The sequence below is a fragment of the Burkholderia lata genome, from assembly GCF_902499335.1.
Lineage (GTDB): Bacteria > Pseudomonadota > Gammaproteobacteria > Burkholderiales > Burkholderiaceae > Burkholderia > Burkholderia lata_B.
Window position 1 is genome coordinate 224871 of record NZ_CABVQK010000013.1, and the last position, 56029, is coordinate 280899.

Here is a 56029-nt window from a genome sequence, read left to right on the forward strand (position 1 = left end):
CCGTCCGCCTCAATGGCCGCAAATGGCCGTCGCGCACCATCGAGCGCGCGCCCGTCTGGATGAGCACCGACCTGCGCGACGGCAACCAGTCGCTGATCGAGCCGATGAGCATCGAGCAGAAGCTCGAGTTCTTCGAGATGCTGGTCGCGATCGGGTTCAAGGAGATCGAAGTCGGTTTTCCATCGGCGTCGCAAACCGACTTCGATTTCGTCCGCAAGCTGATCGACGACAAGCGGATTCCCGACGACGTGACGATCGAAGTGCTCGTGCAGGCGCGCGAAGACCTGATCGCCCGCACGTTCGACGCGCTCGAAGGCGTGCCGCGCGCGATCGTGCACCTGTACAACGCGGTCTGCCCGTCGTTCCGCCGCATCGTGTTCGGGATGTCGAAGGCCGACGTGAAGGCGCTCGCGATCGACGGCACGCGCATCATCAAGGAACACGCCGCCGCGCGCCCCGACACGCAGTGGACCTTCCAGTACTCGCCGGAAACCTTCAGCATGACCGAGCTGACGTTCGCGCGCGAGATCTGCGACGCGGTCGCGCAGACCTGGCGGCCGACCCGCGACCACAAGATGATCGTCAACCTGCCGGCCACCGTCGAAGCCGCGGGCCCGAACGTGTTCGCCGACCAGATCGAGTGGATGGACCGCAACCTCGCGTATCGCGACAGCATCGTACTGTCCGTGCATCCGCACAACGATCGCGGCACCGCGGTCGCGGCAGCCGAACTCGCGCTGCTCGCGGGCGCCGACCGCATCGAGGGCTGCCTGTTCGGCAACGGCGAACGCACCGGCAACGTCGATCTCGTCACGCTCGCGCTGAATCTCTACACGCAGGGCATCGATCCGGGCCTCGATTTCTCCGACATCGATGCCGTGCGCCGCGTCGTCGAACGCTGCAACCAGATTCCCGTGCATCCGCGCCATCCGTACGCAGGCGACCTCGTGTTCACCGCCTTCTCGGGCTCGCACCAGGACGCGATCCGCAAGGGCTTCGCGCAACAGCGCCCCGACGCGGCCTGGGAAGTGCCGTACCTGCCCATCGACCCGGCCGATCTCGGCCGCAGCTACGACGCGGTGATCCGCGTAAACAGCCAGTCCGGCAAGGGCGGCGCGACGTTCCTGCTCGAGCGCGGGATGGGCTTCACGCCGACGCGCCGCGTGCAGATCGAATTCAGCCATGCGGTGCAGACGCTTGCCGACGCATCCGGCGAGGAAGTGACGGGCGACGCGATCTGCGCGCTGTTCGCGCGCGAATTCTTCGACACCGACGGGCCGGCCACGCGTCACGGCAGCGGCGCGCGCTGGCAGAACCGCGAGATCGCGACGGCGCCGGCGGCGGACACGACGCCCGACGATGCGGTGCGACGCTTTGCCGCGGCATTCGCGGCCACCGCCGGCGCGGCGATCGACGTCGCGTCGTGCGAACACGCGCGCACCACGGACGGGCGGATCGCGGTATCGGTCGGCTGCCGGGTCGGCGATGCACCGCTGCGGCACGGCGTCGGCCTGCACGCCGATGCGGCGAGCGCCGCCCTCGATGCGGTCGTCAGCGCGATCAACCGCTCGGCCTGGCACTGCGCGGATCGCCGCGCGGCGGCCTGAGCGCCAGGTTCCGCTTCAGGGTTCAACCGTCAGCGAGCGGGGCGTGACCGCCCGTGCGCCGCGCGATCCGCGCCGCACGAGGCAGTAAAAAGCGGCCCAGAAGGCCGCTTCGGTCGGGACATGAAAAGGAGCGCCACGCGCGCTCATGTCTCGGTCGCGCACCGCGTCGCCTGCCACGCGAACAGGCTCCAGCGCCCCTGTTCGTGGGTGTGGACGGAGGTATACGCAATCGGGAAGACCAGGCCGCCGTTGTTCGTTTCCATCTCGATCAACGCGCGCCCGGTGACGATGCAGGTCTCATCGCCGACGGGCAGCACGTCCTGCGACTGGATTTCGATCTGGCGATAGCGGCGGCGACCGGCGACGATGGCGTCGATGAACTGCTGCTTGGTTTCGCGTTTGCCATTGGTGTGCACGAAGAACACCTTGTCCGACAAAAGCGCGTCGAGCGCCTCGCCGTCCCCGTCCACCATCGCCCGGAACCGATCGCGCTCGAGCGCGCGGATCGCATCGACCACCTTCGCCATCGCCTGACTCCTCGGCAACGCGCACGCCGTGCGCGGGCATGCGGATCAGAAGTTGTACTGCAAGTAGAACTGGTGGAAATTTATACCAGGATTCGGCTCTTTGATACCCGCGTTAGACACATGTTCAAAACGGTAGCCGACCTGATACTGTTGCCGTTGGCCGAACTGCACGCCCACTCCCGCCGTCGGCGCGAACTGGAACGCAGTCCCCATCGAGAAGCGATCCGAAATCGTCGGGTGCGTCAGCAGCCGGATGCCGCCACCGGCCTCGATGAACGGGCGGATCTCCCCGGCGCTCTTGATGAAGCGGAACATCGGCGTCACGCCGAATTCGCCGATGCTGCTGTGAACGTTGCCGCCCGTGTGCCAGTAGCCGGCGTGCCCTTCGACCACGAACGCAAAGTGCCAGCCGCCGATTTCCCACCAGTTCCAGCCCGGATCCCACACCACGCCGAGATCGCCCTTGTCGACCCCGTGGCGATCCGAAAAACCGCCGCCCGCCTGAATCCCCCACCGATCCGCGCATGCCGCACCCGATCCGCCCAGAAGGGACGCCGCCAGCATCGCGTGCAGCGCAAGCCGGCTGCGGGGCCGGCGATTCTTCTTATTGTTCATCTGACACTCCAACTTTGTGGGTTGAATGGAGCCTGCCGCTTCGGCCGGCTCGAGCGAACTGAATGGTATGGTAAAGGACTTTTCGGATCGGCATCACAAAGCGAAATGGCTTCCTTCCAAAACGACAAAAATTGAAATCGTCTACTGATTACCATCAGAAACAACGGCTTACGGAACTTCGCTGCGCTCCCTCTGTCGCAGAATAGACTATCGACTCCACTTGCTCGATAGAAAAAGCGGGAACTCCGATGCCCACGCTTGCTCTAAGGAATTAGCACTCGGATTGCGGGAGTGCTAAGATGGCCCACGGAATCTCATTCGAGACCGGGGGTTTGTCCCTGATTCCAAAGGAGTTTTTTTAGTGAGCAATGCCCTGACCCTCCCGAACACCCTGAGCCCGACGCCGGCCAAGGCCGCATCGGCAGGCTCGCTGGCGCTCGCAGCTCAATCGATGTTGCCGGGCCAGCTTGGCAACATCGACGCGTATATCCAGGCCGTCAATCGCATTCCGCTGCTGACGGTCGAAGAGGAACGCCAGTACGCGACCGAATTCCGCGAAGGCAACAACCTCGACTCGGCACGCCGCCTCGTGCTGTCGCACCTGCGGCTCGTCGTGTCGATCTCGCGCAACTATCTCGGCTACGGCCTGCCGCACGGCGACCTGATCCAGGAAGGCAACATCGGCCTGATGAAGGCCGTGAAGCGCTTCGATCCGGCCCAGAACGTGCGCCTCGTGTCGTACGCGATCCACTGGATCAAGGCCGAGATCCACGAGTACATCCTGCGCAACTGGCGCACGGTGAAAGTCGCGACGACGAAGGCGCAGCGCAAGCTGTTCTTCAACCTGCGCAGCCACAAGAAGGGCCTGCAGGCGATGACGCCCGAGGAAATCGACGGCCTCGCGAAGGAACTCAACGTCAAGCGCGAAGACGTGACCGAAATGGAAACGCGCCTGTCGGGCGGCGACATCGCGCTCGAAGGGCAGGTCGAAGACGGCGAGGAGTCGTACGCGCCGATCGCCTACCTGGCCGACTCGCACAACGAACCGACCGCCGTGCTCGCCGCGCGTCAGCGCGACACGCTGCAGACGGACGGCATCGCGCAGGCACTCGACGCACTCGACGCGCGCAGCCGCCGCATCATCGAGGCGCGCTGGCTGCACGTCGACGACGACGGCTCGGGCGGCTCGACGCTGCACGATCTCGCTGCCGAGTTCGGTGTGTCGGCGGAACGCATCCGCCAGATCGAAGCGAGCGCCATGAAAAAGATGCGCACCGCCCTCGCCGAATACGCGTAAATCACTGCGATTTAGAGCGCCTCATCGAAAACCGCTGCCCGACCGGCAGCGGTTTTTTTTCGCCCGTCTTTTCCCCTGCTTTTCATTCGCTTCTTCGATCGCTTCTTCGATCGTTTCCCCGCTCGTTTCTTCACGCGCTTCAGTGCGGATCAATTGACCTGATTCGTCAGGTAATAGGCAGTTTCCGGGCCCCTTCCGCATAACCTTGATCTGCCTCAAGTTTCGGCCCGTGTTTCGCGACGGTCTGCCGCAGCGCAGCACTCGGCATCGGAAAGCCGTCCTTTTAAAATTGGCATGTCAGGCGCAAAAGGATTAAAACAGCTTCACGGCCGTCATATATCCGACGTAAAGTCGCCCCAAATCAGACCTAAATCGATTCAGGATAATCGCCTTGATCTCGATCAATAAAGAGCCTGCGCCGCCTCCCCCGCGGCCGGCCGGAACGATCGGCTGGCGCGCGCGCATCGCCGCGTGGGCACGCGGCCCGACCCTCGCCCGCGACATCACCCTGGTGCTGATCGTCAAGCTGATCCTCCTGATGTCGCTCAAATACGCATTCTTCAATCATCCGCAGGCCGAGCACATGTCGTTGCCGCCTGCCGCCGTCGCCGAGAAGCTGCTCTCGGTACCGGCGCCTGCACCCACCGAGGGAGACCACCATGATAAGTAGCGAAGTCGTCGATCTGTCGCGTCTGCAGTTCGGCATCACGGCGCTCTACCACTTCCTGTTCGTGCCGCTGACGCTCGGCCTGTCCTGGCTGCTCGTCATCATGGAAGCTGTTTACGTGATGACCGGCAAACAGGTCTACAAGGACATGACCCAGTTCTGGGGCAAGCTGTTCGGGATCAACTTTGCGATGGGCGTGACCACCGGCATCACGCTCGAATTCCAGTTCGGCACGAACTGGTCGTACTACTCGCACTATGTCGGCGACATCTTCGGCGTGCCGCTCGCGGTCGAAGGCCTGATGGCGTTCTTCCTCGAATCGACGTTCGTCGGCCTGTTCTTCTTCGGCTGGAACCGCCTGTCGAAGGTCAAGCACCTGATGGTCACGTTCCTCGTCGCGCTCGGCTCGAACCTGTCCGCGCTGTGGATCCTCGTTGCGAACGGCTGGATGAACAACCCGGTCGGCGCCGAGTTCAACTACCAGACGATGCGCATGGAGATGACGAACCTGTTCGACGTGCTGTTCAACCCGGTCGCGCAGGTGAAGTTCGTGCACACGGTGTCGGCCGGCTACGTGTCGGCGGCGATGTTCGTGCTTGGCGTGTCGTCGTGGTACCTGCTGAAGAAGCGCGATGTCGACTTCGCACTGCGCTCGTTCGCGGTCGCGGCCGGCTTCGGCCTCGCGGCGACGCTGTGCGTGATCGTGCTCGGCGACGAATCGGGCTATACGACCGGCGAAGTGCAGAAGATGAAGCTCGCCGCGATCGAATCCGAATGGGAAACGCAGCCGGCACCCGCATCGTTCACGCTGATCGGCATTCCGAACCAGGAAGCACAGCGCACCGACTACGCGATCAAGATCCCGTATGCACTCGGCCTGATCGCGACGCGCTCGATCGACGAACCGGTGATCGGCCTGCGCGAGCTCGCGAAGCACAGCGAGGAGCACATCCAGAGCGGGATGGTCGCGTACGGCGCGCTGCAGAAGATCAAGCAGGGCGACACGAGCGACGCGACCCGCGCGCTGTTCGACCAGCACAAGCAGTATCTCGGCTACGGGCTGATGCTCAAGCAGTTCACGCCGAACGTGGTCGATGCGACGCCCGAGCAGATCAAGGCCGCCGCGAAGAAGACGATCCCGCCGGTCGCGCCCGTGTTCTTCTCGTTCCGGATCATGGTGGCCCTCGGCTTCCTGTTCGTCGCGACGTTCATTGCCGCGTTCTGGTTCTGCGCACGCCGCGAACTGCTGCAGGACAACCGCCGCTGGTTCCTCCGCTATGCGGTGTGGGCGATCCCGCTGCCGTGGATCGCGATCGAATTCGGCTGGATCGTCGCCGAGCTCGGCCGCCAGCCGTGGACGATCGCCGGCGTGCTGCCGACGCACCTGTCCGCGTCGAGCCTGCAGCCGAGCGACCTGTACCTGAGTCTCGCGGGCTTCATCCTGTTCTATACCGCGCTGTTCGTCATCGAGATCAAGCTGATGTTCAAGTACGCGCGCCTCGGCCCGTCGTCGCTGCATACCGGCCGCTATCACCACGAAATCGCGGCCGCCAGCGAGCGCGCCCCGGCCTGAGCACGCACCTGAAACGGAACAAGGAATCGCTATGGACTATGCAACTCTCAAGCTGATCTGGTGGCTGCTCGTCGGCGTGCTGCTGATCGGCTTCGCCGTCACCGACGGCTTCGACATGGGCGCGACCGCGCTGCTGCCGTTCCTCGGCAAGACCGACGAGGAACGCCGCATCATCGTCAACACCGTCGGCGCGACGTGGGAAGGCAACCAGGTGTGGCTGATCACGGCCGGCGGCGCGATGTTCGCCGCCTGGCCGCTCGTCTACGCGGCGTCGTTCTCCGGCTTCTACTTCGCGATGCTGCTCGTGCTGTTCGCGTTGTTCTTCCGGCCGGTGGGCTTCGACTACCGCAGCAAGCGGCCCGACCCGCGCTGGCGCGCGGGCTGGGACTGGGGCCTGTTCGTCGGCGGCTTCGTGCCGGCGCTGGTGTTCGGCGTCGCGTTCGGCAACCTGCTGCAAGGCGTGCCGTTCAAGTTCGACAGCGACCTGCGCGTGACCTACTACGGCAGCTTCTGGGCGCTGCTGAACCCGTTCGCGCTGCTGTGCGGACTCGTCAGCCTCACGATGCTCGTCGCGCACGGCGCGGCCTTCATCAAGATGAAGACGGAAGGCGTGATCGCGCGCCGCGCGTCGGTCGCACTGCGTGTTGCGTCGTTCCTCGCGGTCGTGCTGTTCGTGCTGGCCGGCGTGCTGGTCGCATCGACCATCGGCGGCTTCCACATCACGCACGCCGCGCCGACCGATACGGTCGCGAACCCGCTGCTCAAGGACGTCGCTGCCGGCTCGGGCCTGTGGCTCGCGAACTACGGCGAATTCCCATGGATGATCGCGGCGCCCGTCGTCGCGATCGCGGGTGGCCTGATCGCGCTGCTGCTCGCCGGTTCGAAGCAGGAAAAGACGGCGTTCTTCTGCACGGGCCTGATGATCACCGGCGTGATCCTCACCGCAGGCTTCTCGATGTTCCCGTTCATCATGCCGTCGTCGCTCGACCCGCGCAGCAGCCTGACCGTGTGGGATTCGACGTCGAGCCACATGACGCTGCAGGTGATGCTGTTCGCGGTGATCGTGTTCCTGCCGCTCATCCTGCTCTACACGAGCTGGGTGTATCGCGTGATGCGCGGCAAGGTCACGCGCGAGGTGCTCGAAGAGAACAAGCATTCGATGTATTGATGCATTGAACCGGGCCGGGGCGCGCTCGCGCCCTCGCCCACCGTTTCGCAAGGAGTCGGATCATGTGGTATTTCAGCTGGATTCTCGGTATCGGCGTCGCGCTGTCGTTCGGCATCGTCAATGCGATGTGGCTCGAAGCGCGGCAGAAGACGCAGGAAGCACGCGTTCGCCAGGACTGATGCGTGTGCGGCCGATCGCGCCGCCGCCGTCCCGAAGGAACCTCGCCTCGCGCGAGGTTTTTTTTCGCCCCGGCCAGCCGGACAGGCCCGGCACGTCGATGCCAATTTAGCGCCAGATTGATACCACTTGAATACCAATAAAAGGTTTCATAAGATCTTTGGACACGGCCGCTGACAGGCCGAATCCATCTGGGTGGGGGAGACATGCGAATCCCGTATGCGGCGCGCGACTGCGCGCCGTCTCGCCGTCGGCGTGCGGCGGCCGGCTGTGCTTCGTCTGCGAGCGACGCCGTCATCGTCCGCGCAGGTCGCTTGCGCGCCTTTGCCACCGGCCGCGCCGCCACGGCATCCGCAGCAACTTCTGCCGTGCGCCGCCGATGAAGACGCGCATCCGCCCGCGCCGATCCGACCGGCACGCCTGCCCGCCACCCGTTCCGTAACGCACGCGCACGCGTGCCGACTTCGCGCGGGGCAGCCGCATCGCCCGCGCGCCCTGTTGTCCCCGCAGCTCCGTTGAAAGTCCCGCTCGCAGCGACGTCATCCCGTGACGCCGCTACGCCCCTTTTTTCTCAGGAGTCCGCATGAACCGAACCTTGTCCACCTTGTTTGCCGGCCTGCTGATCGCGGCACTGTCGCCGGCCGCGCTCGGCGCGCCGCCCGCGTCGAGCGCGGCGGTCGCGGCGGCCGGCGCCGTACGTCCACCCGTGCCGCCGGCCGATCTCGCGGCGCGGCTGTCGAACGGCCTCGCGCTGCGCGTCGCCGTCGACAACAATCACGCGGCCGCGGCCGGCGTGCCGTGCGCCGATCTCGGCGCCGACGGCGCGGCCTGCGCGACGGGCCGCCTGATCCTGCAGAACCGCGGCCACCAGGCGATCGCCGACGGCGGCTGGAAGCTCTACCTGCACAGCATCCGCCGCCTGCTGCGGATCGACCGTCCCGGCTTCGCGCTGCGGCGGCTCACCGGCGACCTGTACGAACTGACGCCGCAACCGGGTTCGGTGCGGCTTGCGCCCGGCGAGCGCATCGAGCTGCCGTTCGTCGCCGAATACTGGCTGCTGCGCTACAGCGACGTGATCCCGCGCCCGTACGTGGTCGTCGATGGCGCGCCGCCCGCCGTGCTCCGCTACAACGACACCGACGACGAGCTGCGCTACGTCGAATCGCTGCCGGCCGACGCGCAGAACAACTCGACCGGCAATGCGCCGCCCGTGGCCGCGCGGCCCGACGCGAGCCGCGCGCTGCCGAGCGTGAAGCGCGAGCAGCCGCTGCCCGGCACGCTCGACCTGCGCGGCGTCGAGCTCACGCTGCCGAACCTGCCGGATGCGCAGGTCGCGGCGCTGCGCGACCGCGCGGCGACACTCGGGCTCGACGGCGCACGCGTGCCGGTGTGGGGCGCGGTCGCGCCGCGCCGGCTGCCGGCCGACATCGCGACACCGGGCGGCTACCGGCTCGCGATCGGGCCGCGCGGCGTGCTGATCGAAGGCTACGATCGCGCCGGCCTCTACTATGGCGTGCAGACGCTCTACTCGCTCGTGCCCGCCGGCGGCGGACCGATCCCGGCGATGCTCGTCGAGGATGCGCCGCGCTTCACGCATCGCGGGATGCACGTCGATCTCGCGCGCAACTTCAAGCATCCGGCGACGCTGCGCCGCCTGATCGACCAGATGAGCGCGTACAAGCTCAACCGCCTGCACCTGCATCTGTCCGACGACGAGGGCTGGCGCATCGAGATTCCCGGCCTGCCCGAGCTGACCGAGATCGGCTCGCGCCGCTGCCACGACCCGAGCGAGACGCGCTGCCTGCTGCCGCAACTCGGCTCCGGCCCGGACAACCGCTCGGGCGGCGGCTACCTGAGCCGCGACGACTACGTGTCGCTGGTGCGCTACGCGGCCGCGCATTTCGTCGAGATCATCCCGGAGATCGACATGCCCGCGCATGCGCGCGCGGCCGTCGTGACGATGGAGGCACGTTACAACCGGCTGCATGCGGCCGGCCGCGAGCAGGAAGCGAACGCATACCGGCTGCTCGATCCGCAGGACACGTCGAACCTGACGACGGTGCAGTTCTACGACCGGCGCAGCGACCTGAACCCGTGCGTGCCGGGCGCGCTCAATTTCGCGTCGAAGGTGATCCGCGAGATCGCGGCGATGCATGCGGACGCGCAGGCGCCGCTGCACACCTGGCACTACGGCGGCGACGAGGCGAAGAACATCTTCCTCGGTGGGGGCTTCCAGCCGCTGAACGGCACCGATCCGAACAAGGGGCGCATCGATCTCGCCGCGCAGGACAAGCCGTGGGCGCGTTCGCCCGCGTGCACGGCGCTGCTCCAGCGCGGCGAGATCAAGTCGATCGACGAGCTGCCGACGCGTTTCGCGCAACAGGTGAGCGCGGCGGTCAACGCGAACGGGATCGACACGATGGCCGCGTGGCAGGACGGCATCAAGCATGCGAACGGGCCGCAGGATTTCGGCACGCGCCACGTGATGGTGTCGCTGTGGGACACGATCTTCTGGGGCGCATCGGACAGCGCGCGCGACCTGAGCGGCAAGGGCTACCAGACGGTGCTCGCGCTGCCCGACTACCTGTACTTCGACTTCCCGTACACGCTCAACCCGCGCGAGCGCGGCTACTACTGGGGCTCGCACGCGACGGACGAGTACAAGGTGTTCTCGCTCGCGCCCGAGAACCTGCCGCAGAACGCCGAAGTGATGGGCGACCGTGACGGCAACACGTTCGAGGTCACGGGCACGGGCCCCGCGCCGCGCCTCGAAGGCATGCAGGGGCAGGCGTGGGGCGAGGTGATGCGCAACGACACCTTCCTCGAATACATGGCCTATCCGCGGCTGCTCGCGCTGGCCGAGCGCGCCTGGCACCGCGCCGACTGGGAGCTGCCGTATGCGGCCGGCGTGCGCTTCAAGCGCGGCGACACGCATCACGTCGACACCGCCGCGCTGCAGCGCGACTGGGCCGGCTTCGCGACGCTGCTCACGCAACGAGAACTGCCGAAGCTCGACCGGGCCGGCGTTGGCTACCGGAAGCCGACCTTCACGCTGACGAATCCCTGAACGTCTGAGTAACCAGGCGACGCGCGATGCGGACACTTGCATCGCGCTATCGCCCGCACCAAAGAAAAACGGCTTGCGACGCATCGCAAGCCGTTTTCGTTTTGCCGGCCGGCCCGAACCCGCATCGCGGATCAGGCCGGCTTCATCGCATCAGGCCGGTTGTACGGCCGCCCCGCTGCCCGACGGCGGCAGGCGCGCGCCGAGCTGTTCGGCATAGCGTGCCGCCGCGTTGCCGCAGACGATGTGGAACGTGTCGAGCGACACCCACGCGACGTCGAGCGCACCGAGACGATCGCGATCGACCGCCGACGGATCGCGCACGACCACACGCAGGCGCGTGGTCGCGATCGCGTCGAGCGACACGACGTTGGTCGCGCCGCCGAACACCGCGAGCCAGCGCGTCGGCTCCGGATCGAGCGGGCCGGCGGCCGCACCCGTGACGGGCTGCGCCGCGGCAGCCGTCGCCGTCGATGCTGCGCCTGCCGCGCCACTGCCGATTGCCACGCGCATCTCGTCGGCAATGATGTCTGCTTCAGGCCCGATGATCACCTGCACGCTGTTGCCGCCGCGCTTGAGCACGCCGCGCGCGCCGATCGACTTCAGTTCCGGCTCCGAGATCTTCTCCGGATCGACGACGGTCAGGCGCAGGCGCGTCGTGCACGCGTCGACGACCGACAGGTTGCCTGCCCCGCCGAGCGCGGCGATGTAGCGCTGCGCGCGCGGTGCGGCGGCAGCCGGCGCGACGAAGCCGCCGGACGCGTACGACTCCTCGGCCGCATCGGCCGATGCCGGCTCACGGCCCGGCGTCGCCATGTTGAACTTGCGGATGAAGAAGCGGAACAGCCCGTAGTACGCGGCGCCGTACGCGATGCCGAGCGGAATCGCGATCCAGCCCTTCGTCGACAGCCCGTAGTTCAGCACGTAGTCGATCGCGCCGGCCGAGAACGTGAAGCCGAGCTTCACGCCGAGGATCTGGCAGATCGCGAGCGACAGCCCCGTCAGCACCGCGTGGATCACGTACAGCACCGGTGCGAGGAACATGAAGCTGAATTCGATCGGCTCGGTCACGCCGGTCAGGAACGACGTGAGCGCCATCGAGAACAGCAGGCCGCCGACCATCGCGCGGCGTTCCTTCGGTGCTTCGTGCAGCATTGCCAGACATGCGGCCGGCAGGCCGAACATCATGATCGGGAAGAAGCCGGCCATGAAGGTGCCCGCGGTCGGGTCGCCCGCGAAGAAGCGGTGCAGGTCGCCGTGCACGATCTCGCCGCCGGCGGGCGGCGTGAAGTTGCCGAACACGAACCACGCGAGCGAGTTGATGATGTGGTGCAGGCCCGTGACGAGCAGCAGGCGGTTCAGGAAGCCGAACACGAACGCACCGATCGCGCCCGCCGTCGTCAGCCATTGGCCGGCCGCGTCGATCAGATGCTGGACCGGCTGCCAGACGTACCCGAACGCGATGCCGAGTATCACGCAGACCAGGCCCGTGATGATCGGCACGAACCGTTTGCCGCCGAAGAACGCGAGGTAGTCCGGCAGCTTGATGTCTTTATAGCGGTTGTACAGCAGGCCCGCGACCACACCCGCGATGATCCCGGACAGCACGCCCATGTTCAGCTTGGGATCGATGTCCTTCATGATCGCGGTTTCGATCAGGTAGCCGATCGCGCCCGCGAGCGCAGCCACGCCGTTGTTGTCCTTCGCGAACCCGACCGCCACGCCGATCGCGAACAGCAGCGGCAGGTTGTCGAAGATCGCACCGCCGGCGTCGGCGATCATCTTGATGTTGAACACGTCCGGCTGGCCGAGTCGCAGCAGGATGCCGGCAACCGGCAATACCGCGATCGGCAGCATCAGCGCCCGGCCCAGGCCCTGTATTTTCAGAAACGGATTCCCGTTCATTCAGTCCTCCAATCCTTGTCTCGTCGTTAATCGTCGTTGACCTAATTGCTTTCGTCTTGAAACCGGTCGCGAACCTGCCGTCGACGCTCAGTCGAGCGGCCAGACCTCGCGGCTTGCTGCCCTTACCGCCTGTGCCGAATCGAGCGCGAGCAGATCCTGCGCGCGCTGACGGCACAACTGGTAATCGAGACGGCGCACACGCGCCTTGATGCCCGGCACCGATACGGGGTCGACCGACAGTTCGGTCACGCCGAGGCCCACCAGGACCGGCACCGCGAGCGGATCGCCGCCGAGCGCGCCGCACACGCCAACCCACTTGCCGTGCTTCGCGGCGCCACGCACCGCGATGTCGATCAGGCGCAGCACGGCCGGATGCAGGCCGTCGGATTGCGCAGCCAGGTCGGCCTGGCAGCGGTCCATCGCGAGCGTGTACTGCGTCAGGTCGTTGGTGCCGATCGACAGGAAATCCGCGTGCTGCGCGAGCTGGTCGGCCAGCAGCGCGGCCGACGGCACCTCGATCATCACGCCGACCTCGATCGGCTCGGTGCGGCCCTGTGCACGCGCGAATTCGTCGATGCGCTTGCGCAGCCGCACGAGTTCGCCCGCGTCGGTGACCATCGGCAGCAGGATGCGCACCGCGCCGAACGGCTTCACCGCGAGCAGGCCCTGCAACTGGTCGTCGAGCAGATCGGGGCGCACCTGCGCGAGGCGGATACCGCGCAGGCCGAGCGCCGGGTTCGGTTCGGGCGGCAGCGTCAGGTAGTCGACTTCCTTGTCGGCGCCGACGTCGAGCGTGCGGATGATCGCCGTGCGGCCCTGCAGTGCGTCGACGATCGACTGGTAGCTCTGCTGGTGTTCGACGACGGTCGGTGCGACCTGGCGATGGATGAACATCAACTCGGTGCGCAGCAGGCCGACCGAGTCGGCGCCGTTGTCGACCGCGGTGTTCGCGTCGTCGAGCGTCGCGATGTTCGCGGCAACCTCGATCGCGCGGCCATCGACCGTCGCGGCGGCTTCACCGGCCAGTTGCCGGTTCGCCTCGCGCACGCCGTCCAGGCGCTGGCGCTCGTGCCGAGCGCGTTCGACATCGAGTGCGGTCGGCGCGTGTTCGAGCCGGCCCGCGCTCGCATCGACGACGACCTGCGTGCCGTCCGGAATCGCGTACAGCGCATCGCCGACCGCGACCAGCGCCGGAATGCCGAGCTGCCGCGCGATGATCGCCGCGTGCGACGTCGCGCCGCCGCGCGCCATCACGAGCGCGGTCACGCGCTGGCGATCGAGCGACGACAGGTCGGACGGCGTGAATTCCTCGGCCGCGAGCACCGCTTCGTCGGGCAGCGCACGCGCGGCACCGTTCGTGTGGCCGAGCGCGCGCAGCACGCGCTTCTCGATGTCGCGCAGGTCGGCCGCGCGTTCGGCGAGCAGCGCATCGTCGAGCTTCGACAGCGTGTCGATCTGCGTGCGGATCGTCGCGCGCCATGCGAAGCCCGCGCTCTTGCCGAGGCTGATCAGGTCGCGCGCCGCGTCGATCAGCGTCGGGTCCTCGAGCAGCACGCGATGCACCGCGAAGATGCCCGCTTCGCCGACCGCGCCGCGCGCCGATGCGTTGCGCACCGTTTCGTCGAGTTCCGCGTCGACGGCCTTCAGCGCCTGGTCGAGCTGGCGGCTTTCCGTGGCCGGCGTGCCGGAGGCCTGCTCGGGCGGCACGATTTCCGCATCGTCGAGACGCACCAGCGTGCCGACCGCGATGCCGGGCGCGGCGCACACGCCTGCGAGCGTGTTCGGGTCGATGAGTGCGCCGACATTGTTTGCAACCATCTGCGGCGCGGGCGACCTCAGCCGCGCCGGTTTTTCCTCCACTTCGCCGTGCGCTTCGCGCAGCAGCTCGTGCTCGACCGCATCGACAGCCTGCTGCGCATGCGCGCCACGGCCGACCAGTTCGACCGTCGCGCCTTCGCCTGCGCCGAGGCCGAGCAGGCCGACGACGCTCGCGATCGACGCCTTGCGGCCGTCGAACAGCACGTCGACGGTCGCGTCGAACCCGCGCACGGCTTCGCGTGCCCGCGCGGCCGGCCGCGCATGCAGGCCGCCCCGTTGCGCCAGCACGATTTCACGGCGCACTTCGTTCTGCGCCGCGGCGCCGGTTTGCGCCGCCTGCACGGCCGCTTCGCCCTTGCCGCGCAGCGCGAGCAACGGCGTCTCGCCGGCCGTCGCGAAGCCGCTGGCGCGGTCGACGACCTCGAACGCATCCGAGTTTGCGATCGCGATCACCGACACGAGCGAATGCGCGCTGCGCGCCACCGCGTCCTGGTCGAACTCGATCAGCAGCGTGCCCGCCTCGACACGCGCGCCGGCCTCGACGTGCGCGATGAAGCCCTGCCCGTTCAGCTCGACGGTGTCGATGCCGATGTGCAGCAGCACTTCCGCGCCTTGCGGCGTCGTGATCGTCACCGCGTGGCCCGTGCGCGCGAGATGGGACACGACGCCCGCGCACGGCGCGACGAGCTGGCCCGCGAGCGGGTCGATGCCGATGCCGTCGCCGAACATCCCGCCGGAGAACACCGGATCGGGCACGTCGGCCAGCGCGACGATCGGCCCCGTCAACGGGGCAAGCAAGACGATCTGATCGTGGGTGGGGCTCTTCAACTGGGACTCCTCGGCGCGTCTCATCGGCTGTCTCGGCTATCAGTGCGTTTCGGTGACTTTGTTCAGGTGGCGCGGCGTGTCGGGATTGCGGCCGCGTGCAACGGCGAGATCCGCCGCCATCACGTAGAACGAAAGAATGGCGGCGATCGGGTCGAGCGCCGAATGGGCGGATTGCGCGAGCGGCAGCGTCGCGCCGGGCGTGCCGGCGGGCGCCGCGAGCAGCACGGCGGCGCCACGGGCGCGCATGTCCGCGGCGAGCTGCAGCAGGCCGGCCTGCTCGGGCCCCCGCGGGGCGAACACGAGCAGCGGATAGTCGCGGTCGATCAGCTCCATCGGGCCGTGACGGACTTCGGCGCTCGAGAACGCCTCGGCCTGGATGCCGGACGTTTCCTTCAGCTTCAGCGCGGCTTCCTGCGCGATCGCGAGGCCCAGGCCGCGGCCGATCACGATCATCCGCTCGACACCGGCCAGCGCGGCAACGGCCTGCGACCAGTCGAGCCGGCCGGCCTGCGCGAGCACGTCGGGCAGGCCGCGCAGCGCGGTCATCAGCGCGGCGTCGCGCTGCCAGTACGCGACGATCTGCGCGGACAGCGACAGCATCGCGATATAGCTCTTGGTCGCGGCGACAGACAGTTCGGGGCCGGCGAGCAGCGGCAACTGGTGCTCGCATGCGTCGGCGAGCGGCGACGGCAGCACGTTCACGGCGGCGACGGTGCGCGCGCCGGCTTCGCGCAGCGCGGCCATCGTATTGACGAGATCGGGACTCTTGCCCGACTGGGAGAAGGCAATCGCGAGCTGGTCCTGTACCTTCAGCGGCGCCTGCTGCAGCGTCGCGACCGACATCGGCAGCGATGCGACCGGCACGCCGAGGCGGCTCATCGTCAGGCTCGCGAAATAGCTCGCGGCGTGATCCGAGCTGCCGCGCGCGACCGTCAGCGCGACGGCCGGCGGGTGATCGAGCAATTGGCCGGCGAGCGCTTCGACGCGCGTGGTGTCGGCGATCTGCGCGGCGACGACCTGGGCGGACTCGCGCGCTTCCTTAAGCATATTCGACAATCGATTCTCCTTCGACGTAGGTCGCGGTGAGGTTCAGGTCGCGATCGAACACCGCGAGGTCGGCCCATGCGCCGCGCTGGAGGCGGCCGCGATCGGTGACGCCGAGGTAGTCGGCCGCATAGCGCGACATCCGGTTCGACACGTCGGCGATCGGCAGGCCGAGCGACACGAGGTTGCGCAGCGCCTGGTCCATCGTCAGCGTGCTGCCGGCGAGCGTGCCGTCGGCGAGGCGCACGCCGCCGAGGCACTTCGTCACGTGCTGGCTGCCGAGCCGGTATTCGCCGTCGGGCATGCCCGTTGCGGACGTGCTGTCGGTCACGACGTACAGGCGCGGGATCGCGCGCAGCGCAGCACGAATCGCGCCCGGATGCACGTGCAGCAGATCGGGGATGATTTCCGCGTATTCGGCATGAGCAAGCGCCGCGCCCACCAGGCCCGGGTTGCGGTGATGCAGCGGCGACATCGCGTTGAACAGGTGCGTGAAGCCGCATGCGCCGTGCTTGAGCGCGGCCACCGCGTCGTCGTAGGTTGCGAGCGAATGGCCGAGCTGCACGCGCACGCCGCGCGCGGCCATCTCGCCGATGATCTCGATGTGGCCGGCGATTTCCGGTGCGAGCGTGACGACCCGGATCGGCGCGATCGACAGGTACTTCAGCACTTCGTCGAGCACGGCCGACACGGCCGCGTCGGGCTGCGCGCCGAGCTTGCCGGGGTTGATGTACGGGCCTTCGAGGTGCACGCCGAGCACGCGCGCGCCGCCCGGCGTGCGGGTGCGCGCGACGCTGCCGAGGTTGCCGACGACTTTCATCAGCTCGTCGCGCGGCGCGGTCATCGTCGTCGCGAGCAGGCTCGTCGTGCCGAATTGCGCATGCGTGCGGGCGATCGTCTCGATCGCGTCGCCGCCTTCCATCACGTCGGCGCCGCCGCCGCCGTGCACGTGCAGGTCGATGAAGCCGGGCAGGATGTAAGGCGCGTCGTTCTTCGCGGGATCGACGGGCTTGCCGTCGAGCGTCGTGATGCGGCCGTTCTCGCTATCGAGCGAACCGTGAATCCAGCCGTCGGGGGTAAGGATGTTTCCAGTCAGCATGACGTTCTCTTGATGATCTGGTGACGCGGGCATCCGCGTCGTGATTTGCAAATTCGTGTCGTTACTTCACGCTTGCCGCGCGCGGGGAGTCTCGCGCGTCAGCGTTTCAGTTCGGCGACGAAGTCGTAGTAGTCGTCGCGGCAATACGTTTCACTCACTTCGATCGCGCGCTGGTCGGCACCATAGCCGATCCGCGTGATCACCAGCAGCGCCGAGCCCGGCTTCACCGCCATCCATTTCGCGATCGCGTGCGTCGCGTTCGCCGCGCGAAAGTGCTGCAGCGCGCGCACGACCGTCATGCCGCGCGCTTCGAGGTATTCGTACAGCGACGCGCCGAGCACCTGCGGATCGGGCACCACCGCGGCCGGCAGCGTCGAGTGCTCGACGGCCATCACGATGCCGTCCGCGCGGCGCAGCCGTTCGAGCCGCGCCACCGTCGCGCCGGGCGCGAGGCCGAGACGCGTGATCTCGTCGCGGTTCGCGGCGCGCAGCGTGCGCGACAGCCACACCGAATCAGGCACGAAGCCGCGCTGCTGCATCTTCGCGGTGAAGCCGACGAGACGCGACAGCGGATCGGCGACGCGCGGCGTGATGAAGCTGCCTGCCCCGCGCGCCCGCTTGATCAGCCCCTGCTCGACCAGCAGCGCGAGTGCGCGACGGGCCGTGATCCGCGACACGCCGACCGACACCGACAGCAGCCGCTCCGACGGCAGCGCCTCGCCGGCCCGCCACGCACCGGCGTGGATCGCGCTCGCCAGGTTGCGGGCGAGCTGCAGATAGAGCGGCGTGTCGCTGAGGGGATCGGGCGCCAGTTCGGACCAGCCGGTTTCCATGTGCCTCCGGGTGTCGGACGACGATCGCAGGCCGTCGAAAGTGAGGGCATTATATAACCACCATAATACCAGTCAACGAACTGGTATTAGCGGTGCGGAAATCGCCGAAAGCCTTGCCCGGCAAGCGTTTTAGTTCCTATAAACCCTTTGTTTACAACGAAGTGCAGGATAGGGATTTACCCGGATTGGTATGCAAGGGGACAGTTCCAGTGTGTGGTTCGGCCAGGTTTTGGGCGCGAATATGAGACCTGAATAGAACCAGTTGAGCCGACTGGTATGCATGGATGACGGCAGGCGCGCCGCCACCGCCACGGGGCGTCAATGGAATTCGCGGCTCGACGTGCGCAGGCCGCCCAGCAGCGGCGTCAGATCCTCGAAGTGCTGCACGACGAGGTGCCTCACGTCGCTCGCGACCTGCCATACGCCGGACGCGGCAAGCAGCCGCGAATCGAGGGTTTCGCGGCGCTGCCGCGCGAGCAGCTCGGGCCGGACGATCAGGTTCACGCAGCCCGTTTCATCCTCGAGCGTCATGAACATCACGCCTTTCGCGGTGCCCGGCATCTGCCGCGCGGTCACGAGCCCGCACGCGCGCGCGAGCCGGCCGTCGGGCCGGTCGTGCAGTTCGGCCGCGGACGACAGCCGCCGCGCGCGCAGCTCGGGCCGCAGCAGCGCGACGGGGTGGCGGTTCAGCGTGAGGCCGGTGGTGTGATAGTCGGCGAGGATATCGTCGGCTTCCGACGGCGCGCCGAGTGCGGGCTTCTCGGGCTCGTCGATCGGCGCGGTCGCGAGCAGGTCGCGTTCGGGGGCCGCGGCAACCGCTTGCCACAGCGCATCGCGGCGGTGGCCGGCGAGTGTCGCGAGCGCGTTCGCGGCGGCGAGCGCTTCGAGATCGCGGCGCTCGAGCTGCGCGCGGCGTGCGAGGGTATCGACGTTGTCGAACCGGCCGGCCGCCGTGCGTGCGGCTTCGATGCGGCGTGCGGCGGCTTCGCCGAGACCGCGCACGAGCGACAGGCCGAGCCGCACGGCCGGCTGGCCGTGTGGAGGCGGCTGGTCGGGCAGCGCTTCGAGCGATGCTTCCCAGTTGCTTTGCGCCACGTCGATCGGCAGCACCTGCACGCCGTGCCGCTTCGCGTCCTGCACGAGTTGCGACGGCGGGTAGAAACCCATCGGCTGGCTGTTCAGCAGCGCGGCGAGGAAGATCGCCGGTTCGTGGCATTTGAGCCAGCTGCTGGCGTACGCGAGTTTCGCGAAGCTCGCTGCGTGGCTTTCGGGGAAACCGTAATCGCCGAAGCCCTTGATCTGCTCGAAGATCTGTTCGGCGAAGTCGGGCGGGTAATCGCGCTCGCGCATCCCGTCGACGATCTTGCTGTGATATTTCTCGAGATTGCCCTTGCGCTTCCACGCGGCCATCGCGCGGCGCAGTTGGTCGGCCTCGCCCGGTGTGAAACCGGCCGCGATCATCGCGATCTGCATCACCTGCTCCTGGAAGATCGGCACGCCGTACGTGCGTTCGAGCGCGGGCTTCAATTCCTCCTTCGGATAACTGACCTTTTCGATTCCCTGGCGCCGCTTCAGATAGGGATGCACTGCCCCGCCCTGGATCGGCCCCGGCCGCACGATCGCAACCTCGATCACGAGATCGTAGTAAGTCCGCGGACGCAGGCGCGGCAGCATCGACATCTGCGCGCGCGATTCGATCTGGAACACGCCGACCGTGTCGGCACGACAGATCATGTCGTAGGTCGCCTTGTCATCCTGCGGAATGTGCTTCAGCGTGAACGGCTCGCCATCCGGCTCCGGCGGCCCGCGCCACGCGGTGCGCATGTCGAATGCGCGATGCAGCGCCGACAGCATGCCGAGCGCGAGCACGTCGACCTTCATCAGCCCGAGCGCTTCGAGATCGTCCTTGTCCCACTGGATCACGCGCCGCCCGTCCATCGCCGCGTTCTCGACCGGCACGAGCCGCGTGAGCTTGCCGCGGCTGATCACGAAACCGCCCGAGTGCTGCGACAGGTGGCGCGGAAAATTCAGCAGCCGCGCGGCGAGCCGGGCCCACGCCAGGATGAGCGGCGTCTCGGGATCGAGCCCGATCGTCGAGAATTGCTGCAGCAGGTCGCGACTGCCATCGAACCAGCGGTGCGCTTTCGCGACGCGATCGACCAGCATCGGATCGACGCCGAGCGCCTTGCCGGTTTCACGCAGCACGCCACGCGGGCGATAGGTCGAGACGGCGGCCGCAAGTGCGGCGCGGTTGTGCCCGTATTTTTCGTAGATATGCTGGATCACCTCTTCCCGGCGCTGATGCTCGAAGTCGACGTCGATATCGGGCGGCTCGCCTCGCTCCGCGCTGATGAAGCGTTCGAACAGCATCGTGCTCTGCTCGGGATTCACCTCGGTGATGCCGAGGCAGAAGCAGACGACCGAGTTCGCCGCCGAGCCGCGCCCCTGGCACAGGATGTTCTGGCTGCGCGCGTATTTGACGATGTCGTAGACGGTCAGGAAGAACGGTTCGTAGCTCAGCTTCGCGATCAGGTCGAGTTCATACCGGATCTGCTTCGACACCTTCTCCGGCACACCTTGCGGATAGCGTGTGGCCGCCCCGGCCATGGTTTCCTGCTCCAGATAGCTCGTCGGCGTGAGCCCCTTCGGCACGATCTCGTCGGGATACTCGTAGCGAAGCGAGTCCAGTTTGAAATCGCATGTATCGAGAATCGTGCAGGTCTCCTCGATCTCCGCCGGCGAATACAGGTTCCCGATCCGGTTCCGCGCGCGCAGATGCTGTTCCGCATTCGGCGCAAGCGCATACCCGCACTCGGAAACCGGCATGCCGACGCGGATTGCCGTCATCACGTCCTGCAGCTCCTTGCACGAGCGCCGGTGCATCGTCACGTCGCCGAGCGCGACGATGCGCACGCCACGCCGCTCGCCGGCCGCACGAATCTCCTCGCGCTGCGCCCCGTCCAGCGCGCGCTGCAGTTGCACGAGCCCGAGCCGTGCACGTTCACCGAAGGTCGTGCGAAACCACGCGACCTGCGCATCGAGTACATCGGCACGCACCGGATACGTCGGCACGAGAATCGCGAAGCAGTCGGGCAGGCCGCGCAAGTGCGCAAACTCGGCAGGCGGCGCCGACAGCATCCTCGACGTCAGCTTGTAAGTGCCCTTCGGTGACTCCATCCGCCGCCACGAAATCAGCTCGGACAGGTTGCCGTAGCCTTCACGATTCTGCGCAAGCAACACGAGCCCGAACGCCCCGGGGCCCGGATCGTGGCCGGGCGCGACTTCATCCGGCGTGACTTCGAAATACGAACCGATGACGAGCGGCAGCCCTTTCGCCTTCGCCGCGACATGCATGCGCGGCGCGCCGGCGAGCGAGCATTCGTCGGTGATCGCAATCCCGCGATAGCCGAGCTCGAACGCGCGCTCGACCAGTTCCTCCGCATGCGACGCGCCATGCAGGAACGAAAAGTTCGAACGGCAGAACAACTCCGCGTAATCGGGCAGCCAGCTGAATTCCGCAACCATTGCCGTTCACCCGAACAGGCCGTGCAGGAACCAGCGCGGCTCGGCCTCGCTCCCCGCCCGCTCCTTGAACACCCAGTAGCACGCACCGGCCTCGTCTTGCGCAACGCAGTAATCGCGCGCGGCGAGCTGACCGTCGAACCACCCGGCCTCGATCCGCTCCACCGACGACATCATCCTCAGCGGCGTATGAAATACCGGCCGCTCCCCGCGCATCAACAGCGGCAGCGGCTCCGCCAGTAACCACGCGGGCCTCGGTGGCACGGCCGGCGGCCCGGCAGCCGGCTTGCCGGCCTGCGCATCGAGCGGCAGCCAGCGGTTCGCAGCCTCGGGCCGGTGATCGGCAACGGGCGCCGCGCGCAGCACGTTGTCCGCGCCAAGCCGCGCAACCAGCAGTTCGAACAGCCGCGCACGCGTCTCGCGCGTGCCGCCCGGCTCGGGGAAAAGATCGTCGGCCGGCGGCGCGACCGATTCGACGCGCGTGGCCTTCAGACGTACCGCAATCACCGCGGCCGGCAACTCGACACGCGCGAGCCGCTCGCCGAGCAGCCGCATGAAATGCGTTTCATCGCGCACGGGCGACGCGAACGCGAGCTCGAGCGGCGTCGGCGGCACGGCCTGGCGGCCGCGCTCGTGTTCGAGATCGAACGTCATCGCGGCCAGCGACAGGTGCCGCGCGGCCAGCCAGCCGCAGAGCTGCACGACGAGCCGCCGCGCGGCGAACAGCACGGCTTCCGCGTATTCGACACGCTCCGGCAATTCGAGCCGCACGTCGAACACCGGCGGCACCGCCATCCACGCAAGCGGCTCGACCGCATCGCCGTACGCTCGATCGAGCGCGGCCAGCAACGCCGGGCCGCAGCGGCGCTGCAGCCCCGCGCGCGGCAGGCCGCGCAGATCGGCGAGCGTGCGACAGCCGAGGCCGTCGAACCAGCCCGCATACGGACGCGCATCGGGCAGCAGCACACAGGGCAGCCTGTCGAGCGCGCGGACAAGCGAGGCCGGGCTCGCGACGCGGCGCCGGATGCGGGCACGGGCCGACACACGCGCGAGCAGCCACGCGCCGCCCCCGGTCGGCGCGGCGGACAGGCGTGCCGCATAGCCGAGCGCCGCGAGCGTCGCGCGTACCTGACGGCACAGCGACGGCAACCCGCCGAACAAGCGCAGGCTCGGGCCGACGTCGACGAGCAGCGTGGCTTCGTCGTCGAGCGCGACGCACGGCGAGAAGCGCAGCAACGCGAGCGCGACCGCGCGCAGCGCATCGGCTTCGCGCGCGGGATCGCGTTCGACGAGCTGCGTGTGCGGCGCGAGCGTGAGCACGCCGCCGCGCTTCATGCCTGCACGCACGCCCTGCCGGCGCGCGGCCGCATCGGCGATCAGCACGACACCCTGCTCGAGCACCGCACAGCCGGTGCCGCCGGCCTCGCCGTCAGACGGAGGCGCGACGCACACGTCGAGCGGCAGGCGCGGCAGATGGATGCCGAGCAAGACGCGCATAGCGGCTCTCCACGATGGGCGACGGCAGATCGAGCACGAGCGGCTCGCTGCGGGCGGGGCCGCGACGCTTGACGATGTCGAGCGACACGCCGCCCGGCACCGGGTACAGCGCGACCCGCAGCACGGCCGGCGACGGTTGCCGCTCGGCCGACAGCGGGCGCAGCATCACGAACAGCGTGTCGCCCGTGCGCGCGGCCGCGAGATGCAGGCGCCGCAGCGCATCGGGCCGCGCGTCCTGCCACAGCAGCAGCGCGCCGCAACAACCGGTCTTGAGCGCCTGCTCGGCGGCCCACAGCGCATCCGTGTGGCTACCCGCGCGCAGCCACAGCAGCGCATCGGCCGGCACGCCGAGACTGGCGAGCGCGGTCGCATGCGGCGACTGCGGCGGCGCGACGAGCGCGAGTGGCCGCCGGACGCTGACGGTGCGTGCGAGCGCGGGCGCGAGCAGCCGCATCTCGCCGCAGCCCGGCTGCGCGGTCAGCAGTTCGACGAGCCCGCCGACCGGCCAGCCGCCGCCCGGCAGCTCGGCCGACAGCGGTGCGAAACCGGTCTCGATCGTGCGCGGACCGCCGCGAGCGAGCTGCGAGCCGCGCCAAAGCGATGGATGAAGGGATTCGGGAGAAATGGAGGATGCGAGCATGACGCCACCCACAACTGTATGGATATACAGTATATGGCAATGCGCTCGCGTCGCACAGCACCGGTGCGAAACCGGTTTTCGTCAGAGGAAAAACGACGGGAAAGCCGGCGCGGCAGTAATGTTACGCCACGCCGGAGCGGGCGTGGCCGGGTCGTGCCTGCACGCCGCCCCGCGAGCCAACCGGCACGATGCGGTCCCCCGCACCGCGCCGGCCCGCCGGCTGCCCGTCAGCCGAGCAGCAACGCGTCGTCGTCGAGCTGCTCGTGACGCACCTTCTCGAACATCTGCAGCAGGTCCGGCACGTCGAGCCCCTTGCGCGCGTCGCCCGACACGTCGAGCACGACCTGCCCCTGGTGCAGCATCACCGTGCGGTCGCCGTAGTCGAGCGCCTGCCGCATGCTGTGCGTGACCATCATCGTCGTCAGCTTGCTCTCGGCGACGATGCGCGCGGTCAGCTCCAGCACGAACGCGGCCGTCTTCGGATCGAGCGCGGCCGTGTGCTCGTCGAGCAGCAGGATCCGCGACGGCCGCAGCGACGCCATCAACAGGCTCACCGCCTGCCGCTGGCCGCCCGACAGCAGCCCGATCCGGTCGGTCAGCCGGTTCTCGAGGCCGAGGTTCAGGAGCCGCAACTTGTCGCGGAACAGCTCGCGCGACGGCCGGTCGAGCGCGGCCCGAAAGCCGCGCCGCGCACCGCGCGCCATCGCGAGCGCCATGTTCTCCTCGATCGTCAGCGCCTCGCAGGTGCCGGCCATCGGATCCTGGAACACGCGCGCGACGAGGTGCGCGCGATCCCACGCGGCCTTGCGCGTGACGTCCGTGCCGTCGATCGAGATGCGTCCCGCATCGACGGCCTGGTCGCCGCTGACCGCATTGAGGAAGGTCGACTTGCCGGCGCCGTTCGAGCCGATCACCGCGACGAACTGGCCGTCGGGAATCTCGAGCGACAGCCCGCGCAGCGCGCGCGTCTCGATCGGCGTGCCGGGATTGAACGTGAGTTTCAGGTCTTGTGCGGACAGCATGTCAGGCCCCTCCGTTCTTGCGCGCGAACAGCTTCTTGCGCGTCGCCGGCAGCACCAGCGCGATCGTGACGAGCGCGGCCGTCACGAGGTTCAGATCCTGCGCCTTCAGCCCGATGAATTCGCTGTTGAGCGCAAGCGCGATGAAGAAGCGGTAGACGATCGCGCCGAGCACGACGGCGAGCGTCGTCAGCACGAGCCGGCGCGCCGGCAGCAGCGTTTCGCCGATGATCACCGCGGCCAGCCCGATGACGATCGTGCCGATCCCCATCGAGATATCCGCGCCGCCCTGCGTCTGCGCGAACAACGCGCCGGCGAGTGCGACGAGCGCGTTCGACAGCGCCATCCCCGCGAGCGTCGCGCGGCCGGTCGCGATGCCTTGCGCACGCGCCATCCGCGGATTCGCGCCGGTCGCGCGCATTGCGAGGCCGAGCTGCGACGAGAAGAACCAGTCGAGGCCCAGCTTCGCGACCACGACGACGATCGCGAGCAGCGCCGGGCGCAGCACGTAGTCGGGCATCCAGTCGGGCTGCAGCACGGTGAAGAGGGTCGGCTCGGTGATGAGCGGCACGTTCGGCCGGCCCATGATCCGCAGGTTCACCGAATAGAGCGCGATCATCATCAGGATACTGGCGAGCAGGTCCATGATCTTCAGGCGCACGTTGAGCCAGCCGGTGATGAAGCCGGCCGCCGCGCCCGCGACGATCGCGATGCAGGTCGAGCTGAACGGGTCGTAGCCGGCGGAGATCAGCGTCGCGGCCACGGCGCCGCCGAGCGGAAAGCTGCCGTCGACGGTGAGGTCGGGGAAGTTGAGGATGCGGAACGAGATCAGCACCCCGAGGGCGACGAGACTGAAGATCAGGCCGATCTCCAGGGCGCCCAGTAACGAGAACAGAGACATGATGGGGAAATCCTGTTGCTTCCCGGCCGGACGTGTACGGCCGGGCGAAGCGAACGGGCGGCCCCGGGTGGGAGCCGCCCGTCCGGCGGTGTCGTTCAGGCCCGGATCGGGCCCGCAAGCGCAGCGGTCGGGCCGCGGCTTACTTGATGACCGTCTTCGCGTCCTTGAGCAGATCCGGCGACAGCGTCACGCCCTGCTTCGCGGCCGCGCCCGTGTTCGCGAACAACTCGAGGTTGCTGCTCGTTTCCGACGCGATCGCGCCCGGCTTCTCGCCCTTCAGGATGCGCGCGACGACCTTGCCCGTCTGGCGGCCGAGGTCGCCGTAGTTGATGCCGAGCGCCGCGATGCCGCCGCGCTTCACGCTGTCGGTGTCGCCGGCGACGAGCGGGATCTTCGCTTCGTTCGCAACCTTCACGAGCGCTTCGTACGCGGACACGACGTTGTTGTCGGTGTTCGTGTAGATCACGTCGACCTTGCCGATCAGGCTCTTCGCGGCCGGGCCGATGTCGACGGTACGCGGTGCGGCCGCTTCCTTGAGCGTCATCCCCTGCTTCGCGAGGATCGCCTTGAGCTCCTTCACGACGACGACCGAGTTCGCCTCGCCCGGGTTGTAGACCATGCCGACCGTCTTCGCATTCGGCACGACGCGCTTGATCAGCGCGACCTGGCGATCGAGCGGCAGCTTGTCGGACACGCCCGTCACGTTGGTGCCCGACGCGCCCCAGCCCTTCACGAGCTGCGCGGCGACCGGATCGGTGACGCCCGAATAGACGACCGGCACGCTCTTCGTCGATGCAACCACCGCCTGCGCGGCCGGCGTCGCGATCGCGACGATCACGTCGGGCTGGTCGCCGACGAACTTGCGCGCGATCTGCGCGGCCGTGCCCGTGTTGCCCTGCGCGCTCTGGTATTCCCACTTGAGCTTGTCGTCGCCGTAACCTTCCGCCTTCAGCTCGGCGCGCACGCCGTCGCGGATCGCGTCGAGCGCCGGGTGATCGACGATCGACAGCACCTTGACGGTCTGTGCGTGCGCGGCACCTGCCAGCGCGAGTGCGGCCACGCCGGCCGTGATCGAACGGATCGCGAAAGTCTTGAAACGCTTCATGGGTGTGTCTCCCCCGTATTGTGTCGGTTCTGGATGATGGATTCCCGCCGCCGTCGGGCGGGCGCCGCCATGCGTGCGACGCAGTGGCAGCCGGCCCGCGCACGCTCCGGGAAAGCGTGCAGCGGCGAACGCACGAGGATACCATTTCCGCAGACCACCGCCTGACTCCGCGCTTTCGCATCACGCCCCGAATCGCAGCGCCCGCCGACGCCCGCGAAGCCCGGCCGGCGGCGGTTCCCGCCGGCCCCGGCGCAACGCGTCAGCCGTGCTCGCGGCTTTACGTTATGCTGTCGGCCGACCCAGTCCACGCCATCGGAGGGCACATGAAACGGGGGATCCGAGCCATCGCATTCGCGGCCGTCGCGCTGGCGCTGCCGGGTGCGGCGTTCGCGCTGACCGACGGCAGTGCGCAATACGACGACTGCATGCTCAATGCGCTGCGCGAAAGCCGCAACGGCGCGGCGGCCCAGTTGATTCAGCGCTCGTGCGACGCGCTGTATCGCAACAACGCGATGCTGCTGCCGCGCGAGCGGCGCTTTCACGAGTGCGTCGTGCAGTCGCTGCCGGGCGTGCGCGACAACTATGCGATCCAGCAGATCATGTCGATCTGCTCGCGGCGCGGCGAGATGTGAGGGTGCGGCGCGCGCCTGTTAACTGAAGAGCCAGCGCCCTGCTTTAGCCGAAACGATCAACATGCGGACATTCAGGTCCGGAACCCGATGAATTACTCTCTTCTTGAACGGGTTGATCAAGTCAAGCAACGAGGCATCGTCTTCCGGATAATATTTTTTAATGTCGAATCCGCTCATGTCGACATTAAATTCCTCCGAGTACTCCTTCATCACCTCTTCGACCTCAGCCGCATCAAAACCCAGATCAACATCCAGGTCTGTGTTCTCAGTTATACCCCTACCTCCTGACAACAGATAAAACCCGGATTTCCCCCTCACAAAATCGATTACCTGGCGATCGATATCTACCATATTCTGTCGCCCTCTCTCGCAACTCTGTTGTAGTGACTCACCGCCTTGTAAGTAATGGTTAGAACGTCACTCGCGAGAACTCCCCATCCGATCACAGGTATTGTTCTTCCCACAAAGGTTCCGACATTTCTCACCATTCTGACTTTCAGGTCCCTTACCGGCCCTCCGACCAGCGTAGGCAACTGAAGGCCAAACGGGAATTGCATTTTTCGAAAAGCCCTTCTCGAATATTGGCTTGCATACGATGTCCCCCTTATCGCTCCACCGGGTTTCATTCGTGTCGGCAAATTGTTCCTACCAAGCAAAATCATGCCAACGGATACCGCATCATCGATGCCCAGTTGATTCATCGTTTCGTCAACCATGATCCAGAAAAATAGCTCCCCGGCAGTCAGATTCGCCATCCCATAATAGTAGTAAACTCCGCTCGACTTGTCGGCAGCGCCCATTCGTCGTCCTCGCGAGTGATTTTTTTGAAGTGCCTTTTCAGTCTAACGAAGAGACGCGACCGGGACACAAACACATTCCCGCCGATCCACTGAAAATTCATGTCGCGACGATCGTGCAATCTCCTTGGAGGTCGCTATTATTTGGCTCGAGTGAGCAACGACGGGGCTCGGCGGGATGCCGGGGAGGAAAGCGAATACCGATTCCGCGTTCGACCAGCGGCACGATGAACCGACTCCAACGTGACATACCGTTACGGAACCGTGCTGATCGATAAGCGCAAATGCAGTGCGCGATCTTCACATCGCCTGCGCATCTCGCAAGCACGTCAGAGCCACGCTGCCAACGCATGCGCAGCAGCAACAGAACACCACCCATCACACATAAAAAAAGGCCTGCACGTGCAGGCCTTCGTTCGGTCATCCGATCGCGTTCAGAACGACGCGACCATCGAGCCCTTGAACTGCTTCTTGATGAATTCCCGCACTTCCGGCGACTGGTATGCCTTGACCAGCTTCTTCACCCACGGCTGGTCCTTGTCCTTCGCGCGCACGGCGATCAGGTTCGCGTACGGGCTCGTCAGCGCTTCGAGCGCGATCGCGTCCTTGGTCGGCTGCAGGTTCGCGGCGAGCGCGTAGTTCGTGTTGATCACGGCCGCGTCGACGTCGGACAGCACACGCGGCAGTTGCGCGGCGTCGAGTTCGGAGATCTTCAGTTTCTTCGGGTTCTCGGCGATGTCGAGCACCGTCGCGTTGTTGCCGCCCGTGCCGGCGCCCGCCTTCAGCTTGATCACGCCTTGCGTCTGCAGCAGCAGCAGCGCGCGGTTCTCGTTCGACGGATCGTTCGGCACCGCGAGCTTCGCGCCTTGCGGCAGGTCCTTCAGCGCCTTGAACTTCTTCGAGTACACACCCATCGGCGAGATATAGGTCAGGCCCGCGCTCACGATCTTGTAGCCGCGCTGCTTCACCTGGCTGTCGAGGTAGGGCTGGTGCTGGAAGCTGTTCGCGTCGAGGTCGCCCGAGTCGAGCGCCGCGTTCGGCTGCACGTAGTCGTTGAACTCGATGACCTTCACGTTCAGGCCTTCCTTCTCCTTCGCGACCTTCTGCACGAGCTGCCACACTTCCGAATCCGGGCCGGCGACCGTGCCGACCTTGATCACCTTGTCTTCGGCGTGCGCGCCTGCCGACAACGTCAGCGCTGCACCGGTGGCCAGCACGGAAAATACCTTCAGGAGACTGCGACGCTTCATCTGTTTCTCGCTTGCTTGCTTACTAAAAATGGGGCGCGATACGGGTATGCCCCGACTCGCAGGAAGGGGCAAATGGTGTCACAGGATCGGCGTGAAGTGAAATACATCCCGCTCATATGGGTATGCACTGCAGCGGTGCTGGCGGCAACTGCGCGGCTCGGCCGTTAGTTGCGTTTATGCGAGTCGCGCATCAGCCTCGGCGCGTTACGCCACCGCCGCCTGGTCCGCCGCCTTCGTTTCGAAGGCACGCTCGCCCACCTGCCCGCCGACCCGGAACGCGCCGACCGCATCGCGCAGCCGCGCGGCCTGTTCCTGCAGCGACGCGGCGGCGGCGGCGGCCTCCTCGACGAGCGCCGCGTTCTGCTGCGTCACCTGGTCCATCTGCGTGACCGCGCGCCCGACCTGCGTGATGCCGCTCGCCTGCTCCTCGGACGCCGCCGCGATCTCGCCCATGATGTCGGTCACGCGTGCAACGGCCTGCAGGATCTCGCCCATCGTCGTGCCGGCCTGGCCGACCAGCGTCGACCCGTTGCGCACGCGCTCGACCGAGTCGACGATCAGCTCGCGGATCTCCTTCGACGCCGTCGCGCTGCGCTGCGCGAGCGAGCGCACTTCGCCCGCGACCACCGCGAAGCCACGGCCCTGCTCGCCGGCGCGTGCGGCTTCGACCGCCGCGTTCAGCGCGAGGATGTTGGTCTGGAATGCGATGCCCTCGATCACGCCGATGATGTCGGCGATCTTGCGCGAGCTGTCGTCGATCTCGCCCATCGTGCCGATCACGCGGTTCACGACGTCGCTCCCGGTACGCGCGATCTCCGATGCGCTGTTCGCGAGCCCGCTCGCCTGCCGCGCGTTGTCGGCGTTCTGCTTCACCGTCGCGGTCAACTGCTCCATGCTCGCGGCGGTTTCTTCCAGCGACGCGGCCTGCTCCTCGGTGCGCTGCGACAGGTCGTCGTTGCCGGCCGAGATCTGGCGGCTCGCCGACGCGATCGATCCGGCCGACTGGCGAATCCCGCCGATCGTCGCCTGCAGCCGTGCCTGCATGTCGTGCATCGCGGCCATCATGCTCGTGCGGTCGCCCGCACGCACGGGCACCGGCTGCGTCAGGTCGCCCTGCGCGATGCGCGTCGCGAGCGCGGCCGCTTCGTCGGGCTCGCCGCCGAGGCTGCTGCGTACGTTGCGGATGATCACCAGCATCGCCGCGCTGATCACGAAACCGATCACGAACACGACCGCGAGGTGGCCGAGCAGCGTCCGGTAGTAGATGGTGTCGATGTCCTTCAGGAAGACGCCGCTCGAGATGTTCCAGTCCCACGGCGTGAAGCGCGTGACGTAGCTGATCTTCGGCACGGCGGTCTCGCTGTGCGGCAGGCGCCCGCGGTACTCGGCGAAGCCGCTGCCGGTTTCCTTCGCGGCGTTCAGGATCGTGACGAACAGCGGCTTGCCGTCCGGGTCGAGATAGTCGCCGACCTGCGTGCCGACCAGCTTCGGCAGCGTCGGATGCATCAGCACGACCGGCTTCGAGTCCATCACGAACACGTAGCCCGCATCGCCGTAGCGCATCGCGGCCAGGCTCGCGAGCGCGTCGCGCTTTGCATCGGCCTCGGGCAGCGTGCCGCTCTGCGCGAGCGCGTGATACGCCTTCACGATGCCGGCCGCCGAATCGACGAGATTCGCGATGCCTGCCTTGCGTTCGGTGAGCATCGTCGCGCGCGTCTCGTACGCGCTCCATGCGCCGACGCCCAGGAGACCGATCCATACCAGCGCAAGCGCGAGCCACAGCTTGCGGTTCAAACTCATTCTGCTCATCTGCGTGCCTTTGTCGATGTCGATGCGCACGCTGCGCGCGAACGGCCTGCCGCGCGCAAACGCTTGCCCATTTATTTACGGCACCGAGGCTTACAACTTGAATACGAGCGGACGCGGCGAACCGGTGCCCGGCACGCCGCCCACGCACCGCCCCGCACCGCGCCCGCCGACACGACAGCCCGCATCCGCTGTGCTAAAAAGACCGGCTAGCCGGCACACGAGGAGCCGGCGCCATTCCGGGGGCCATCCATGTACGTCATCGACATCCACTACACCGCATCGCTCGAGCGCATCGACGACGCGCTCGAACGCCATCGCGCATTCCTGCAGCCGCAGTTCGACAAGGGCATCTTCATCGCGGCCGGGCCGAAGGTGCCGCGCGAAGGCGGCGTGATCCTCGCGGCCCGCATCGATCGCGACGAGCTGGACGCGATCCTGAAGACCGATCCGTTCGTCACCGAGGGGCTCGCCACGTATCGCGTGACGGAATTCCGGATCACGCGTGCCGCATCCGGCTTCAACGTGCCCGCGCTGCCGTAACGCGACACCTGCGCGACATCTGCGCGACATCTACGTGATACGCGCGCAGGCCGACACGCCGCCCGACGGGCGGCGCAGGCCAACAACGAAGAGAGAGGGAAAGCGTGACGGCGCGTGGCGGCCGTCACGTGATCGCCGGGCCGGGCGCCCGGCGGCTGCCGGTCAGTCGACCAGCAGCTTCAGGTCATGGACCCACGGGCCGGGGCCCTGGCCGTCGCGCACGAACAGGCGCAGCTTGCCGTCGCGGTCGAACACGTAGCTCGCGGCGGTGTGATCCATCGTGTAGCTGCCGGGCGTCTTGCCGGGCACCTTCGCGTAGTACACGCGGAAATCCTTCGTGACCTTCTTCAGCGCCGCTTCGTCAGCCGGCCGCAGGCCGATGAACGACGGATCGAACGCGGGCACGTACTGGCCGAGCAGCGCCGGCGTGTCACGCTCCGGGTCGACGGTGACGAACAGCACCTGCACGCGCTTCGCGGCATCGGGCCCGAGCTGCTTCAGCGCTTCGGACAATTCGGCCATCGTCGTCGGGCATACGTCCGGACAGTGCGTATAGCCGAAGAACATCACGACGGCACGGCCCTTGAAATCGGCGAGCGTGCGCACCTTGCCGGCCGTATCGGGCAGCGAGAAGTCGCTGCCGAACTGCGTGTTGCCGGTGATGTCGAGATTCTGGAATTTCGGCGCGTTGTCGCATCCGGCGAGCAGCAGCGCTGCCGTGAATGCGCATGCGAGCATCCAGCCTTGGCGCGCGCGGCGCCCGAACCTTGATTGGAGCATTGCGTTCAAACCGTGCGGTTACACGCCGAGCAGCGGGCGTGCATAGTGATCGACGAGCAGCGCGGCAAACAGCAGCGACAGGTAGACGATCGAGTAGCGGAAGGCCTTGCGGGCGAGTTCGTCCGAATAGTCGCGATGGATCTTCCACGCATACGCGAGGAACACCGCGCCGAGCAGCACCGCGCTCGTCAGGTAGACGGCCCCGCTCATCCCGGAGATGAACGGCATCAGCGTGACCGCGAACAGGATCACCGTGTACAGCAGGATGTGCAGCCGCGTGAACTTCTCGCCGTGCGTGACGGGCAGCATCGGCAGCCCCGCGTTCTCGTAATCCTTGCGGCGATACAGCGCGAGCACCCAGAAATGCGGCGGCGTCCACACGAAGATGATCAGCACGAGGATCCACGCGTCGCCCGGCACCGCGCCGGTGACCGCGGCCCAGCCGAGCGCCGGCGGCATCGCACCCGATGCGCCGCCGATCACGATGTTCTGCGGCGTCATCGGCTTGAGCAGCAGCGTGTAGATCACCGCGTAGCCGACGAAGGTGGCGATCGTCAGCCACATCGTCAGCGGGTTCGTGAACGTATAGAGCGTCCATGCGCCGACGCTGCCGAGCACGGCCGAGAACACCAGGATCTGCGGGGTCGTGATCTCGCCGCGCGCGGACGGACGCCACGCGGTGCGGCGCATCATCGCGTCGATCTTCTGTTCGACGAGGCAGTTGATCGCGAACGCGGCGCCGGCCAGCAGCCAGATGCCGACCGTACCGCCGATCAGCACGTGCCACGGCACCATGCCCGGCGTCGCGAGGAACATGCCGATCACCGCGCAGAACACCGCGAGCTGCGTGACACGCGGCTTCGTCAGCGCCATGTACTGCGAAAACCGGCTACCGGGCGATTGGGAGAGGGTGCTTTGCATGGGGGCGGTCACGCCGGGGCGGCGTCGCGCGCAGGCTGCGCGACACGGCCGGGGCGGCTTGAAAGGATGCGAAAGTTTAACATGACGACGAGCAGCAGCAGGATCGCGGCCCCGCCGTTGTGCGCGACGGCGACCGGCAGCGGCCACTGCAGCACGATGTTGGTCAGGCCCGTCACGAACTGCAGCAGGACGACCAGCAGCACGCCGTTCGCGGGCCGCCGCAGCGATTCGAAGCGGCGCATCTTCAGCGCGAACGCGACCAGGTACGCGACCACGACGAACGCGAACGTGCGGTGCGTCCAGTGGATCGCGACCAGCGCGTCCTGCGTGATCGCGTCGCCGTCCTTCGTCATCCCGAGCGCGCGCCACAGGTGGAAGCCGTGCTGGAAGTCCATCGGCGGGATCCACTGGCCGTTGCAGGTCGGGAAGTCGGTGCACGCGAGCACCGCGTAGTTGGTGCTCACCCAGCCGCCGAGCGCGATCTGCACGACCAGCAGCACGAGCGCCGCGAGCGCGGCCGCGCGATAGCGGCCGGCTTCCGGGTCATACGACGGCAGAGGTGTCTGCCGCGCCGCGAGCCAGCCGAGCGTGCCGAGCAGCATGAGGCCGAGCAGCAGGTGGATGGTGACGATCACCGGCTGCAGCTTCATCGTGACCGTCCACGCGCCGAACGCGCCCTGCACGAGGATCAGCAGCAGCAGGCTCGTGGGCCACCACGGCGACACGTGCAGCGGGCGGCGGCGCAGCCGCGCGGACCACGCGATCACGACCTGAGCGATGATCAGCACGCCGATCGCCATCGCGAAATAGCGGTGGATCATCTCGATCCACGCCTTCGACATGCTGACGGGACCCGTCGGCATCGCCTGGTGCGCGGCCGTGATCGCGGCGTGCGCGATGAACGGCGACGACGTGCCGTAGCAGCCGGGCCAGTCCGGGCAGCCGAGCCCCGAATCGGTCAGCCGCGTGAAGCCGCCGAACATCACCAGGTCGAGCGTCAGGAAGGTGGTGATCCACACCAGCTTGCGAAACTTGTTGTCGTCGGCCTTCACCCACACGTACGACAGCGGCAGCAGCGCGATGCAGAAGCCGATCAGGCCGAGTTGCAGTAGATACGCCATCGGTTCATTGCCTCTCGTATTGCCTTAGCCGATGCTCGACCACTTCAGCAGCTTCGTCACGTCCGCCTTGATCTTGCCGGGATTCGGATCCTTCGGGAAACGCATCATCAGGTTGCCGTTCGGGTCGACCATGTAGATGTGGTCGCTGTCCTTCGTGCCGGCGTCGGCCGGCAGCCACGCGGCCACCGCGGCCGGGTCGGCGACGAGCCGGCGCGTGTCGGGATACGCATCCAGCACCTTCTGCGGCATCGCGCCCGCGTCGCTGCGCAGCCACACCATCGTGAGCCGGTGCCGCTCGCCCGCCTGCGTGACGCGGATCTGGCGCATGAAATAGAGCTTCTTCGCGCAGGCTTCGTCGCATGCGCTGCTGTCGGTCATCACGAACAGCCACACGCCACGCAGCGACGACAGCGGCACGGTCTTGCCGGTTTCGTCGGTCACCTGCAGATCCGCGGGGATCGGGCGCTGCGGCTCGATCAGCGTGCCGTAGTTGGTCGAGCCGCCCTTCGGCTTGATCACGTAATAGGTGAAGTACGACGCGATCATCGGTGCGGCGCACACGAGACCCAGCAGCACGAGCATCCAGCGGCCGCGCTTGCGGGCCGCCGGCGAGATCGGCGCAGCGGCCGGACCCTGACGGGGAGATTGCATGGACAAATCAGACCTCTCGAAACGAACCCGCGGCGCCAGCGCCGCGTCCTGGCATGGCGCTCACGCGCCGGCCGACTTCTTCGCCGCACGCCGCGCGGCGTACAGGCCGAAGCCGAGCGCGGCCACCGCCATCGCCCACCACTGAAACATGTAACCGTAATTGCGCTCGACGCCGGTCGTCGCCGCCGGCCAGTCGCGCACGAGCTTGTCGCCGTCGTCGCTCGTCTGCTGGATCACGAACGGCTGCAGCGGCAGCCCCGTTTCCTTCGCATACGCGGCGACGTCCAGGTTCTGCCGGATCTTCTGGTGCGCCGCCGACCCGCCTTCGCCGAGCTCGAACGCCCGCGACGCGTCGGCGCGCGCGATGCCGACGATCTCGACGTCACCCGCGGGCGTCGCGAACGGCTCGATCGCCGTGCGATCGGCGATATTGCGCGGCAGCCAGCCTCGGTTCACGAGCACCACGCCGCCGCCCGTGAGTTTAAACGGCATCACGACGTAAAAACCCGGCTGGTCGTTATACGGCCGATTGTCGAGGAACACGGCTTGCCCGGGCAGGAAACGGCCCGTCGCACGCACGCGATGGAACTCGATCGACGCGAGCGGGATCGGCTGCGCGCCGACGTCGACGGGCACCGCCTGCTCGTAGCGCTCGATGCTCGCCTGCAGCGCTTCCTTCTGGTGCGCGCGGTCGCGCTGCCAGAAACCGAGACGGATCGTGACCGCGACGACGACGAGAATCAGCAGCGCAGGCAGCCAGCGAATCTTCATCATGCGGCCCGCCCGGCACGTGCCGGAAAGCGAAGTGCGATAATTATCGCCTTCCTTTCGAATTGCCGTCGTCCGGTTCGTGTCATGCACATACTCGTTCCCATCGCCTTCGTCCTCATCATTGCCAGCATGGGCTCGGCGCTCTACTTCATGATGCACGACCGCGGCCACACGAAACGCATGGTCTGGTCGCTCGCCACCCGCGTCGGGCTGTCGGTGTCGCTGTTCCTGCTCATCCTGATCGCGAACTGGATGGGCTGGATCCATTCGACCGGCCTGCCGATCGGGCGTTGATCCGTTTGCCGCCGCGGCCGCTGTGACATTTCGCCGCACGGCCACGGCACCAAGCAAAAGCGCCGCCTGACTGAGTCGCGGCGGCGCCCGGGTGGTGAAGGCCGGCAGTCACGCTGCCCGGCCGACCCAATGAAAACGGCCCGCGCATTGCTGCGCGGGCCGTTGTTCCATTTACAGCCAGTAGACGACGACGTACAGGCCGAGCCAGACGACGTCGACGAAGTGCCAGTACCACGCGGCGCCTTCGAATGCGAAGTGGTGATCGGGCTTGAAGTGGCCGCGGATCATCCGCACCAGCACCACCGCGAGCATCGTGCCGCCGAGGAACACGTGGAAGCCGTGGAAGCCCGTCAGCAGGAAGAACGTCGAACCGTACACGCCCGAGTTCAGCGTCAGGTTCAGTTCGTTGTACGCGTGGTAGTACTCGAAGCCCTGCAGGAACAGGAAGCAGATACCGAACGCGAGCGTCGCGGCCAGCCAGGCGATCGCCTTCTTGCGATGATCGTCACGCAGCGCGTGGTGCGAGATCGTCAGCGTCACGCCCGACGACAGCAGGAACGCGGTGTTCAGCGTCGGGATCGGCCACGGGCCCATCGTCTTGAAGTGACCGGCGAGCGCGGCGGGGCCTTCGTTCGGCCACACGGCGGAGAAATCCGGCCAGATCAGCTTGTAGTCGAGGCTGCCGAGCTGGTGCAGCGCGATTTCACGCGCATAGAACAGTGCGCCGAAGAACGCGCCGAAGAACATGACTTCCGAGAAGATGAACCAGCTCATGCTCCAGCGGTACGACTTGTCGACGTTCTTGCCGTAATGACCGCCTTCCGATTCGGCGATCGCGTCGCCGAACCAGTGATACAGCGTAAAGAGCAACCAAAGCAGGCCGAGCAGCGCCGTAAACGGCGCCCAGTCGTGACCGTTGATCCACAGCGCTGTCGATCCGAGCATGACCAGCAGGCCGATGGCCGCGCTGATCGGATGCTGCGACGGATGCGGCACGAAATAGTACGGGGTCTGGTTTTGACCGCTCATGCTTGATTCTCCACTTCAGTCCAATTTGTGTACCGGAAACCGCTCCGGCTTTATTTCTTGCGCGGCGTGACCACCACCGCTCCTTCCTGCACGCGCCGCCGTGGCGCCGCGCACTGCATTCTTCTTTCGTGGCCGCGGGCTTCAGCCCACGACGGCACGCACGATCAGGATCAGCACGCCGATGAACAAACCGGCCGCCAGCAACGCGACGATCAGCACGTGCAGCGGATTCAGCTGCGTCGCGTCGGCCTCCAGGTCGCGCCGCTTGCGCACCCCGAAGAACGACCACAGCACGGCTTTCAGCGCCTGGCCGAACGACCCGCCCCGCTTGCCCTCCGTCATCGCCCCGCCTCCGTCGTCATGCGTCCGGCTTCGCCGCGCCCTGCGCCGCGGTCTTGCCCGGCGCGGGCGCCGGCGTGGCCGGCGTATTCAGCTCGAAGAACGTGTACGACAGCGTGATCGTCTTCACGTCCTTCGGCAGTTTCGGATCGATCACGAACACCACCGGCATCTTGCGCGATTCGTTCGCGGCCAGCGTCTGCTGCGTAAAGCAAAAGCACTCGATCTTCTTGAAGAACTCCGTCGCCTGCTTCGGCGCGTAGCTCGGAATCGCCTGTGCAACAACCGGCCGGCCCTGCCCGTTCGTCACGTCGTACACGATCGTCGTCAGCTCGCCCGGATGCACGTCGAGGCTGTTGTGCTCCGGCTTGAAACCGAGCGGCCCGCGCGCATTCGCATCGAACTCGACCGACACCGTGCGGCTGGTGTCGACCTGCGAGTTCTTCACCTCGCGCTCGCTGACATCGCGCTGCACCAGGTTGTTGATACCGGTGATCTGGCAGATCGCCCGATACATCGGGATCAGCGCGAAGCCGAAACCGAACATCAGCCCGGCCACGACGAAGAGCTTCACCAGCATCGAACGATTGAACGCCCGATCGACGGCGCCCTCTTCCGGCTTCGACATACGACAACTTCCTCGCTACTGCGTCTGTTGCTGCATCAGTGAGTGGACAGCCACCACTGCTTGATCACGACACCCATAAAAAAGACGGCGGCGATGACGAGCAGGATGAGGCCGAGCCGCTTGTTGCCCGCGCGAATCTGCTCGGGCGTTCGTCTTTGTTGTGGATTCCGGTTCATCTGAAACTTCGCTGAAACTTCAATTCGGCGCCCGCCGCGCCTGCCTGCGCGGCAGGCAGCGGCGGAACGCACTGTGAAACTTACTCGACGTGCGGCGGTTGCTCGAACGTGTGGAAGGGAGCCGGGCTCGGCACCGTCCACTCGAGGCCTTCCGCGCCATCCCACGGCTTGTCCGACGCCTTTTCCAGCTCGCCGCCGCCACGGTAGGCCGGCAGCGCGACCGCGAACAGGAAGTACACCTGCGCGAGGCCGAAGCCGAATGCGCCGATCGTCGCCACCTGGTTGAAATCCGTGAACTGCGCCGGGTAGTCCGCATAGCGACGCGGCATGCCTGCGAGACCGACGAAGTGCATCGGGAAGAACGTCAGGTTGAAGAAGATCATCGACGCCCAGAAGTGGATCTTGCCGCGCGTCTCGTTGTACATCCAGCCCGTCCACTTCGGCGCCCAGTAGTACCAGCCCGAGAACAGCGCGAACAATGAGCCGGCCACGAGCACGTAGTGGAAGTGCGCCACCACGAAGTAAGTACCGTGATACTGGATGTCGAGCGGCGCCATCGCGAGCATCAGGCCCGTGAGACCACCGAACGTGAACACGAACAGGAAGCCGATCGCGAACAGCATCGGGGTTTCGAACGTCATCGAGCCGCGCCACATCGTCGCGAGCCAGTTGAACACCTTCACGCCCGTCGGCACCGCGATCAGCATCGTCGCGTACATGAAGAACAGCTGGCCGGTGACCGGCATGCCCGTTGCGAACATGTGGTGCGCCCAGACCATGAACGACAGGATCGCGATCGAAGCCGTCGCGTACACCATCGAGCTATAGCCGAACAGCGTCTTGCGTGCGAACGCCGGGATCACCTGCGACACGATCCCGAACGCCGGCAGAATCATGATGTACACCTCGGGGTGGCCGAAGAACCAGAAGATGTGCTGGTACATCACCGGGTCGCCGCCGCCTGCCGCGTTGAAGAACGACGTGCCGAAGTGGCGGTCGAACAGCACCATCGTGATCGCGCCTGCCAGAACCGGCATCACCGCGATCAGCAGGTAGGCCGTGATCAGCCACGTCCATGCGAACATCGGCATCTTCATCAGCGTCATGCCCGGTGCGCGCATGTTCAGGATCGTCACGACGATGTTGATCCCGCCCATGATCGACGACGCGCCCATGATGTGGACCGCGAAGATCGCGAAGTCCATGCCCGGGCCCATCTGCGTCGACAGCGGTGCGTACAGCGTCCAGCCGGCGGCCGTCGCGCCACCCGGCGCGAAGAACGAACCGACCAGCAGCACGGCCGCAACCGGCAGCAGCCAGAAGCTGAAGTTGTTCATCCGCGCGAACGCCATGTCGGACGCGCCGATCTGCAGCGGAATCATCCAGTTCGCGAAGCCGACGAACGCCGGCATGATCGCGCCGAACACCATGATCAGGCCGTGCATCGTCGTGAGTTCGTTGAAGAACTCCGGACGCATGATCTGCAGGCCCGGCTCGAACAGCTCGGCCCGGATGGCGAGCGCCATCACGCCGCCCGACAGGAACATGATGAACGAGAACAACAGGTACAGCGTACCGATGTCCTTGTGGTTGGTGGCGAACAGCCAGCGCCGCCAGCCGTGCGGCATTTCGTGCGCGTGGTCGTCGTGCGCGTGGTCCGCGGCTACGTCGTGCCCGATGCTAGACATGAGAATCTCCTAATGCGAATACGTCGACTAACTCAGCGACACGTCAAGCCGCCGGGCCGATCTCGACACGCCGGGCTTCCTTCGCGTCAGCCCCGCCCGTGATCGTTTCCGGCTTTTTGAGAATAATGTGGTCTTCCGCCACGCCTGCTGCCTTCAGCGCGTCGCGCACGGCTTGTGCGCGATGCTTCGCCAGTTCGGCGTTCGCGTCGGCCGAGCCCGACTTGTCGGTAAAGCCCGACAGCGCGAGCTTCGCGTCCGGATGTGCCTTCGCATAGTCGGCCGCGGCGGCGATCGCCGCTTTCGCGTCGGCCGGCAGCACGCTCTTGCCCGTCTCGAAGTAGATCGTCGACAGTGCGGCCGATGCCGCTGCCGCCGGCTGCTCTGCGCCCGACGCAGCCTGCGCCGGTGCCGAAGCTGCTTCGGCCGGTGCCGCTGCCGCTGCGCCCGCCGCGTCTTCCGGCATCTTGCCGTTACGCGCGTCGGCCACTTGCTTCGGCTGCAGCAGGTCGTTCTTGTGGTTGCCCCACGAATTGCGTTCGTACGTGATGACCGATGCGATGTCGAGATCCGACAGCGACGCCCACGACGGCATCGCGCCCTTGCCGTGCAGCACGCGCTCGACGTGGCCGGCGATCGGGCCGTTCACGATCGGGCTGCCGTCCATGGCCGGGAATGCGCCGAGGCCCTTGCCGCTCACCTGGTGGCAGGCCGCGCAGTTCGCCTTGTAGACTTCCTCGCCGTGCGCGACGAGTTCAGCCATCGTGTAGACCTTGTTCGGATCGACTGCGGCGCTGGCCAGCTTGGCCTTCTGCGCGGTGACCCACTTCGCGTAGTCGTCATCCGACAGGACTTCGACGACGACCGGCATGTACGCGTGTTCCTTGCCGCACAGCTCGGTACAGAAACCGCGGAACGTACCGACCTTGTCGGCCTTGAACCACGTGTCGCGCACGAAGCCGGGGATCGCATCCTGCTTCACGCCGAACGCGGGCACGTACCACGAGTGGACGACGTCGTTCGCGGTCGTGATGATGCGGATCTTCTTGTTGACCGGCACGACGAGCGGGTTGTCGACTTCCTGCAGATAGGTGTCGGTGATCGGCTTCTTGCCCATCACTTCGTCACGCGGGGTGCTGAGCGTCGACAGGAAGCCGATGCCCTCGCCCGGGCCCTTCACGTAGTCGTAGCCCCACTTCCACTGGTAGCCGGTGACCTTGATCGTGAGATCGGCGTTCGTCGTGTCCTTCATCGCGACGACGGCCTTCGTCGCCGGCAGCGCCATCAGCACGACGATGACGAACGGCACGATCGTCCAGATGATCTCGACGGTCGTGCTTTCATGGAAATTGGCGGCCTTGTGGCCCTTGGATTTGCGGTGCGCGAAGATCGAATAGAACATCACGCCGAACACGCCGACGAAGATCACCGTACACAGGATGAGCATCATCGTGTGGAGATCGTAGAGCTCCTCGGCGATCTTCGTGACAGGCGGCTGAAAGTTGATCTCGTTGACGCGGGGGCCGCCCGGGCTATCACCGACCGCCAGGGCGGCACCGGCAAAGAGCAATCCGCTGCATGCCAGCACGCCCGTGAGGGCTCGCTTGATTGTTTTCATAGCATCCTTACCCAAAATTTCCATTCAAACCCTCCCCCGTCGCAAGCCGCCGGCCCTATCCGCCGGTGCCCGCGCCTCGTCAGCCGCAGCGCCTGAGCGACACGCGCAGTTCGTCGGCGAACTGCGCACGCTTGTGCTGCGCGAGATGCTGCCCGATTACGACGGTCTGCCCGCGCGATACCAGTCGAATCGGATCGCGTGGCGTCGCACCCGGCTCGACCCGCACCCAGCGCGGGTTGAATTCGATCTGCGTGAGCCGCTCCGCATCCATCCGCTCGATCACGAGCCGGTGCGGATACAGCCTGATGCGCTCGTAATCGACCGCATGGCGAGCATAGATCGCAAATGCGACACCCACAGCCAGCAACTCGATTCCGGTGAAGGGCATGACGAGCCAAGCCCCCCGCCACATCAGCAATGTCGCGATCACCAGCGAGAAGCCCGCGAGCGACGCGTAAAACAGCACGAACTGGCGCGGCGACGCCGAACAGTTGCGTTTCATGAGCCAGTCTTCGAGGACCGGCTCGCCGTTCGTCGTCTCCGCCAAAACCCTCGCTGCTTCCATCGCCGCCTCACGCGAATGGCATGCGATGCATGCCTGCATCGGACTCGTCGGCCCGTATTGCGGGGACCCCGGGACGACAAGCTGACGCATTATAGGCGGGTTCAATGGCATCCACAAGCAAGCGACTATCGGCCCGCGAGCCAAGCGCGACAAGCTTTTCGGCCATTTCAGGCGCCAATTCGACCCCGCTTTGCGCCGCTAATTTCAGACATAACAAAACCCCTCTTTACCGCTTTACCGATTCTTCGGACGCCCCTTTCCGATGTCCTCGATGCGCACGATCCCGTGCCCTTCGGCGGTCGTGCGCGGCACGGCCTTCCATGCGTGGCCGTAGATCACTTCGAACGTCAGCGGAATCGTGCCGTCCGCGCGCCGGCGGGCCTCCAGCGCGTCGCCAAGCGCGGCGCGAAAGCGCCGCGTCGCGCGCTGCGGCGCCTCGCGGTCGAACGGATAGGCGCCCCAGCGGCGCACGTCGGCCAGCAGGGAGTCGGGGGATTTGTAGGTGACGGTCAGCACTTCCTGATCCATCACGGGAATCTCGAAGCCGCTCTCGACGAGCATGTCGCCGAGATCGTGCATGTCGACGAAATCGATCACGCGCGCGGCGGGCGGCGCCATGCCGAGTGCCGCTTCGGCGTCCGCGCAGGCCGCGCGCAATTCGCGCAGCGTATCGGGGCCGAGCGTGCTGAACATCAGCAGCCCGTTCACGCGCAGCACGCGCTGCCATTCGGGCAGCACCGCGTCCGGGCGCGAATGCCAGTGGAGGGCGAGATTCGACCAGATCAGGTCGAACGCGCCGCCGGGGAACGGCAGCGCGGCGAAATCGGCCTGCGCGACGCGCGGGCCGCGCTGGCCCAGTGCGCGGCCGAGCGAGGCCGGCAGCCAGCGGCGCCAGCTCGCCTGCTCGACCTCGCGCTGACCGGCTCGCGCGAGCATCGCACCGGACAGGTCGACGCCGAATACGGGCGCCTCCGGAAAGCGCGCGCGCAGCGCCGGCAGGTCGTCGCCGGGGCCGCAGCCCGCGTCCAGCACGGCTGCGGGGCTCACCTTGATGTATTCGAGGCGCTCATTCATCCGCTGCGCGATCTCGCGCGGCAGGAACGCGACCGCATCGAACGTGGCGGCACGGCGGTCGAAGATCCGCCGCAGGCGCCTTGCGTCATTGGCCGGACGGCCGGTTGAAGTCGAAGCTGGGGACATGTCGGGCACACTGGCGAAGAGCCCGAAGTATACTCGCTCGCCCCGCAGGCTTCATTGAGGCGGGGTGTCAGGAGTGTTGCGATGATCCGCAGTTCCGCCCGACGCACGATGCGCGTCGCTTTGTCGCAGGTTCGCGCGCTGGCAGCGCGCGTCGCCGCGGTCGCGCTGCCGAATCGCTGCGCACTGTGCGGCAATTTGTCACACACCATGATTTGCGGCGCTTGCGACGCCGCGTACTGGAACGAAGCGCGGCTGCGCTGCGACGTCTGCGCGCTGCCGCTGGGCATCGGGCCACCGCGTTCGCACTCGCCCCGCGGCGCTCGCGCCGGCGCCGGCCGTGCGGCCGCGTATCGGTGCGACGCTTGCCGTGCGGCGCTGCCGCCGTTCGATGCAACGCTCGCGCTGGCGGATTACCGCGCGCCGCTCGACGGGCTCGCGCGCGGCCTGAAGTTCCACCGGCAACTCGCGCTCGGCACCGAATTCGCGGCGCGGCTCGCACGGTTGATCGACGATACGCCCGGCGCCGGCGGCTTCGACCTGGTCGCGCCGGTGCCGCTGTCGCACCGGCGGCTCGTCGCGCGCGGCTACAACCAGGCGTGGGCGATCGCGCGTCCGCTCGCGCGGCGGCTCGGCGTACCCGCCGATGCGGCGCTGCTCGCGCGGGTCGCCGACACCGCGCCGCAGTCGCGGCTCGACCGGCACGCACGGCGCGACAACGTGATGGCGGCATTCGCGGTGGCGGGTGGCGTCACCGGCCGCCACGTCGCGCTCGTCGACGACGTGATGACGTCCGGCGCGACGCTCGCGGCCGCCGCGCATGCGCTGAAGGCGGCGGGCGCCGCGCGCGTGACGAATCTGGTTGCGCTGCGCACCGCCAGGGATTAATTAGATAGAGAGGCCAGCCGCCCGGACACGGCGGCGGCCGCCACGAACCGGCCGGCCGGGAGCACGCGCGTTGCGCCGCCCCGGCCGGCCCAGCCAGACCGAAACATGTTCAACGTCGTCCTCGTCGCCCCCGAAATTCCGCCGAACACCGGCAACGTGATCCGCCTGTGCGCCAACACGGGCGCGCGCCTGCATCTGATCGAACCGCTCGGCTTCCCGCTCGACGACGCGCGGATGCGCCGCGCGGGCCTCGACTATCACGAGTATGCGCAGATGCGCGTGCACCGCGACTGGGATGCATTCGTCGCGGCGGAAACGCCCGATCCCGCGCGGATGTTCGCGTTCACCACGCGCGGCTCGGGCCGCTTCCACGATCATGCATTCCTGCCCGGCGACTGGTTCGTGTTCGGCTCGGAAACGCGCGGCCTGCCCGCCGAGCTGCTCGAGCGCTTCCCGAACGAACAGCGCGTGCGCCTGCCGATGCGGCCGGACAACCGCAGCCTGAACCTGTCGAACACGGTCGCGGTGGTCGTGTTCGAGGCGTGGCGCCAGGCCGGCTTCGAAGGCGGCGCATGACGCTTGCGCGGCGCATCCCGCGCCGCGGGACGCGTCACGCCCGCGCGAGCCGCGCGCGATACAGGTCGTAGATGTCGGGGGAAAAGCACGCGAACACCACGCGTGCGAGGTTCGGCGCCTGCGGCAGCATTTCGGCGACGGTACCGACCGCGATCTCGACGGCTTCTTCAGCCGGATAGCGATAGATGCCGCAACTGATTGCCGGGAACGCAATCGACGTTGCCGCGACCTCCTCGGCCAGCTCGATCGCGCGCCGGTAGCACGATGCGAGCAGGTCGGCCTCGCCGCTCCCGCCGCCGTGCCACACGGGCCCAACCGCATGGATCACGTAGCGCGCCGGCAGCCCGTGGCCGCGCGTGAGCTTGGCATCGCCCGTCTCGCAGCCGCCGAGCGTGCGGCATTCGGCGAGCAGGCCGGGGCCGGCCGCGCGGTGGATCGCGCCGTCGACGCCGCCCCCGCCGAGCAGCGAGCCGTTCGCGGCGTTGACGATCGCGTCGACATCGAGCGTCGTGATGTCGACGACCTGCGCATCGAGCGTGGTGGAATGGATCTGCAGCATGACAACCTCCCGGAACGCCGGAGACTGTTCAAGCGTAGCGCGCTTTGACGCCGCGCGCCCGAAGCGAACGCGGCGCCGGATGGCGCCGGGCCGCCCTACTCGGCGCGCGCGTCGCGCCGCAGCAGGCCGCTGACGGCGTCGCGCGGCGCGATGCCGTCGAACAGCACGCCGCACACGGCTTCGGTGATCGGCATTTCGATCGACTGCGCACGCGCGATGGCCAGCACGGCCTGCGCGCAGCGCACGCCTTCGGCCACGTGGCCGAGCGCGCCGAGGATATCGTTCAGCGTGCGGCCGGCCGCCAGCTGCAGGCCAACCGTGCGGTTGCGCGACAGGTCGCCCGTTGCGGTGAGGATCAGGTCACCGAGGCCCGTGAGGCCCGTGAAGGTTTCCGCCCGGCCGCCGAGCGCCACGCCGAGGCGCGACATTTCGGCGAGGCCACGCGTAATCAGCGCGGCGCGCGCGTTCAGCCCGAGACCGAGGCCGTCGGCGATGCCGGTCGCGATCGCGAGCACGTTCTTCACCGCGCCGCCCACCTCGACGCCGACCACGTCGTCGCCCGTATAGATCCGCATCGCGCCGTGATGAAACGCGGCGAGCGTGCGCTCGCGGCATTCGGCGGACGTGCTCGCCACCGTCAGCGCGACGGGCAGCGACTGTCCGACCTCGCGTGCGAAGCTCGGCCCCGACAGCACGCCGTTGCTGTGCTGTTCGGGCAGTTCGGCCGCGATCACCTGATGCGGCAGCAGGTGCGTATCGGCCTCGAAGCCCTTGCAGACCCAGACGACGTGCGCAGGCACGCAGCCTGCGTCGCGCATCGCGTGACACAGCGTGCGCAGCCCGGCCACGGGCGCGGCGATCACGCACAGTGCGTCGTCCGCGGCGCCATGCGCGAGCGCGGCGCCGAGATCGGCGTCGTAGCGCAATGCGTCAGGCAGCGCGATACCGTCCAGATAGCGGGAATTTTCGTGCCGGGCCTGCAGCCCGGCGATGAGCGCGGCATCGCGCGCCCACAGAAGCGTATCGTGCCGCGCGGCCAGATGGCCCGCGAGCGCGGTGCCCCAGGCACCGGCGCCGAGAACGGCTACTTTCATACCCAGCACCGGTCCTCCGAGTGAAACGTCAGTTCAGCGTCGTGCCGTTCGGTGCGCCTGCTGCGGCACCGGCCTGCTGCTGAAGCTGCGCGAGGCGCTGCTCGTACAGCGCCTGGAAGTTGATTTCCGCCAGGTGGATCGGCGGGAAGCCCGCACGCGTGATCGCGTCGGCGATGTTCGAACGCAGGTACGGGAACAGGATCGTCGGGCAAGCGATGCCGACGAGCGGGTCGAGCTGTTCGTCCGGAATGTTGCGGATGTCGAAAATGCCGGCCTGCTTCGCTTCGATCAGGAACGCGACCTTGTCCTTCACCTTCGCGGTGACGGTGCCCGACACGACGACTTCGAACACGCTTTCCGCGAGGCGGTCGGCCTTGACGTCGACTTCGACTTCAACCGACGGCATGTCCTGCTCGAGGAAGATCGCCGGCGAATTCGGCTGCTCGAGCGACATATCCTTCAGGTAGACGCGCTGGATGTTGAAGAACGGTTGGTTTTCGACGTCGGACATGGTGTTTCCCTAAAAGTGGTGACGGGGCGGCCCGGCTTCTCGCCGGCCGCCACGGATTTATCCTGCGCGCCCAAGCCGCGGCGCGGCCGGCGGCCATTCTGCCCTATTCAGGCCGCTTGCAGAAGCGATACGAGCCCGCCTTCGCGGTCGAGCTTCGACAGATCGTCGTAACCGCCAACATGCGTGTCGCCAATATAGATCTGCGGCACCGTGCGGCGCCCCGTGCGCGTCATCATTTCGTCGCGGCGGGCCGGATCGCGGTCGATCAGCACCTTCTCGATCTGCTCGACACCGCGCAGCTTCAGCAGGCGCTCGGCCTGGATGCAATACGGACACACCTGCGTGCTGTACATCAAAACCTTGTTCACTTCGCCACTCCTTGTTTGACGACCGGCATCCCGGCCTGCTGCCAGGCGGCCACGCCGCCCTCGAGCACGTGCACCTCGGCGTAGCCCGCCGCCTCGACCTCGCGAGCCGCCTTTTGCGACTGCTGGCCGTTCTGGCAGACGAGCAGCACCGGCGTGCTCTTGTTCTTCGCGACCTGCGCGATCTTCGCGCCGATCTCGCCCGCCGCGACCTGACGCGCCGACGGCAGGTGGCCAGCAGCGAAATCGGACGCGGCGCGCACGTCGATCACGACCGCGTTGCGGCGGTTGATAAGTTGCGTCGCCTCTGCGGCGGACAGGCCGCCACGGCCGCGGCGCAGTGCGGGCCAGGCCAGCAGGCCGCCGGATACCACCAGGATCGCGATAAGGGCCAGGTTGGTGTAATCGGTAAAGAACGTCACGGAATTCCGCCGGAAAAAGAGAAATCGGATGAGGACAATCCCGCCATTATAAAATAACCGTCTTGCGCGATGGCGGGCCCGGGTCGGGTCCTGCTCGACGCGCCACAGCTTCCTTCACTACCGACCGCAAGATCCATGTACAAACTCGTTCTCATCCGCCACGGCGAATCGACGTGGAACAAGGAAAACCGCTTCACCGGCTGGGTCGACGTCGACCTGACCGAACAGGGTCGCAATGAGGCCTACCAGGCCGGCGAATTGCTCAAGGAGGCCGGCTACACGTTCGACATCGCGTACACGTCGGTGCTCAAGCGCGCGATCCGCACGCTGTGGCACGTGCAGGACAAGATGGACCTCATGTACCTGCCGGTCGTCCACTCGTGGCGCCTGAACGAGCGCCACTACGGCGCGCTGTCGGGCCTGAACAAGGCCGAAACGGCCGCGAAGTTCGGCGACGACCAGGTGCTCGTGTGGCGCCGCAGCTACGACACGCCGCCGCCCGCGCTCGAGCCGACCGACGAACGCGCACCGTTCAACGACCCGCGCTATGCGAAGGTGCCGCGCGAGCAGCTGCCGCTCACCGAGTGCCTGAAGGACACGGTCGCGCGCGTGCTGCCGCTGTGGAACGAATCGATCGCCCCGGCGGTCCGCGCGGGCAAGCAGGTACTGATCGCCGCGCACGGCAACTCGCTGCGCGCGCTGATCAAGTACCTCGACGGCATCTCGGACAGCGACATCGTCGGCCTGAACATCCCGAACGGCGTGCCGCTCGTGTATGAACTCGACGAGAACCTGAAGCCGATCAAGCACTATTACCTCGGCGACCAGGACGCGATCGCACAGGCGCAAGCCGCCGTCGCGAAGCAGGGCAAGGCGGGCTGATGCCCGTCGGCCGGGCAAGCCGCGTCCAGCGCGGCATGCCCGGCCGGGGCCCTTGCCCCTCACCCCGCTCGCTGCGCGAACCTTCGCGCCCCCGGCGTGGTCGAATCCGCTTTCGAACCCGCAGCGCGGGCGGCGGTGCCCCGCCGGGCCGGCTCCGGGCTCTTTTCGACGCATTTCGCGCCGTTCCACTGAGTCATCGGACGAACAGTTATACTTGTCCGCTACATCCCCGCTACCGCCACGCGCTTCCCGACCGCACCAGATCTCTATGCGAATGAAATTGAAGAACATCGGCCTGATTGCCGCGGGCCTCGCCACGGGCGTGTTCGCCACGCTGCAGGTTTCCGCATCGGCCGAGCAGACCGCCACGGCGCCGCTTCCCCTCGACCAGCTCCGCCTGTTCGCGGAAGTCTTCGGACAGATCAAACGCGAGTACGTCGAACCGGTCGACGACAAGAAGCTGCTGACGGCCGCGATCAAGGGCATGGTGTCGAGCCTCGACCCGCACTCGTCGTTCCTCGACAAGACCGACTATGACGAGCTGCAGGAGCAGACGAAGGGCCGCTTCGCGGGTCTCGGCATCGAGATCTCGCAGGAAGACGGCCTCGTCAAGGTGATCTCGCCGATCGAGGATACGCCCGCGTTCCGCGCCGGCATCCGTCCGGGCGACCTGATCACCCGCATCAACGACAAGCCGGTGCGCGGCATGACGCTCGACAAGGCCGTCAAGCAGATGCGCGGCGAGCCGGGCACCAAGGTCACGCTGACGATCTTCCGCAAGAGCGACGACCGCACGTTCCCGGTCACGGTCACGCGCGCGATCATCAAGGTCCAGAGCGTGAAGATGAAGATCCTCGATCCGGGCTATGCATACGTCCGCATCACGAGCTTCCAGGAGCGCACGACGCCCGATCTCGCCCAGAAGCTGCAGGACATCGCGCGCCAGCAGCCGAACCTGAAGGGCCTCGTCCTCGACCTGCGCAACAACGGCGGCGGCCTGCTGCAGAGCGCGGTCGGCGTGGCCGGCGCGTTCCTGCCGCCCGACTCGGTCGTCGTGTCGACCAACGGCCAGATCGCCGATTCGAAGCAGGTCTACCGCGATACGTACGACAACTATCGCCTGCCGTCCTTCGATGGCGATCCGCTGAAGAACCTGCCGCCGGTCTTCAAGACCGTGCCGATGATCGTGCTGACGAACGCCTATTCGGCGTCCGCGTCGGAAATCGTCGCCGGTGCGCTGCAGGATTCGAAGCGCGCGCAGATCATGGGCAAGACGACGTTCGGCAAGGGTTCGGTGCAGACGGTCCGCCCGATGACGGCCGACACCGCGCTGCGCCTGACCACCGCGTACTACTACACGCCGAGCGGCCGTTCGATCCAGAACAAGGGCATCACGCCGGACGTGCCGGTCGATCAGTACGCGGACGGCGATCCGGACGACGTGCTCGTGACACGCGAGGTCGACTACACGAACCACCTCGCGAACACGCAGGATCCGAACGAGAAGAAGGAACAGGAAGACCGCGAGCAGCGCCGGATGGATCAGTTGCGCGTTCTTGAAGAGCAGAACGACAAGAAGACGCCGGAGCAGCGCCAGAAGGATCGCGATCGCAAGCCGATCGAGTTCGGCAGCGCCGACGACTTCATGATGCAGCAGGCGCTCAACAAGCTCGAAGGCAAGCCGGTCCAGGAATCGAAGTCGCTGCTCGCCGAGAGCACGAAGAGCCCGGCCGGCAAGGCCACGGCGAGCTCGAAGGGATCGGGCGCGAACGCGAAGCCGGTGTCCGCACCGAAGCCCGCGTCGGCGCCGAAGTAAGCGCCGGCCGGCATCCGACGGGCCATCGCGGGAAGACCGCGATGGCCCGTTTTTCATGCGCGCCTAAAATAACGACACGACCGCCCGCCTCGTCCACGACTCCCCATGAACGACGATCAACTCCTGCGCTACTCCCGTCACATCCTCGTCGACGAAATCGGCATCGAGGCGCAGCAGCGCTTTCTCGATGCGCATGCGATCGTCGTCGGCGCGGGTGGTCTCGGCTCGCCCGCCGCAATGTACCTCGCGGCATCGGGCGTCGGCACGATCACGCTCGTCGACGCCGATACGGTCGATCTCACGAACCTGCAGCGGCAGATCCTGCACGTGACGGCATCGGTCGGCCGCCACAAGGTCGAATCGGGGCGCGACGCGCTCGCTCAGCTGAACCCCGAGGTGAAGGTGCACGCGGTCGCGGAGCGCGTCGACGACGCGTGGCTCGACGCGCACGTGCCGCACGCGACCGTCGTGCTCGACTGCACCGACAACTTCGCGACGCGGCACGCGATCAACCGCGCGTGCGTCGCGCACGGCGTGCCGCTCGTGTCGGGCGCCGCGCTGCGCTTCGACGGCCAGATCAGCACGTTCGATTTCCGCGACCCGGCCGCGCCCTGCTATGCGTGCGTGTTTCCGGAAGACCAGCCGTTCGAGGAAGTCGCGTGCGCGACGATGGGCGTGTTCGCGCCGACGGTCGGGATCATCGGCGCGATGCAGGCCGCCGAGGCGCTGCGCGTGATCGGCGAAATCGGCAAGACGCTCAACGGGCGGCTGATGATGCTCGATTCGCTGCGGATGGAATGGACGACGATGAAAATCGCGCGCCAGGCCGACTGCCCCGTGTGCGGGGGCCGGCACTGACGCGCGACGGGCATGCGCCGGGCGGCGCATGCGTGGTGACACTTCGCTACGGTTTTAGCGGCCCCGTGGGCGCCTACGCGGCCGCATCCGCGCGCGGCTCCGCGACCGACAGGCGCTGCAACGCGGCCTGCACTTCCTCCGGCTCGAACGCGGCGAGCACGTCGGCCGTCGGCTTTTCGAGCGCCTTCAGGTGCGCGCGCAGGATCTCCTGCTTCACGACGAGCAGCTGGCTCGGGTGCATCGAGAACTCGGTGAGCCCCATCCCGAGCAGCAGGCGCGTGAGCGCCGGATCGCCGGCCATCTCCCCGCACACCGACACGGACACGCCCGCGCGCTTCGCTTCGCGCAACGTATAGGCGATCAGGTGCAGCACGGCCGGATGCAGCGGGTCGTACAGGTGCGCGACCGCGTTGTCGGCGCGGTCGATCGCGAGCGTGTACTGGATCAGGTCGTTCGTGCCGATCGACAGGAAATCGAACCGCTTCAGGAACAGCGGCAGCGCGATCGCCGCGGCCGGAATCTCGATCATCGCGCCGATGCGCACGTTCGGGTCGTACGCGAGCCCCGCGTCGTCGAGCTGACGCTTGGCCTCGCGGATCAGGTCGAGCGTCTGGTCGATCTCCTGCGCGTGCGCGAGCATCGGGATCAGGATCTTCACCTGGCCGAACGCGGACGCGCGCAGGATCGCGCGCAACTGCGTGAGGAACATCTGCGGCTCGGACAGGCTCCAGCGGATCGCTCGCAGGCCGAGCGCGGGGTTCGGCGCCGTCTCGTAGCCTTCGTCGAGCGCCTCGAGCGGCTTGTCCGCGCCGACGTCGATCGTGCGGATCGTCACCGGCATGCCCTTCATCCACTCGACGGCCCGCTTGTACGCGGCGAACTGCTCCTCCTCCTCCGGCATTTCCTTCTGATGCATGAACAGGAACTCGGAACGGAACAGCCCGACGCCGACCGCGCCGGCATCGACGGCCGCCTTCGCGTCGTCGGGCAGCTCGATGTTCGCGTACAGCTCGATCTTCGTGCCGCACAACGTTTGCGTCGGCGAGAACTTCAAACGCTGCAGCTTGCGTTGCTCCAGCAGCTTCTCGGACTGCCGGTACGAATATTCCTCGAGGACGATCGGCGCCGGATCGACGATCACGATGCCCTGGTCGCCGTCGACGATGATCAGGTCGTCCTGGCGGATCAAGGCGCTCGCGTGCTGCACGCCGACCGCGGCCGGAATGCCGAGGCTGCGCGCGACGATCGCCGTATGCGACGTACGCCCGCCGAGGTCGGTGACGAACGCCTGGAACGACTGCGACTTGAACTGCATCATGTCGGCCGGCGCGATGTCGTGCGCGACGACGATCATCTCGTTCGTGCCGTTCTTGGCCGCGCGGTCAAGTGCCTGCGACGCGGACGGCGCGCCGGCGAGCGCCTTCAGCACGCGCTCGACCACCTGCTCGATGTCGGCCTTGCGCTCGCGCAGGTATTCGTCCTCGATGTCGTCGAAGTGGCGCGTGAGCAGCTCGAGCTGCTCGGTCAGCGCCCACTCGACGTTGTAGCGGCGCGTGCGGATCAGGTCGATGGTTTCCTGCACGAGCATCTCGTCGCTCAGGATCATCGCGTGCACGTCGATGAATGCGCCGACTTCGCTCGGCGTGTCGTCGGTCAGGTCGGCGCGCAGCGCTTCGAGTTCGTGATGCACGACCTCGAGCGCCGTGCGGAAGCGCTCGACCTCCGCATCGATCTGGTTGGCCTCGACCAGGTAATGGGCGACGTCGAGCGCCGCCGGCGCGATCAGATACGCTCGCCCGATCGCGATACCACGTGAGACGGGAATGCCATGCAGCGTGAAGGACACGCGCACCTCCTCTTCTATACAAGTAAAGCCGCGGCACACTGCTGCGATGCGCTTATGACCCCGGTTAGCGATTATAAATTCCGCGACTCCCCGCTGACTGCATGCACCGCAGCATTGCGCATTCCGCATCAATGCTTCCGGCGAAAAAAATGCCGCGGGATCCGCGGCATTCTGACTGGAAACGGCAACGATCCCGCGCGGGGATCACTGGCCTTCGCCGAACTTGTCCGCGATCAGCTTCAGCAGCGCGTCCATCGCTTCCCGCTCGTCCGACCCTTCGGTCTCGATCGTCACGGTGCTGCCGATGCCCGCCGCCAGCATCATCACGCCCATGATGCTCTTTGCATTGATCTTGCGCCCGTTGCGCGTCATCCAGACTTCCGACTGGAAGTTGCCGGCCAGTTGCGTAAGCTTGGCCGATGCGCGCGCATGGAGCCCCAATTTGTTGACGATGGTGGTTTCTTGTTGAAGCATGATTCTCGGTCGGGTCGGTCGGGGCCGCCGGCGGCGCGCGTCGGCGGTGCTGTCTAAAACGGAAAACGGGAAATCAGTGCGATTCGGTGCGCGGTTGCGGTTCGGGCGGAATCGGCGCGCACTGGCCGCAGCCGGTTTCCGTCGGCGGCGGCGGCGTGCCGGACGACACCTCGTGGACGCCCTTCGCGCCGCCGGACAGCGCCTTGTCGACCAGCTTGTCGAGCGGCACGGTGCGGTAGCAGACGGCCCGCACGAGCATCGGCAGGTTCACGCCCGCCAGCACGCGCACGTTGTCGATCTTGGCAAGCTGGCCGGCGATGTTCGCGGGCGTCGCGCCGTACATGTCGGTCAGCACGACCACGCCGTTCTCTTCCTTGAGCCGCGCGAGTTCCGCGTGCGCGAACGCCATCACCTGGGTCGGATCGCTGTCCGCCGTCACGTCGATACAGCCGATGCGGGCGGGCACGCCGCCATAGATGTGTGCGATGCAGTCCCGCAGCGCGGTGGCGAGCGGGGCGTGCGCGATGATCAGGATCCCGGCCATGTCAGATCGCTCCCGGCCGCCCCTGGCGGGCCGACACCCCGCGGCGGGGCAATGAGCGTAGCGAGTGAGGGAAACGTTCCATGTTCAGCCTTGCAACAGTTTCGGCCCGACCGCCGGGCCTTCGGTGCGCGAGCGCGGCACCGGGCAAGCGGGCATTGTAGCAGGCCGGTCGAACTGCTCCGGCGACGGGGGACCTGCGCGGCCGCCGCCGGGGTTACGCGGGAGACGGCCTACGCGGCCGCACGCTCCAGCGCGTCGATGAACATCGCGGCGACGTCGAAGCCCGTCTGCTCCATGATCTCGCGGAAGCACGTCGGGCTCGTGACGTTCACCTCGGTCAGCCAGTCGCCGATCGCATCGAGGCCGACCAGCAGCAGCCCGCGCGCCGCGAGCACGGGCCCAAGCGTTTCGGCGATCTCGCGATCGCGCGCGGTCAGCGGCTGCGCAACGCCGAGCCCGCCCGCCGCGAGATTGCCGCGCACCTCGCTGCCCTGCGGAATCCGGGCGAGCGAAAACGGCACCGGCTCGCCGCCGATCAGCAGGATGCGCTTGTCGCCGGCCTTGATCTCGGGGATGAATTTCTGCGCCATCACCGAACGCGTGCCGTCGTGGCTCAGCATCTCGATGATCGAACCGAGGTTCATGCCGTCCGGCTTCACGCGGAACACGCCCATCCCGCCCATCCCGTCGAGCGGTTTCAGGATCACGTCGCCGTGCTCGGCGTGGAACGCGCGCAGCCGTTTCGCGTCGCGCGTGACGAGCGTCGGCGCGACGAACTGCGGAAACTCGCCGATCGCGAGCTTTTCCGAATGGTCGCGGATCGACTGCGCCTTGTTGAACACGCGCGCGCCGGCGCGCTCGGCCAGCTCCAGCAGCCAGGTCGACGTCACATACTCCATGTCGAACGGCGGATCCTTGCGCATCAGCACCGCGCCGAACGATTCGAGGCGGCGCGCGTCGACCGGCCCGGCCTCGTACCACGTCTCGCGATGCAGGTCGTCCGGGTCGCCGACGAACGTGATGCGCCGCACGTCGGCTTCGACGGCCGACCCCGTCCATGCGAGGTGGTTCGGCTCGCACGCGTACACCGCATGCCCGCGCCGCGCCGCCTCGGCCATCATCGCGTAGGTCGAATCCTTGTAGATCTTGAAGCGCTCGAGCGGGTCGGCGATAAAGAGAATGTCCATGAGGTCCTGTACGTAGCGAAGGTCCGTTACACCTGGATGGCTTCGGGATCGGTCTTTTCCAGTTCGATCGACGACGCGATCAGCGACAGCCGCGCGACGACGCCGTACATGTAGAAACGGTTCGGCGGCGCGGCACCCGGCTTGGCGCCCGCATCCGGCAGCGCGGTGTGCTCGAAGCCGAGCGGCACGTAGTGCATGCCGGGCGCGTTCAGGTTCTGGTCGCGCTCGCGGCCGGCGTGCGTGCGGTAGAAGCCGCCGACCACGTAGCGGTCGATCATGTACACGACGGGCTCCGCGA

At 67.0% G+C, this 56029-nt stretch carries 56 protein-coding genes (2 of these 56 only partly in view); 15 read left to right on the forward strand and 41 right to left on the reverse strand.

The features are described from left to right. Positions 1-1607, forward strand: the 3' portion of a protein-coding gene (gene leuA, locus BCO18175_RS29575) for a 2-isopropylmalate synthase (RefSeq protein ID WP_174986252.1). The gene continues 40 nt to the left of window position 1, outside the view; 1607 of the gene's 1647 nt are visible here — the last part of the coding sequence; the start codon falls outside the window, past its left edge; its stop codon occupies positions 1605-1607. A gap of 143 nt (positions 1608-1750) precedes the next feature. Here leuA and BCO18175_RS29580 read toward each other — a convergent pair whose 3' ends face one another. Both BCO18175_RS29580 and BCO18175_RS29585 read right to left on the reverse strand, forming a co-directional pair. Further along, positions 1751-2134: a nuclear transport factor 2 family protein gene (locus BCO18175_RS29580; protein ID WP_011353245.1), complete on the reverse strand. Its 384-nt coding sequence runs from the start codon at positions 2132-2134 to the stop codon at positions 1751-1753. A 45-nt stretch (positions 2135-2179) separates the two neighbouring features. Then, complete coding sequence (locus BCO18175_RS29585; RefSeq protein WP_174971583.1) at positions 2180-2749, reverse strand: acyloxyacyl hydrolase; 570 nt, start codon at positions 2747-2749, stop codon at positions 2180-2182. Between the two features lie 361 nt (positions 2750-3110). Between BCO18175_RS29585 and rpoH the strand changes: the two genes are divergently transcribed. Next, the gene (gene rpoH, locus BCO18175_RS29590; RefSeq protein WP_011353247.1) at positions 3111-4046 is read left to right on the forward strand and encodes an RNA polymerase sigma factor RpoH; all 936 of its coding nucleotides are present in this window, start codon (positions 3111-3113) and stop codon (positions 4044-4046) included. Between the two features lie 21 nt (positions 4047-4067). Here the strand turns inward: rpoH and BCO18175_RS40905 are convergent, their stop codons facing one another. Then, positions 4068-4199: a hypothetical protein gene (locus BCO18175_RS40905; RefSeq protein ID WP_302480660.1), complete on the reverse strand. Its 132-nt coding sequence runs from the start codon at positions 4197-4199 to the stop codon at positions 4068-4070. Positions 4200-4437: 238 nt separating this feature from the next. Between BCO18175_RS40905 and cydP the strand changes: the two genes are divergently transcribed. The 5 genes from cydP (at position 4438) to BCO18175_RS29615 (ending at position 10698) form a co-directional block, all read left to right on the forward strand. Then, a complete protein-coding gene (cydP, locus tag BCO18175_RS29595) occupies positions 4438-4716 on the forward strand; it encodes a cytochrome oxidase putative small subunit CydP (protein WP_048246999.1) in 279 nt (92 codons plus the stop codon). After that, positions 4706-6286, forward strand: coding sequence for a cytochrome ubiquinol oxidase subunit I (locus BCO18175_RS29600; protein WP_174986223.1), 1581 nt, complete (start codon positions 4706-4708; stop codon positions 6284-6286). The genes cydP and BCO18175_RS29600 overlap by 11 nt, the downstream gene beginning before the upstream one ends. A 31-nt stretch (positions 6287-6317) precedes the next feature. Continuing rightward, positions 6318-7454: a cytochrome d ubiquinol oxidase subunit II gene (gene cydB / locus BCO18175_RS29605; RefSeq protein WP_174971581.1), complete on the forward strand. Its 1137-nt coding sequence runs from the start codon at positions 6318-6320 to the stop codon at positions 7452-7454. Positions 7455-7516: 62 nt separating this feature from the next. After that, positions 7517-7633, forward strand: coding sequence for a cytochrome bd-I oxidase subunit CydX (cydX, locus tag BCO18175_RS29610; protein ID WP_174916181.1), 117 nt, complete (start codon positions 7517-7519; stop codon positions 7631-7633). 581 nt (positions 7634-8214) lie between these two features. Beyond that, positions 8215-10698 (forward strand): family 20 glycosylhydrolase, encoded by a 2484-nt coding sequence (locus BCO18175_RS29615; protein ID WP_174986224.1) that lies wholly within the window; start codon positions 8215-8217, stop codon positions 10696-10698. Positions 10699-10848: 150 nt separating this feature from the next. Here the strand turns inward: BCO18175_RS29615 and nagE are convergent, their stop codons facing one another. The 11 genes from nagE to BCO18175_RS29670 all read right to left on the reverse strand — a co-directional run bounded on the left by nagE (position 10849) and on the right by BCO18175_RS29670 (position 26906). Then, a complete protein-coding gene (gene nagE / locus BCO18175_RS29620; RefSeq protein WP_174986225.1) occupies positions 10849-12600 on the reverse strand; it encodes an N-acetylglucosamine-specific PTS transporter subunit IIBC in 1752 nt (583 codons plus the stop codon). An 87-nt stretch (positions 12601-12687) separates the two neighbouring features. After that, the gene (gene ptsP, locus BCO18175_RS29625) at positions 12688-15270 is read right to left on the reverse strand and encodes a phosphoenolpyruvate--protein phosphotransferase (RefSeq protein WP_174986226.1); all 2583 of its coding nucleotides are present in this window, start codon (positions 15268-15270) and stop codon (positions 12688-12690) included. Between the two features lie 15 nt (positions 15271-15285). Beyond that, on the reverse strand, positions 15286-16293 hold the full coding sequence (locus tag BCO18175_RS29630; RefSeq protein ID WP_174916247.1) for an SIS domain-containing protein: 1008 nt from the start codon (positions 16291-16293) through the stop codon (positions 15286-15288). After that, complete coding sequence (gene nagA, locus BCO18175_RS29635) at positions 16286-17389, reverse strand: N-acetylglucosamine-6-phosphate deacetylase (RefSeq protein ID WP_174971575.1); 1104 nt, start codon at positions 17387-17389, stop codon at positions 16286-16288. Before nagA ends, BCO18175_RS29630 begins: the two co-directional genes overlap by 8 nt. Before the next feature lie 98 nt (positions 17390-17487). Continuing rightward, on the reverse strand, positions 17488-18222 hold the full coding sequence (locus BCO18175_RS29640) for a GntR family transcriptional regulator (protein ID WP_043187255.1): 735 nt from the start codon (positions 18220-18222) through the stop codon (positions 17488-17490). 318 nt (positions 18223-18540) lie between these two features. After that, the gene (locus tag BCO18175_RS29645) at positions 18541-21747 is read right to left on the reverse strand and encodes an error-prone DNA polymerase (RefSeq protein WP_174986227.1); all 3207 of its coding nucleotides are present in this window, start codon (positions 21745-21747) and stop codon (positions 18541-18543) included. 6 nt (positions 21748-21753) lie between these two features. Beyond that, positions 21754-23241, reverse strand: a complete 1488-nt coding sequence (locus BCO18175_RS29650; protein WP_174986228.1) for a Y-family DNA polymerase — start codon at positions 23239-23241, stop codon at positions 21754-21756. Beyond that, positions 23174-23881 carry a translesion DNA synthesis-associated protein ImuA gene (gene imuA, locus BCO18175_RS29655; protein ID WP_174986229.1) on the reverse strand — a complete coding sequence of 236 codons (708 nt, stop codon included), beginning with the start codon at positions 23879-23881 and terminating at the stop codon, positions 23174-23176. The genes BCO18175_RS29650 and imuA overlap by 68 nt, the downstream gene beginning before the upstream one ends. 227 nt (positions 23882-24108) lie before the next feature. Beyond that, complete coding sequence (locus tag BCO18175_RS29660) at positions 24109-24903, reverse strand: ABC transporter ATP-binding protein (RefSeq protein WP_011353261.1); 795 nt, start codon at positions 24901-24903, stop codon at positions 24109-24111. 1 nt (position 24904) lies between these two features. Beyond that, positions 24905-25801 carry an ABC transporter permease gene (locus tag BCO18175_RS29665; protein WP_174986230.1) on the reverse strand — a complete coding sequence of 299 codons (897 nt, stop codon included), beginning with the start codon at positions 25799-25801 and terminating at the stop codon, positions 24905-24907. A gap of 139 nt (positions 25802-25940) precedes the next feature. Continuing rightward, positions 25941-26906 carry an ABC transporter substrate-binding protein gene (locus BCO18175_RS29670; RefSeq protein ID WP_174986231.1) on the reverse strand — a complete coding sequence of 322 codons (966 nt, stop codon included), beginning with the start codon at positions 26904-26906 and terminating at the stop codon, positions 25941-25943. A 323-nt stretch (positions 26907-27229) separates the two neighbouring features. Between BCO18175_RS29670 and BCO18175_RS29675 the strand changes: the two genes are divergently transcribed. After that, entirely contained in the window at positions 27230-27538 is a 309-nt protein-coding gene (locus BCO18175_RS29675; protein ID WP_021164244.1) for a VF_A0006 family four-cysteine protein, read from the forward strand. Between the two features lie 18 nt (positions 27539-27556). On the opposite strand, the gene BCO18175_RS29680 is transcribed toward BCO18175_RS29675, so the two are convergent. The 4 genes from BCO18175_RS29680 to BCO18175_RS29695 form a co-directional block, all read right to left on the reverse strand. After that, entirely contained in the window at positions 27557-27889 is a 333-nt protein-coding gene (locus BCO18175_RS29680; protein WP_174916191.1) for a DUF1493 family protein, read from the reverse strand. Continuing rightward, entirely contained in the window at positions 27883-28338 is a 456-nt protein-coding gene (locus BCO18175_RS29685; protein WP_174986232.1) for an STM2901 family protein, read from the reverse strand. The genes BCO18175_RS29680 and BCO18175_RS29685 overlap by 7 nt, the downstream gene beginning before the upstream one ends. Before the next feature lie 431 nt (positions 28339-28769). Further along, positions 28770-29585, reverse strand: coding sequence for a MetQ/NlpA family ABC transporter substrate-binding protein (locus BCO18175_RS29690; RefSeq protein WP_174986233.1), 816 nt, complete (start codon positions 29583-29585; stop codon positions 28770-28772). A gap of 204 nt (positions 29586-29789) precedes the next feature. Beyond that, positions 29790-31394, reverse strand: coding sequence for a methyl-accepting chemotaxis protein (locus BCO18175_RS29695; protein WP_174986234.1), 1605 nt, complete (start codon positions 31392-31394; stop codon positions 29790-29792). Between the two features lie 249 nt (positions 31395-31643). On the opposite strand from BCO18175_RS29695, the gene BCO18175_RS29700 reads away from it, so the two are divergent. Further along, positions 31644-31934 (forward strand): YciI family protein, encoded by a 291-nt coding sequence (locus BCO18175_RS29700; RefSeq protein ID WP_039346187.1) that lies wholly within the window; start codon positions 31644-31646, stop codon positions 31932-31934. Between the two features lie 162 nt (positions 31935-32096). Here the strand turns inward: BCO18175_RS29700 and BCO18175_RS29705 are convergent, their stop codons facing one another. Genes BCO18175_RS29705 through BCO18175_RS29725 form a run of 5 tightly spaced genes read right to left on the reverse strand, consistent with a single transcriptional unit; the run spans position 32097 to position 36178 of the window. Then, positions 32097-32714, reverse strand: a complete 618-nt coding sequence (locus BCO18175_RS29705; protein ID WP_046544363.1) for an SCO family protein — start codon at positions 32712-32714, stop codon at positions 32097-32099. An 18-nt stretch (positions 32715-32732) separates the two neighbouring features. Beyond that, on the reverse strand, positions 32733-33635 hold the full coding sequence (gene cyoE, locus BCO18175_RS29710) for a heme o synthase (RefSeq protein WP_085042142.1): 903 nt from the start codon (positions 33633-33635) through the stop codon (positions 32733-32735). An 8-nt stretch (positions 33636-33643) separates the two neighbouring features. Then, on the reverse strand, positions 33644-34756 hold the full coding sequence (locus tag BCO18175_RS29715; RefSeq protein WP_174916195.1) for a COX15/CtaA family protein: 1113 nt from the start codon (positions 34754-34756) through the stop codon (positions 33644-33646). Between the two features lie 24 nt (positions 34757-34780). Further along, positions 34781-35407 (reverse strand): SCO family protein, encoded by a 627-nt coding sequence (locus tag BCO18175_RS29720; RefSeq protein ID WP_174986235.1) that lies wholly within the window; start codon positions 35405-35407, stop codon positions 34781-34783. Positions 35408-35467: 60 nt separating this feature from the next. Further along, the gene (locus BCO18175_RS29725; RefSeq protein ID WP_254608187.1) at positions 35468-36178 is read right to left on the reverse strand and encodes an SURF1 family protein; all 711 of its coding nucleotides are present in this window, start codon (positions 36176-36178) and stop codon (positions 35468-35470) included. Between the two features lie 84 nt (positions 36179-36262). Here BCO18175_RS29725 and BCO18175_RS29730 point away from each other — a divergent pair, with 84 nt between their 5' ends. Then, the gene (locus tag BCO18175_RS29730) at positions 36263-36472 is read left to right on the forward strand and encodes a twin transmembrane helix small protein (protein WP_011353273.1); all 210 of its coding nucleotides are present in this window, start codon (positions 36263-36265) and stop codon (positions 36470-36472) included. Between the two features lie 171 nt (positions 36473-36643). On the opposite strand, the gene BCO18175_RS29735 is transcribed toward BCO18175_RS29730, so the two are convergent. The 8 genes from BCO18175_RS29735 to BCO18175_RS29770 form a co-directional block, all read right to left on the reverse strand. After that, positions 36644-37501 carry a cytochrome c oxidase subunit 3 gene (locus tag BCO18175_RS29735; RefSeq protein ID WP_011353274.1) on the reverse strand — a complete coding sequence of 286 codons (858 nt, stop codon included), beginning with the start codon at positions 37499-37501 and terminating at the stop codon, positions 36644-36646. 141 nt (positions 37502-37642) lie between these two features. Beyond that, positions 37643-37843, reverse strand: coding sequence for a DUF2970 domain-containing protein (locus BCO18175_RS29740; RefSeq protein ID WP_174952994.1), 201 nt, complete (start codon positions 37841-37843; stop codon positions 37643-37645). 16 nt (positions 37844-37859) lie between these two features. Then, positions 37860-38468 carry a cytochrome c oxidase assembly protein gene (locus BCO18175_RS29745; protein WP_011353276.1) on the reverse strand — a complete coding sequence of 203 codons (609 nt, stop codon included), beginning with the start codon at positions 38466-38468 and terminating at the stop codon, positions 37860-37862. A 35-nt stretch (positions 38469-38503) separates the two neighbouring features. After that, complete coding sequence (locus BCO18175_RS29750) at positions 38504-38644, reverse strand: cytochrome oxidase small assembly protein (RefSeq protein ID WP_174916200.1); 141 nt, start codon at positions 38642-38644, stop codon at positions 38504-38506. Positions 38645-38724: 80 nt separating this feature from the next. After that, a complete protein-coding gene (gene ctaD / locus BCO18175_RS29755) occupies positions 38725-40332 on the reverse strand; it encodes a cytochrome c oxidase subunit I (RefSeq protein ID WP_069248929.1) in 1608 nt (535 codons plus the stop codon). A 43-nt stretch (positions 40333-40375) separates the two neighbouring features. Next, entirely contained in the window at positions 40376-41971 is a 1596-nt protein-coding gene (gene coxB, locus BCO18175_RS29760) for a cytochrome c oxidase subunit II (RefSeq protein WP_011353278.1), read from the reverse strand. A gap of 55 nt (positions 41972-42026) precedes the next feature. Continuing rightward, positions 42027-42551 carry a DUF2244 domain-containing protein gene (locus BCO18175_RS29765; protein ID WP_174986254.1) on the reverse strand — a complete coding sequence of 175 codons (525 nt, stop codon included), beginning with the start codon at positions 42549-42551 and terminating at the stop codon, positions 42027-42029. Between the two features lie 195 nt (positions 42552-42746). Further along, complete coding sequence (locus tag BCO18175_RS29770; protein ID WP_174986237.1) at positions 42747-43712, reverse strand: methyltransferase domain-containing protein; 966 nt, start codon at positions 43710-43712, stop codon at positions 42747-42749. A gap of 81 nt (positions 43713-43793) precedes the next feature. Between BCO18175_RS29770 and BCO18175_RS29775 the strand changes: the two genes are divergently transcribed. Both BCO18175_RS29775 and trmL read left to right on the forward strand, forming a co-directional pair. Further along, entirely contained in the window at positions 43794-44597 is an 804-nt protein-coding gene (locus BCO18175_RS29775) for a ComF family protein (RefSeq protein ID WP_174986238.1), read from the forward strand. 105 nt (positions 44598-44702) lie between these two features. Then, positions 44703-45173 carry a tRNA (uridine(34)/cytosine(34)/5-carboxymethylaminomethyluridine(34)-2'-O)-methyltransferase TrmL gene (gene trmL / locus BCO18175_RS29780; protein WP_011353282.1) on the forward strand — a complete coding sequence of 157 codons (471 nt, stop codon included), beginning with the start codon at positions 44703-44705 and terminating at the stop codon, positions 45171-45173. A 34-nt stretch (positions 45174-45207) separates the two neighbouring features. Here the strand turns inward: trmL and BCO18175_RS29785 are convergent, their stop codons facing one another. The 5 genes from BCO18175_RS29785 to BCO18175_RS29805 all read right to left on the reverse strand — a co-directional run bounded on the left by BCO18175_RS29785 (position 45208) and on the right by BCO18175_RS29805 (position 48124). Continuing rightward, positions 45208-45732 carry an O-acetyl-ADP-ribose deacetylase gene (locus tag BCO18175_RS29785; protein WP_174916203.1) on the reverse strand — a complete coding sequence of 175 codons (525 nt, stop codon included), beginning with the start codon at positions 45730-45732 and terminating at the stop codon, positions 45208-45210. A gap of 95 nt (positions 45733-45827) precedes the next feature. Continuing rightward, complete coding sequence (locus BCO18175_RS29790; protein ID WP_011353284.1) at positions 45828-46826, reverse strand: NAD(P)H-dependent glycerol-3-phosphate dehydrogenase; 999 nt, start codon at positions 46824-46826, stop codon at positions 45828-45830. Positions 46827-46854: 28 nt separating this feature from the next. Further along, the gene (secB, locus tag BCO18175_RS29795) at positions 46855-47337 is read right to left on the reverse strand and encodes a protein-export chaperone SecB (RefSeq protein WP_011353285.1); all 483 of its coding nucleotides are present in this window, start codon (positions 47335-47337) and stop codon (positions 46855-46857) included. A 107-nt stretch (positions 47338-47444) separates the two neighbouring features. Then, the gene (gene grxC / locus BCO18175_RS29800) at positions 47445-47705 is read right to left on the reverse strand and encodes a glutaredoxin 3 (protein WP_122946334.1); all 261 of its coding nucleotides are present in this window, start codon (positions 47703-47705) and stop codon (positions 47445-47447) included. Continuing rightward, positions 47702-48124: a rhodanese-like domain-containing protein gene (locus tag BCO18175_RS29805; protein WP_021164238.1), complete on the reverse strand. Its 423-nt coding sequence runs from the start codon at positions 48122-48124 to the stop codon at positions 47702-47704. Before BCO18175_RS29805 ends, grxC begins: the two co-directional genes overlap by 4 nt. A gap of 135 nt (positions 48125-48259) precedes the next feature. Here BCO18175_RS29805 and gpmA point away from each other — a divergent pair, with 135 nt between their 5' ends. From gpmA to BCO18175_RS29820, 3 genes are all read left to right on the forward strand, one after another. Continuing rightward, positions 48260-49006, forward strand: coding sequence for a 2,3-diphosphoglycerate-dependent phosphoglycerate mutase (gene gpmA, locus BCO18175_RS29810; protein ID WP_027789056.1), 747 nt, complete (start codon positions 48260-48262; stop codon positions 49004-49006). Positions 49007-49274: 268 nt separating this feature from the next. Next, the gene (locus BCO18175_RS29815) at positions 49275-50822 is read left to right on the forward strand and encodes a S41 family peptidase (protein ID WP_174986241.1); all 1548 of its coding nucleotides are present in this window, start codon (positions 49275-49277) and stop codon (positions 50820-50822) included. 105 nt (positions 50823-50927) lie between these two features. After that, positions 50928-51680: a HesA/MoeB/ThiF family protein gene (locus BCO18175_RS29820; RefSeq protein WP_089484625.1), complete on the forward strand. Its 753-nt coding sequence runs from the start codon at positions 50928-50930 to the stop codon at positions 51678-51680. Between the two features lie 73 nt (positions 51681-51753). On the opposite strand, the gene ptsP (BCO18175_RS29825) is transcribed toward BCO18175_RS29820, so the two are convergent. The 5 genes from ptsP (BCO18175_RS29825) to gshA form a co-directional block, all read right to left on the reverse strand. Beyond that, positions 51754-53544 (reverse strand): phosphoenolpyruvate--protein phosphotransferase, encoded by a 1791-nt coding sequence (ptsP, locus tag BCO18175_RS29825; protein ID WP_174986256.1) that lies wholly within the window; start codon positions 53542-53544, stop codon positions 51754-51756. 186 nt (positions 53545-53730) lie between these two features. Next, the gene (locus BCO18175_RS29830) at positions 53731-54000 is read right to left on the reverse strand and encodes an HPr family phosphocarrier protein (RefSeq protein WP_031401331.1); all 270 of its coding nucleotides are present in this window, start codon (positions 53998-54000) and stop codon (positions 53731-53733) included. Between the two features lie 73 nt (positions 54001-54073). After that, a complete protein-coding gene (locus BCO18175_RS29835; protein WP_174916205.1) occupies positions 54074-54544 on the reverse strand; it encodes a PTS sugar transporter subunit IIA in 471 nt (156 codons plus the stop codon). Between the two features lie 230 nt (positions 54545-54774). Continuing rightward, the gene (gshB, locus tag BCO18175_RS29840) at positions 54775-55731 is read right to left on the reverse strand and encodes a glutathione synthase (RefSeq protein WP_011353294.1); all 957 of its coding nucleotides are present in this window, start codon (positions 55729-55731) and stop codon (positions 54775-54777) included. Between the two features lie 26 nt (positions 55732-55757). Next, positions 55758-56029 carry the 3' portion of a glutamate--cysteine ligase gene (gene gshA / locus BCO18175_RS29845; RefSeq protein ID WP_174916207.1) on the reverse strand. Its footprint extends 1018 nt past the window's final position, so 272 of the gene's 1290 nt are visible here — the last part of the coding sequence; the start codon falls outside the window, past its right edge — the gene reads right to left on this strand; it ends in the stop codon at positions 55758-55760.

Bases quoted from the DNA above. Each gene is read 5' to 3' on its own strand.
- BCO18175_RS29580 (WP_011353245.1), bottom strand. From the start codon at position 2,134: ATGGCGAAGGTGGTCGATGCGATCCGCGCGCTCGAGCGCGATCGGTTC.
- BCO18175_RS29585 (WP_174971583.1), bottom strand. From the start codon at position 2,749: ATGAACAATAAGAAGAATCGCCGGCCCCGCAGCCGGCTTGCGCTGCAC.
- BCO18175_RS29600 (WP_174986223.1), top strand. From the start codon at position 4,706: ATGATAAGTAGCGAAGTCGTCGATCTGTCGCGTCTGCAGTTCGGCATC.
- cydB (WP_174971581.1), top strand. From the start codon at position 6,318: ATGGACTATGCAACTCTCAAGCTGATCTGGTGGCTGCTCGTCGGCGTG.
- cydX (WP_174916181.1), top strand. From the start codon at position 7,517: ATGTGGTATTTCAGCTGGATTCTCGGTATCGGCGTCGCGCTGTCGTTC.
- BCO18175_RS29615 (WP_174986224.1), top strand. From the start codon at position 8,215: ATGAACCGAACCTTGTCCACCTTGTTTGCCGGCCTGCTGATCGCGGCA.
- nagE (WP_174986225.1), bottom strand. From the start codon at position 12,600: ATGAACGGGAATCCGTTTCTGAAAATACAGGGCCTGGGCCGGGCGCTG.
- ptsP (WP_174986226.1), bottom strand. From the start codon at position 15,270: ATGAGACGCGCCGAGGAGTCCCAGTTGAAGAGCCCCACCCACGATCAG.
- BCO18175_RS29630 (WP_174916247.1), bottom strand. From the start codon at position 16,293: ATGCTTAAGGAAGCGCGCGAGTCCGCCCAGGTCGTCGCCGCGCAGATC.
- nagA (WP_174971575.1), bottom strand. From the start codon at position 17,389: ATGCTGACTGGAAACATCCTTACCCCCGACGGCTGGATTCACGGTTCG.
- BCO18175_RS29640 (WP_043187255.1), bottom strand. From the start codon at position 18,222: ATGGAAACCGGCTGGTCCGAACTGGCGCCCGATCCCCTCAGCGACACG.
- BCO18175_RS29645 (WP_174986227.1), bottom strand. From the start codon at position 21,747: ATGGTTGCGGAATTCAGCTGGCTGCCCGATTACGCGGAGTTGTTCTGC.
- BCO18175_RS29650 (WP_174986228.1), bottom strand. From the start codon at position 23,241: ATGCGCGTCTTGCTCGGCATCCATCTGCCGCGCCTGCCGCTCGACGTG.
- imuA (WP_174986229.1), bottom strand. From the start codon at position 23,881: ATGCTCGCATCCTCCATTTCTCCCGAATCCCTTCATCCATCGCTTTGG.
- BCO18175_RS29660 (WP_011353261.1), bottom strand. From the start codon at position 24,903: ATGCTGTCCGCACAAGACCTGAAACTCACGTTCAATCCCGGCACGCCG.
- BCO18175_RS29665 (WP_174986230.1), bottom strand. From the start codon at position 25,801: ATGTCTCTGTTCTCGTTACTGGGCGCCCTGGAGATCGGCCTGATCTTC.
- BCO18175_RS29670 (WP_174986231.1), bottom strand. From the start codon at position 26,906: ATGAAGCGTTTCAAGACTTTCGCGATCCGTTCGATCACGGCCGGCGTG.
- BCO18175_RS29675 (WP_021164244.1), top strand. From the start codon at position 27,230: ATGAAACGGGGGATCCGAGCCATCGCATTCGCGGCCGTCGCGCTGGCG.
- BCO18175_RS29680 (WP_174916191.1), bottom strand. From the start codon at position 27,889: ATGGTAGATATCGATCGCCAGGTAATCGATTTTGTGAGGGGGAAATCC.
- BCO18175_RS29685 (WP_174986232.1), bottom strand. From the start codon at position 28,338: ATGGGCGCTGCCGACAAGTCGAGCGGAGTTTACTACTATTATGGGATG.
- BCO18175_RS29690 (WP_174986233.1), bottom strand. From the start codon at position 29,585: ATGAAGCGTCGCAGTCTCCTGAAGGTATTTTCCGTGCTGGCCACCGGT.
- BCO18175_RS29695 (WP_174986234.1), bottom strand. From the start codon at position 31,394: ATGAGCAGAATGAGTTTGAACCGCAAGCTGTGGCTCGCGCTTGCGCTG.
- BCO18175_RS29700 (WP_039346187.1), top strand. From the start codon at position 31,644: ATGTACGTCATCGACATCCACTACACCGCATCGCTCGAGCGCATCGAC.
- BCO18175_RS29705 (WP_046544363.1), bottom strand. From the start codon at position 32,714: ATGCTCCAATCAAGGTTCGGGCGCCGCGCGCGCCAAGGCTGGATGCTC.
- cyoE (WP_085042142.1), bottom strand. From the start codon at position 33,635: ATGCAAAGCACCCTCTCCCAATCGCCCGGTAGCCGGTTTTCGCAGTAC.
- BCO18175_RS29715 (WP_174916195.1), bottom strand. From the start codon at position 34,756: ATGGCGTATCTACTGCAACTCGGCCTGATCGGCTTCTGCATCGCGCTG.
- BCO18175_RS29720 (WP_174986235.1), bottom strand. From the start codon at position 35,407: ATGCAATCTCCCCGTCAGGGTCCGGCCGCTGCGCCGATCTCGCCGGCG.
- BCO18175_RS29725 (WP_254608187.1), bottom strand. From the start codon at position 36,178: ATGAAGATTCGCTGGCTGCCTGCGCTGCTGATTCTCGTCGTCGTCGCG.
- BCO18175_RS29730 (WP_011353273.1), top strand. From the start codon at position 36,263: ATGCACATACTCGTTCCCATCGCCTTCGTCCTCATCATTGCCAGCATG.
- BCO18175_RS29735 (WP_011353274.1), bottom strand. From the start codon at position 37,501: ATGAGCGGTCAAAACCAGACCCCGTACTATTTCGTGCCGCATCCGTCG.
- BCO18175_RS29740 (WP_174952994.1), bottom strand. From the start codon at position 37,843: ATGACGGAGGGCAAGCGGGGCGGGTCGTTCGGCCAGGCGCTGAAAGCC.
- BCO18175_RS29745 (WP_011353276.1), bottom strand. From the start codon at position 38,468: ATGTCGAAGCCGGAAGAGGGCGCCGTCGATCGGGCGTTCAATCGTTCG.
- BCO18175_RS29750 (WP_174916200.1), bottom strand. From the start codon at position 38,644: ATGAACCGGAATCCACAACAAAGACGAACGCCCGAGCAGATTCGCGCG.
- ctaD (WP_069248929.1), bottom strand. From the start codon at position 40,332: ATGTCTAGCATCGGGCACGACGTAGCCGCGGACCACGCGCACGACGAC.
- coxB (WP_011353278.1), bottom strand. From the start codon at position 41,971: ATGGAAATTTTGGGTAAGGATGCTATGAAAACAATCAAGCGAGCCCTC.
- BCO18175_RS29765 (WP_174986254.1), bottom strand. From the start codon at position 42,551: ATGCAGGCATGCATCGCATGCCATTCGCGTGAGGCGGCGATGGAAGCA.
- BCO18175_RS29770 (WP_174986237.1), bottom strand. From the start codon at position 43,712: ATGTCCCCAGCTTCGACTTCAACCGGCCGTCCGGCCAATGACGCAAGG.
- BCO18175_RS29775 (WP_174986238.1), top strand. From the start codon at position 43,794: ATGATCCGCAGTTCCGCCCGACGCACGATGCGCGTCGCTTTGTCGCAG.
- trmL (WP_011353282.1), top strand. From the start codon at position 44,703: ATGTTCAACGTCGTCCTCGTCGCCCCCGAAATTCCGCCGAACACCGGC.
- BCO18175_RS29785 (WP_174916203.1), bottom strand. From the start codon at position 45,732: ATGCTGCAGATCCATTCCACCACGCTCGATGCGCAGGTCGTCGACATC.
- BCO18175_RS29790 (WP_011353284.1), bottom strand. From the start codon at position 46,826: ATGAAAGTAGCCGTTCTCGGCGCCGGTGCCTGGGGCACCGCGCTCGCG.
- secB (WP_011353285.1), bottom strand. From the start codon at position 47,337: ATGTCCGACGTCGAAAACCAACCGTTCTTCAACATCCAGCGCGTCTAC.
- gpmA (WP_027789056.1), top strand. From the start codon at position 48,260: ATGTACAAACTCGTTCTCATCCGCCACGGCGAATCGACGTGGAACAAG.
- BCO18175_RS29815 (WP_174986241.1), top strand. From the start codon at position 49,275: ATGCGAATGAAATTGAAGAACATCGGCCTGATTGCCGCGGGCCTCGCC.
- BCO18175_RS29820 (WP_089484625.1), top strand. From the start codon at position 50,928: ATGAACGACGATCAACTCCTGCGCTACTCCCGTCACATCCTCGTCGAC.
- BCO18175_RS29830 (WP_031401331.1), bottom strand. From the start codon at position 54,000: ATGCTTCAACAAGAAACCACCATCGTCAACAAATTGGGGCTCCATGCG.
- BCO18175_RS29835 (WP_174916205.1), bottom strand. From the start codon at position 54,544: ATGGCCGGGATCCTGATCATCGCGCACGCCCCGCTCGCCACCGCGCTG.
- gshB (WP_011353294.1), bottom strand. From the start codon at position 55,731: ATGGACATTCTCTTTATCGCCGACCCGCTCGAGCGCTTCAAGATCTAC.